Annotated in this window: 48 protein-coding genes and 1 tRNA gene (1 of these 49 running past the window's edge); 18 read left to right on the forward strand and 31 right to left on the reverse strand. The window is 27.6% G+C overall.

Features of this window, described 5'->3' with window-relative positions; genetic code table 11:
• The 8 genes in view from purD to purE are tightly spaced (at most 32 nt apart) and all read right to left on the reverse strand, a layout consistent with a single transcriptional unit that may run on beyond the window.
• Positions 1–1,219: the 5' portion of a phosphoribosylamine--glycine ligase gene (gene purD, locus ACPKM0_RS00620; protein WP_472472861.1), read on the reverse strand. It extends 35 nt beyond the left edge of the window; 1,219 of the gene's 1,254 nt are visible here — the first part of the coding sequence; the start codon lies at positions 1,217–1,219; its stop codon lies beyond the left edge, outside the window.
• Positions 1,220–1,229: 10 nt separating this feature from the next.
• Positions 1,230–2,396, reverse strand: a complete 1,167-nt coding sequence (locus ACPKM0_RS00625; RefSeq protein WP_472472862.1) for a phosphoribosylaminoimidazolecarboxamide formyltransferase — start codon at positions 2,394–2,396, stop codon at positions 1,230–1,232.
• A 1-nt stretch (position 2,397) separates the two neighbouring features.
• Positions 2,398–3,105 carry an IMP cyclohydrolase gene (locus ACPKM0_RS00630; protein WP_472472863.1) on the reverse strand — a complete coding sequence of 236 codons (708 nt, stop codon included), beginning with the start codon at positions 3,103–3,105 and terminating at the stop codon, positions 2,398–2,400.
• Positions 3,102–3,686: a phosphoribosylglycinamide formyltransferase gene (gene purN / locus ACPKM0_RS00635; protein WP_472472864.1), complete on the reverse strand. Its 585-nt coding sequence runs from the start codon at positions 3,684–3,686 to the stop codon at positions 3,102–3,104. The genes ACPKM0_RS00630 and purN overlap by 4 nt, the downstream gene beginning before the upstream one ends.
• A complete protein-coding gene (gene purM, locus ACPKM0_RS00640) occupies positions 3,680–4,696 on the reverse strand; it encodes a phosphoribosylformylglycinamidine cyclo-ligase (RefSeq protein ID WP_472472865.1) in 1,017 nt (338 codons plus the stop codon). The genes purN and purM overlap by 7 nt, the downstream gene beginning before the upstream one ends.
• Positions 4,697–4,700: 4 nt before the next feature.
• Positions 4,701–6,110: an amidophosphoribosyltransferase gene (gene purF, locus ACPKM0_RS00645; RefSeq protein WP_472472866.1), complete on the reverse strand. Its 1,410-nt coding sequence runs from the start codon at positions 6,108–6,110 to the stop codon at positions 4,701–4,703.
• Positions 6,110–6,820: a phosphoribosylaminoimidazolesuccinocarboxamide synthase gene (gene purC, locus ACPKM0_RS00650; RefSeq protein ID WP_472472867.1), complete on the reverse strand. Its 711-nt coding sequence runs from the start codon at positions 6,818–6,820 to the stop codon at positions 6,110–6,112. The genes purF and purC overlap by 1 nt, the downstream gene beginning before the upstream one ends.
• Positions 6,821–6,852: 32 nt before the next feature.
• Positions 6,853–7,338 carry a 5-(carboxyamino)imidazole ribonucleotide mutase gene (gene purE / locus ACPKM0_RS00655; RefSeq protein WP_472472868.1) on the reverse strand — a complete coding sequence of 162 codons (486 nt, stop codon included), beginning with the start codon at positions 7,336–7,338 and terminating at the stop codon, positions 6,853–6,855.
• A gap of 411 nt (positions 7,339–7,749) precedes the next feature.
• Between purE and ACPKM0_RS00660 the strand changes: the two genes are divergently transcribed.
• The 5 genes from ACPKM0_RS00660 to ACPKM0_RS00680 all read left to right on the forward strand — a co-directional run bounded on the left by ACPKM0_RS00660 (position 7,750) and on the right by ACPKM0_RS00680 (position 14,394).
• Positions 7,750–8,436, forward strand: coding sequence for a response regulator transcription factor (locus ACPKM0_RS00660; protein ID WP_472472869.1), 687 nt, complete (start codon positions 7,750–7,752; stop codon positions 8,434–8,436).
• Between the two features lies 1 nt (position 8,437).
• On the forward strand, positions 8,438–10,234 hold the full coding sequence (locus tag ACPKM0_RS00665) for an ATP-binding protein (RefSeq protein WP_472472870.1): 1,797 nt from the start codon (positions 8,438–8,440) through the stop codon (positions 10,232–10,234).
• 153 nt (positions 10,235–10,387) lie between these two features.
• The gene (locus tag ACPKM0_RS00670) at positions 10,388–11,359 is read left to right on the forward strand and encodes a DUF4382 domain-containing protein (RefSeq protein WP_472472871.1); all 972 of its coding nucleotides are present in this window, start codon (positions 10,388–10,390) and stop codon (positions 11,357–11,359) included.
• Between the two features lie 119 nt (positions 11,360–11,478).
• On the forward strand, positions 11,479–13,656 hold the full coding sequence (locus tag ACPKM0_RS00675) for a BTAD domain-containing putative transcriptional regulator (RefSeq protein ID WP_472472872.1): 2,178 nt from the start codon (positions 11,479–11,481) through the stop codon (positions 13,654–13,656).
• A 93-nt stretch (positions 13,657–13,749) separates the two neighbouring features.
• Positions 13,750–14,394: a hypothetical protein gene (locus ACPKM0_RS00680; protein ID WP_472472873.1), complete on the forward strand. Its 645-nt coding sequence runs from the start codon at positions 13,750–13,752 to the stop codon at positions 14,392–14,394.
• 59 nt (positions 14,395–14,453) lie between these two features.
• Here the strand turns inward: ACPKM0_RS00680 and phoU are convergent, their stop codons facing one another.
• The 10 genes from phoU to ACPKM0_RS00730 form a co-directional block, all read right to left on the reverse strand.
• Positions 14,454–15,125: a phosphate signaling complex protein PhoU gene (gene phoU, locus ACPKM0_RS00685; protein WP_472472874.1), complete on the reverse strand. Its 672-nt coding sequence runs from the start codon at positions 15,123–15,125 to the stop codon at positions 14,454–14,456.
• 16 nt (positions 15,126–15,141) lie between these two features.
• Positions 15,142–15,912, reverse strand: coding sequence for a phosphate ABC transporter ATP-binding protein PstB (pstB, locus tag ACPKM0_RS00690; RefSeq protein WP_472472875.1), 771 nt, complete (start codon positions 15,910–15,912; stop codon positions 15,142–15,144).
• Positions 15,913–17,403, reverse strand: coding sequence for a phosphate ABC transporter permease PstA (gene pstA / locus ACPKM0_RS00695; protein ID WP_472472876.1), 1,491 nt, complete (start codon positions 17,401–17,403; stop codon positions 15,913–15,915).
• On the reverse strand, positions 17,403–18,299 hold the full coding sequence (gene pstC, locus ACPKM0_RS00700; protein ID WP_472472877.1) for a phosphate ABC transporter permease subunit PstC: 897 nt from the start codon (positions 18,297–18,299) through the stop codon (positions 17,403–17,405). The genes pstA and pstC overlap by 1 nt, the downstream gene beginning before the upstream one ends.
• A gap of 4 nt (positions 18,300–18,303) precedes the next feature.
• The gene (locus tag ACPKM0_RS00705; protein ID WP_472472878.1) at positions 18,304–19,143 is read right to left on the reverse strand and encodes a phosphate ABC transporter substrate-binding protein; all 840 of its coding nucleotides are present in this window, start codon (positions 19,141–19,143) and stop codon (positions 18,304–18,306) included.
• A gap of 399 nt (positions 19,144–19,542) precedes the next feature.
• Positions 19,543–20,823, reverse strand: a complete 1,281-nt coding sequence (locus ACPKM0_RS00710; protein WP_472472879.1) for an ATP-binding protein — start codon at positions 20,821–20,823, stop codon at positions 19,543–19,545.
• A gap of 341 nt (positions 20,824–21,164) precedes the next feature.
• Positions 21,165–21,881: a 6-phosphogluconolactonase gene (gene pgl / locus ACPKM0_RS00715; RefSeq protein WP_472472880.1), complete on the reverse strand. Its 717-nt coding sequence runs from the start codon at positions 21,879–21,881 to the stop codon at positions 21,165–21,167.
• On the reverse strand, positions 21,871–23,367 hold the full coding sequence (zwf, locus tag ACPKM0_RS00720) for a glucose-6-phosphate dehydrogenase (RefSeq protein WP_472472881.1): 1,497 nt from the start codon (positions 23,365–23,367) through the stop codon (positions 21,871–21,873). The genes pgl and zwf overlap by 11 nt, the downstream gene beginning before the upstream one ends.
• Positions 23,368–23,376: 9 nt before the next feature.
• Positions 23,377–24,828 (reverse strand): decarboxylating NADP(+)-dependent phosphogluconate dehydrogenase, encoded by a 1,452-nt coding sequence (gnd, locus tag ACPKM0_RS00725; RefSeq protein WP_472472882.1) that lies wholly within the window; start codon positions 24,826–24,828, stop codon positions 23,377–23,379.
• 209 nt (positions 24,829–25,037) lie between these two features.
• Complete coding sequence (locus ACPKM0_RS00730) at positions 25,038–26,075, reverse strand: threonine aldolase family protein (protein WP_472472883.1); 1,038 nt, start codon at positions 26,073–26,075, stop codon at positions 25,038–25,040.
• Positions 26,076–26,177: 102 nt separating this feature from the next.
• Here ACPKM0_RS00730 and ACPKM0_RS00735 point away from each other — a divergent pair, with 102 nt between their 5' ends.
• The 5 genes from ACPKM0_RS00735 to ACPKM0_RS00755 all read left to right on the forward strand — a co-directional run bounded on the left by ACPKM0_RS00735 (position 26,178) and on the right by ACPKM0_RS00755 (position 29,538).
• Complete coding sequence (locus tag ACPKM0_RS00735) at positions 26,178–26,528, forward strand: hypothetical protein (RefSeq protein WP_472472884.1); 351 nt, start codon at positions 26,178–26,180, stop codon at positions 26,526–26,528.
• Positions 26,529–26,843: 315 nt separating this feature from the next.
• Entirely contained in the window at positions 26,844–27,434 is a 591-nt protein-coding gene (locus tag ACPKM0_RS00740; protein WP_472472885.1) for a TetR/AcrR family transcriptional regulator, read from the forward strand.
• Between the two features lie 103 nt (positions 27,435–27,537).
• Complete coding sequence (locus ACPKM0_RS00745; RefSeq protein ID WP_472472886.1) at positions 27,538–28,302, forward strand: energy-coupling factor ABC transporter ATP-binding protein; 765 nt, start codon at positions 27,538–27,540, stop codon at positions 28,300–28,302.
• A complete protein-coding gene (locus ACPKM0_RS00750) occupies positions 28,287–29,000 on the forward strand; it encodes an energy-coupling factor transporter transmembrane component T family protein (RefSeq protein ID WP_472472887.1) in 714 nt (237 codons plus the stop codon). The genes ACPKM0_RS00745 and ACPKM0_RS00750 overlap by 16 nt, the downstream gene beginning before the upstream one ends.
• Positions 28,990–29,538 carry a 5-formyltetrahydrofolate cyclo-ligase gene (locus tag ACPKM0_RS00755; protein ID WP_472472888.1) on the forward strand — a complete coding sequence of 183 codons (549 nt, stop codon included), beginning with the start codon at positions 28,990–28,992 and terminating at the stop codon, positions 29,536–29,538. Before ACPKM0_RS00750 ends, ACPKM0_RS00755 begins: the two co-directional genes overlap by 11 nt.
• Here ACPKM0_RS00755 and ACPKM0_RS00760 read toward each other — a convergent pair.
• From ACPKM0_RS00760 to ACPKM0_RS00775, 4 genes are all read right to left on the reverse strand, one after another.
• Entirely contained in the window at positions 29,531–30,133 is a 603-nt protein-coding gene (locus ACPKM0_RS00760; protein WP_472472889.1) for a hypothetical protein, read from the reverse strand. The two genes, ACPKM0_RS00755 and ACPKM0_RS00760, sit on opposite strands and share 8 nt — an antisense overlap.
• A 128-nt stretch (positions 30,134–30,261) precedes the next feature.
• Positions 30,262–30,765: a PTS sugar transporter subunit IIA gene (locus ACPKM0_RS00765; protein WP_472472890.1), complete on the reverse strand. Its 504-nt coding sequence runs from the start codon at positions 30,763–30,765 to the stop codon at positions 30,262–30,264.
• A gap of 77 nt (positions 30,766–30,842) precedes the next feature.
• Entirely contained in the window at positions 30,843–32,324 is a 1,482-nt protein-coding gene (gene gltA, locus ACPKM0_RS00770; protein WP_472472891.1) for an NADPH-dependent glutamate synthase, read from the reverse strand.
• Positions 32,324–33,172, reverse strand: coding sequence for a sulfide/dihydroorotate dehydrogenase-like FAD/NAD-binding protein (locus tag ACPKM0_RS00775; protein WP_472472892.1), 849 nt, complete (start codon positions 33,170–33,172; stop codon positions 32,324–32,326). The genes gltA and ACPKM0_RS00775 overlap by 1 nt, the downstream gene beginning before the upstream one ends.
• Before the next feature lie 135 nt (positions 33,173–33,307).
• Here ACPKM0_RS00775 and ACPKM0_RS00780 point away from each other — a divergent pair, with 135 nt between their 5' ends.
• Entirely contained in the window at positions 33,308–33,655 is a 348-nt protein-coding gene (locus ACPKM0_RS00780; protein WP_472472893.1) for a cupin domain-containing protein, read from the forward strand.
• Positions 33,656–33,728: 73 nt separating this feature from the next.
• On the opposite strand, the gene ACPKM0_RS00785 is transcribed toward ACPKM0_RS00780, so the two are convergent.
• Positions 33,729–34,136, reverse strand: a complete 408-nt coding sequence (locus ACPKM0_RS00785) for an Hsp20/alpha crystallin family protein (RefSeq protein WP_472472894.1) — start codon at positions 34,134–34,136, stop codon at positions 33,729–33,731.
• 373 nt (positions 34,137–34,509) lie between these two features.
• The gene (locus ACPKM0_RS00790) at positions 34,510–34,911 is read right to left on the reverse strand and encodes an Hsp20/alpha crystallin family protein (RefSeq protein ID WP_472472895.1); all 402 of its coding nucleotides are present in this window, start codon (positions 34,909–34,911) and stop codon (positions 34,510–34,512) included.
• Between the two features lie 402 nt (positions 34,912–35,313).
• Between ACPKM0_RS00790 and ACPKM0_RS00795 the strand changes: the two genes are divergently transcribed.
• Positions 35,314–35,386: transfer RNA gene (locus ACPKM0_RS00795), tRNA-Met, on the forward strand.
• Between the two features lie 222 nt (positions 35,387–35,608).
• On the forward strand, positions 35,609–37,123 hold the full coding sequence (locus ACPKM0_RS00800; protein ID WP_472472896.1) for a DUF1846 domain-containing protein: 1,515 nt from the start codon (positions 35,609–35,611) through the stop codon (positions 37,121–37,123).
• Positions 37,124–37,171: 48 nt separating this feature from the next.
• Here the strand turns inward: ACPKM0_RS00800 and ACPKM0_RS00805 are convergent, their stop codons facing one another.
• Entirely contained in the window at positions 37,172–40,642 is a 3,471-nt protein-coding gene (locus ACPKM0_RS00805) for an ATP-binding protein (RefSeq protein WP_472472897.1), read from the reverse strand.
• Between the two features lie 180 nt (positions 40,643–40,822).
• Between ACPKM0_RS00805 and ACPKM0_RS00810 the strand changes: the two genes are divergently transcribed.
• Entirely contained in the window at positions 40,823–41,545 is a 723-nt protein-coding gene (locus tag ACPKM0_RS00810; RefSeq protein ID WP_472472898.1) for a DNA alkylation repair protein, read from the forward strand.
• Here ACPKM0_RS00810 and ACPKM0_RS00815 read toward each other — a convergent pair.
• On the reverse strand, positions 41,540–42,220 hold the full coding sequence (locus ACPKM0_RS00815; protein WP_472472899.1) for a YjjG family noncanonical pyrimidine nucleotidase: 681 nt from the start codon (positions 42,218–42,220) through the stop codon (positions 41,540–41,542). The two genes, ACPKM0_RS00810 and ACPKM0_RS00815, sit on opposite strands and share 6 nt — an antisense overlap.
• Before the next feature lie 164 nt (positions 42,221–42,384).
• Here ACPKM0_RS00815 and trxA point away from each other — a divergent pair, with 164 nt between their 5' ends.
• A complete protein-coding gene (gene trxA / locus ACPKM0_RS00820) occupies positions 42,385–42,699 on the forward strand; it encodes a thioredoxin (protein WP_472472900.1) in 315 nt (104 codons plus the stop codon).
• A gap of 1 nt (position 42,700) precedes the next feature.
• Here trxA and ACPKM0_RS00825 read toward each other — a convergent pair whose 3' ends face one another.
• Entirely contained in the window at positions 42,701–43,348 is a 648-nt protein-coding gene (locus tag ACPKM0_RS00825) for a Crp/Fnr family transcriptional regulator (protein WP_472472901.1), read from the reverse strand.
• A 76-nt stretch (positions 43,349–43,424) separates the two neighbouring features.
• Here ACPKM0_RS00825 and ACPKM0_RS00830 point away from each other — a divergent pair, with 76 nt between their 5' ends.
• Both ACPKM0_RS00830 and trpB read left to right on the forward strand, forming a co-directional pair.
• Positions 43,425–43,832 carry an NUDIX hydrolase gene (locus tag ACPKM0_RS00830; RefSeq protein ID WP_472472902.1) on the forward strand — a complete coding sequence of 136 codons (408 nt, stop codon included), beginning with the start codon at positions 43,425–43,427 and terminating at the stop codon, positions 43,830–43,832.
• An 81-nt stretch (positions 43,833–43,913) separates the two neighbouring features.
• A complete protein-coding gene (gene trpB / locus ACPKM0_RS00835) occupies positions 43,914–45,209 on the forward strand; it encodes a tryptophan synthase subunit beta (protein WP_472472903.1) in 1,296 nt (431 codons plus the stop codon).
• A 35-nt stretch (positions 45,210–45,244) separates the two neighbouring features.
• On the opposite strand, the gene ACPKM0_RS00840 is transcribed toward trpB, so the two are convergent.
• On the reverse strand, positions 45,245–46,177 hold the full coding sequence (locus ACPKM0_RS00840; RefSeq protein ID WP_472472904.1) for a YitT family protein: 933 nt from the start codon (positions 46,175–46,177) through the stop codon (positions 45,245–45,247).
• 26 nt (positions 46,178–46,203) lie between these two features.
• Entirely contained in the window at positions 46,204–46,959 is a 756-nt protein-coding gene (locus tag ACPKM0_RS00845; protein WP_472472905.1) for a 6-phosphogluconolactonase, read from the reverse strand.
• A 181-nt stretch (positions 46,960–47,140) separates the two neighbouring features.
• On the opposite strand from ACPKM0_RS00845, the gene ACPKM0_RS00850 reads away from it, so the two are divergent.
• Positions 47,141–47,623: a flavin reductase family protein gene (locus tag ACPKM0_RS00850; RefSeq protein ID WP_472472906.1), complete on the forward strand. Its 483-nt coding sequence runs from the start codon at positions 47,141–47,143 to the stop codon at positions 47,621–47,623.
• A 257-nt stretch (positions 47,624–47,880) separates the two neighbouring features.
• Here ACPKM0_RS00850 and ACPKM0_RS00855 read toward each other — a convergent pair whose 3' ends face one another.
• Positions 47,881–48,999, reverse strand: coding sequence for an IS110 family RNA-guided transposase (locus ACPKM0_RS00855; RefSeq protein ID WP_472472907.1), 1,119 nt, complete (start codon positions 48,997–48,999; stop codon positions 47,881–47,883).
• Between the two features lie 378 nt (positions 49,000–49,377).
• Positions 49,378–50,736: a hypothetical protein gene (locus tag ACPKM0_RS00860; RefSeq protein WP_472472908.1), complete on the reverse strand. Its 1,359-nt coding sequence runs from the start codon at positions 50,734–50,736 to the stop codon at positions 49,378–49,380.
• Between the last annotated feature and the right edge of the window lie 13 nt (positions 50,737–50,749).

A 50,749-nucleotide genomic window follows, 5' to 3' on the forward strand; every position in this document is an offset into this window, starting at 1 on the left:
ACATATTCTCAAATGATATATTTTCTACATCTTGATAAACCTGTTTTACTGCAACATCTAAAGAATTAGCGACAGAAGTAATACTTAAAACTCTTCCACCATTTGTAAATAATTCTTCATTTTCAGTTTTTACTCCTGCAAAATAAGGAGTAGAGTAATTAAGATTTTTTATTAGAATTTTTTTATTTTTTTCATATTTAATTGGATAACCACCACTGGCTACAACTAAGTTGCATGAAGCCATATTTTTAATTACAACTTGAGTTTCTAGTAGCTTGTTAGTACAACAGGCCATCATTATTGATAACAAATCACTTTCTAAAAGTGGCAATACTGCCTGAGTTTCGGGATCTCCAAAGCGACAATTGTATTCAATTACTTTTGCTTCATTATCCTTTATCATCAATCCAAAATATAAACATCCCCTAAAAGTTCTACCTTCTGCTTTCATAGCTTCAATTGTTTTATAAAAGATATGATCTTCACAATATGTTTTTACTTCATTTGTATAAAAAGGATTAGGAGCTATTACACCCATACCACCAGTATTTGGACCCATATCATTATCATATATTCTTTTATGATCCATAGAGGATGCTAATGGTTTGATTGTATTTCCATCACAGAAAGCTAGTATAGATACCTCATAACCATCAAGAAATTCTTCTATAATTATTTTAGAACTACTATCACTGAACTTCTTATTATCTATAAAATCAATAATAGTTTCTTTGGCATCCGCATAATTTTCAGCAATTACAACCCCTTTTCCAAGAGCTAAGCCATCAGCTTTAATAACAAGAGGAAAACTACATTCATCTAAGTACTCAATTGCTTGTTTAGAATTATCAAAAGCTTCATATTTTGCAGTTGGAATATCATATTTCTTCATTAAGCTTTTAGCGAAAGATTTGCTTCCTTCTATAATTGCTGCTTTTTTATTAGGTCCAAAAGTTAATATGTTTAGTTTTTCTAATTCATCAACTAAACCTAAAACTAATGGATCATCAGGAGAAACAATTGCAAAATCAATTATATTAGTTTTACAAAATTTTATTATTTTTTCAAAATCTGTTACACCAATATTAATATTTTCAACTCTATCTCTTTTTACCCCAACACCTGGCAGGGCAAATATTTTATCTATAGTCTTATTCTCTAACAATTTTTGGATAATAGCATCTTCTCTGCCACCGCCACCTACAATTAAAACATTCACCCTAAATCTCCTAATGATGGAATAATCTTAAATTACTGAAAGACATTGTAATATTTAAATCATCACAAGCTTTAATAACTTGTTCATCTCTAATTGAACCACCTGGTTGTACAATGTAATCAACGCCGCTTCTATAAGCTCTCAATATATTATCTTCGAATGGGAAGAAGGCATCGGAAGAGAGACTTACACCTCTAATAGATTTTAAATAATCTTTTTTTTCTTTTGCACTTAATACTTCAACTTCTCCATCAAAATACTGAGTTAATGTCTCTTCATTAAACAAGTCTATTTCTCTTTGTTCATTTAAATATTGTTCGATTACATTGTCTTTAGCATTTCTTGATAGTTTTGCTACAAAAGGAAGGTTTAATACTTTAGGATGAGTTCTTAATAACCATCTATCTGCTTTATCACCAGCTAAACGAGTACAATGTATTCTTGATTGTCCCCCAGCACCAACACCAATTGTTTGACCACGATATGCATAACAAACTGAATTTGATTGAGTATATTTAACAGCAATTGATGCAACAATTAGATCAATTATTGAACTATCACTTAAGTTTTTGTTTTTTGTTACAATATTTGAAAGATAAGATTTATCGAAAAGAGCATCATTTCTATCCATTTCAAATGTAATTCCAAATATCTCACGCTTTTCACTTTTTGGTGGGACATAATCCTTATCAATTTGAATTACAGTATAAGCACCTTTTCTTTTTTGTTTCAAAATTTCTAGTGCTTTTTCACTATAACTTGGAGCTATAACCCCATCAGAAACTTCTCTTTTAATGCATTTAGCTGTACTTTCATCACATTCTCTTGATAAAGCAACAAAATCACCAAAAGAAGAAAGTCTATCAGCACCTCTACTTCTAGTATAAGCAACAGCTAATTCGCTTAATTCTTCTTTTACAAAATACATCTTTTTTTCTTCTTCATTTAAAGGAAAGTAAACAGCTGCTCCTGCTGGACTAACATGTTTAAATGATGCTGCTGATGGTAAATCAAGTGCTAGATCTAATTCTCTAACTAGCTGGTAGCTGTTTAAGGCATCCATTAAATTTATATATCCTGGATTACCACTTAAAATCTTAATTGGTAAATTATCAGAAAAAACTCTTGCATTTTTTTGGTGTGGATTACATCCATATTTTAGTTTTATTTCATCCATCTTATTTATCCTCATTAATATTTATAATTATATCTTCAATTTCTTTATTAGAAGTATATTTCAAACCATATAATGAAATTTTATTATTATCATTTTGCGCTTCAAATATATTTTTTGTTAATTCTGAAATATCATTTGTTTTAGGAAGTTCAACCTCAATTGGTTCTCCATAAAAAGATTTAAGAGGATTAGTATTTTCACTGTAAGTAGTAATAATTAAGGCTGTATTTTTTTCAATTTTTTCATAATTATAATAATACCTTCTAACCCCTTCCATACCTCTTTTTAGTATGGATAACTTTAAAAAATCTAACTCCTCATTTTTAAATTTTAATAAAGAACTAATTCTTGGTGTATAATTAGGAGCATCATCTTCATACTCTCTTGTATTTAGTGCATCTTCAAAAGATTTCTTATCAGATAAAAATTCATCAATAGTATCACTTTGATCACCATTAGTTACAATAAACCCATTTTCAATTGGTATTACAGCATTATAAATTATTAATGTTGGATCTTTTAAAAGACTTTCATCATAGGCTTTAGTCTTTAAAATATTATCTTCTTTTACAAAGACTCTATTTTTAGAATGAGCACTTCTACCCATGATTCCATAACAAAAAAAGATTGATCCATCATCCATTTTCCCTATTGTAATATTTCTTCCTGGATACTCAGAATTTGAGAAATAATCAAAAATATTAATCATAAAACTCCCTTCGATAATTTTTCTATTGCTTTTGGTAATAACACCCACTCTGCTTCTTTCATTATCCTAACTTGCAAAGTTTTAGCATCATCTCCCTCTTTAACTTCCACAGCCTTCTGTAAAATAATTTCTCCACCATCTGGAACTTCATTTACAAAATGCACTGTAGCTCCGCTCACTTTAACTCCTTTTTTAAGAGCAGCTTCGTGAACTTTTAAACCATAATAACCTTTTCCACAAAAACTTGGAATTAGGGATGGATGTACATTTATAATTGATTTATTATATTTTTTAATAAAATCAGCAGATAGAATTTTTAGAAAACCAGCTAATACAACTAATTCAATATCATTTTTAACTAATATGGATAACAAAGTCTCTTCAAACGTTTTTGAATCTTTATAACAAATATATTCAGCTATAACTCCATAGTTTTTTGCTCTTTCAAGAGCATAAGCATCCTTATTGTTACTAATCACTAAACTTATTTGAGCGTTTTTTAAATTACCTTTTTGTTTCTCTTTTAATATAGCTTCTAAATTTGTACCTGAACCAGATACTAAAACAGCAACATTTAACATAATTGAATTTTATCTCCACCTCTAGTGATTTCTCCAATCACATATGCATCATTTATGATTTCTTTTACTTTGTCTTTTTGAGATTTATCAACTATGAAAACTAAACCAACACCTTGATTAAATGTATTAAACATCGTTTTATCATCTAATGATCCACATTTCTTAATCACATCAAATACTTTAGGAGTTTTAACTTTGTTCAAATCAATTTTTGCACATAGTCCAGGTTTAATCATACGTGGTATATTCTCATAAAAACCACCCCCTGTGATATGGCATACACCTTTAACTTCCATAGCTTCTTGCAATTTTAGAACATCTTTAACATAAATTCTTGTTGGTTCTAAAAGATGTTCAATCAATGGTTTTTCAAGAATATCATAAGTATTATATAAGGATTCTTTCGTATGGAAAATTTTTCTTATTAATGAAAAACCATTGGAATGAACACCAGATGAAGGAACAGCAAAAACAAGATCCCCCTCTTTTACTTTTGCTCCATCTATTATTTTGGTTTTGTCTACAACCCCCGTAGCAAAGCCAGCAACATCAAATTCACCGATTTTATAAAACCCAGGCATTTCAGCTGTTTCACCACCAACTAAACTACAGTTAGCAGCGATACAACCATCACACATACCTTTTACAATATCTTCAATTTGCTTTGGATTATTTTTACCAACAGCAATATAATCTAAAAAGAATAGTGGTTTAGCTCCGGTGCAAACAATATCGTTTACACACATCGCAACACAATCTATTCCAATAGTATCAAATTTCTCAGACAAAAAAGCTAATTTTAATTTGGTCCCAACACCATCAGTACCACTAACTAATATCGGATTTTTTGTATCACTAATATCTAAAGAATACATAGAAGCAAACCCACCTAATGAACTTAATACATTAGAATTATAAGTAGCCTTTACTCTTTCTTTTATTAATCTTACGCTTTCATATCCTGCTTCTAAATCTACACCAGCATCTTTATAACTTTGATTAGTGTCCATTATATTAACCTTCCAAATGTCTTTTTCGTTTATCTATACTTGGTTTAATAGGATATTTCCCACTGAAACAAGCTGTACAATATCCTATATCCTCTTTCGCAAGTTTTGTTACGTGTTTCACACTTAAAAACTCTAATGAGTCTACATTTAAGATATCTCTCATTTCTTCTTTAGTATATTTGCATGCAAATAAATTCTCTTTACTATCAATATCAGTTCCAAAATAACAAGGATTTAAAAACATAGGAGAGGAAGATCTAAAATGAACTTCTTTAGCTCCCGCATCTCTTAATAATTTTACAATTCTAATACTAGTTGTACCTCTAACAATAGAATCATCAATTAAAACAACTTTTTTACCTTCAATTGCAGACTTTACAACATTTAATTTTATTTGGACTGAAGAACTTCTTTGATTTTGTTCTGGTTGAATGAAAGTTCGACCAATATATTTGTTTTTAATTAATCCAACGCCATAGTGAATACCACTTGCTCTTGAATAACCAATCGCTGCAAGTATTCCAGAATCGGGAACACCAATTACAACATCTGCTTCAATCTTATTTTCTTCATAAAGATATTCACCAGCTTTTAATCTAGCATCTAAAACAGCAATATCATCAATAATACTATCTGGTCTACTAAAATATAATAACTCAAAAACACAAAGACTTCTCTTATACTTATTGCAATGTGTCTTTATAGACTTTAATTGACCTTTATTAATACTTATTATTTCGCCAGGTTCAACACTTCTAATATACTTTGCATTTATAGCATCAAAAGCACAAGTTTCACTTGCAAACACATATCTGTCATTTAACTTACCCATTACTAATGGCCTAAAACCTCTAGGGTCTCTTGCCACTATTAATTTATAAGGAGTCATGATAACAAGAGAATATGCCCCCTTAATTTCAAGCATTGTTTTTTCAATAGCTTCTTCAATACAAGAGCTTTTTAATCTATTTTTAGTAATTAAATAAGCAATAACTTCACTATCACTGGTAGTTTGAAAGATTAACCCTTTAGATTCTAATCTATCTCTTAGAATATGATCGTTAACTAGGTTTCCATTATGAGCTAATGCCATCTTCCCTTCTTTATGATTAACAACTAAGGGTTGAACATTACTCCTACTATTATCACCTGTAGTACCATATCTAACATGAGCAATAGCAATATCACTTTTTGGTAGTTTTTCTATATTTCTTTTTGTAAAAACTTCACTAACTAAACCAGTATCTTTATAAAGGGAAAGAGAATCTTTATTATTAGTACAAATGCCACAACCTTCTTGCCCTCTATGCTGAAGTGCATATAGAGCAAGATAACTTGTATTTACAATATCTAAATTGTCATCAGCTTCGCTAATAGCAAAGACCCCGCATTCTTCTTTGATTTTATTAAACATTATTTATTCATAATCCTAGATAACACTTCAATATAAGCATCTTCAACTTGACCTAAATCACGTCTAAATCTATCTTTATCTAATTTTTTTCTTGTTTCAGAGTCCCAGAATCTACAAGTATCAGGAGAAATCTCATCAGCTAAATAAATTTTACCCTCTTTATCCTTACCAAATTCCAACTTGTAATCTACTAGAATAATACCCTTTGAAATTAATTCTTCTTTTAAGATCTCATTAACTTGTAAACTATAGTCAGTAATTAAATCTATTTCTTCTTTTGTAGCAATTTCCAAAGTGGTAATATGAGAGATATTTAACATTGGATCATTTAAACTATCTTCTTTATAACAAAATTCAACAACTGGATTTTTTAATTCAAATCCTTCTTCTATCCCAATTCTTTTAGAAAGAGATCCAGCAACAATGTTTCTAACTATTACTTCTAGAGGTACAATCTTCAACTTTTTAACCAAAGTTTCTCGTTCACTTAATTCTTCTACATAATGTGTTGGAATACCTTTTGCTTCTATTTTCTTCATAAAATAGTTACTAAGTTGATTGTTTATTGCACCTTTATTATTAATGGTTCCTTTTTTGACCCCATTAAAAGCTGTTGCATCATCACTATAATCAACAATACATAGATTTTCATCATCACTTTGATAAACCTTTTTCGCCTTACCTTGATAAAGTAATTGTAGCTTTTCCATAATTTTCTCCATAAAAAAATCCCGTAATTTGATTACAGGATTTGTTCTAATTTTTCATTTGCTTCTAATGAAGATTTTTTATTTTTCTTTCTAAAATTGATTAAGCGTGATAATACATCTTCATCTTCGAGTGCAATTATTTGAGCACTAAGAAGAGCGGCATTCTTACTCCCATCTATAGCAACTGTAGCTACAGGGATACCACTTGGCATTTGCACACTAGATAATAATGCATCTAAACCATTAAGAGATGAGGATATGGGTATACCAATTACAGGTAGTAGAGTATTTGCGGCAACTATACCAGCTAAATGAGCGGCCATGCCAGCGGCACATATAATCACACTATATTTTTCATGTGCTACTTGAGCAAACTCTAAAGTTTCTATTGTAGTTCTATGCGCACTTAAAACTTTAACATCATAAGGAATTTCAAGTTCCTTTAATATTATTAAAGCACCTTTTACTTTGTCGAAGTCACTTAAACTTCCCATCAGTATTGCAACTCTTTTTATCATAATTGTTAATACCTCTTTATAAAGGTACAATATAAAAAAGCAAAAACAATTGCAACAGTTTTACAACAAATTTATAACAAATTTATTAATTTGTTGCAATATCTATAAAAATATACTGATTTATTAAGCCTTTTGTTGCAAAACTCATTAAATTTCAATTTATAGGATAACAACAAAAAAGAAAACCAATAAAAAGAAAATAGCAAATATTTTATATAAATAGCTAAATTATTATACATTTTTAAACATTTTTGATACTTTCTATAATATATTGATTATAAATTAATATATTAACATATTTCTGAATAATCACCTCCACATACATTATATTCTAGGATTAATATGTTAATTTTTTGTTAATATATTTATTTACTATTGAAAAATGAAGAAACTTAAGCCTAAACTTAATTTATGAATAACAAAATTTTAATAATTGAAGATGATAAAAGCATTTCAAAACTACTAAGCTTTCATTTACAATCTGAAGGGTTTGATACTCTTTGTGTTTATGATGGACAAGCAGCTTTAGATATTCTTATAAAAGAATCTTTCTCATGTATTATTCTTGATCTAATGCTACCTTTAGTAAATGGATTAGAAATACTTAAAATAGCTAGATATAAAATGGATATTAAAACACCAATAATAATAGCTTCAGCAAAAAGTGACGATAGTGATATAATCTCTGCAATTGAACTTGGAGCTGATGATTATTTAACAAAACCTTTTAGTCCAAAAGTATTATCTGCAAAAGTAAAAGCAGCTCTTCGATTATTAAAAAGAAAAAATATATCTGATGAAATAATAACTATTAATGATAATGGAATATATATAGATACTTCAAAGAGAACTTGTTCAATTGATAATAAAGAAATTATTCTAACAGCAACTGAATTTAATCTTTTATCTCTGCTTATTGAAAATCCGGAGAAAGTCTATTCTAGAGAAAAATTAATAACGAATATAAAAGGATCTGATTATCCTGTTACAGAAAGAGCTATTGATGTTCAGATTGTTTCCCTTAGAAAAAAACTAAAACACTATGGAAATAGAATAAAAACTGTTTGGGGTGTTGGTTATAAATACGTAGGAGCATAAATTGAAGTTTAAGAGACAATTATCCCTTTTACTATTGTTTACAATAATACTAATTTTATTTTCTTCTTTATTTTCTTCTAGAAGAGTTTTCTCATCTATAATAACAGAGCAAGAACAAAATGAATTAAAAAATAAAGCATTATTTATTAATTCATTTGATGAGATAGATTATCAAACCCTTCAAAATTATGCTCTCTATAATAAAATTAGAATCACATTAATTGATAATGAAGGAAATGTATTCTTTGATAGTGAAAAAGATTTTTTATTAATGGACAATCATTTATATCGTGAAGAGATAAAATCATCACTTATAAATGAAGTTGGTTATAGTATAAGAACTAGTAAAACAACTTCAGATGAAACTTTATATTGTGCTCTCTATTCCTCAGAAAAAAATATTTATATCAGAGTAGCCGCCCCTATTTCAAAATTTTCCTTTTTAAATTCACAATTTATTGAATCAATAATTCCTATATTATTAGTAATAATTATAATAGTTAGTATTGCTCTTCTAATTATTTTAAGACTCCTTTTCATTCCAATCGAATCCTTAGTTGAAGTTAGTAAAGGTTATGCAAAAGGAGAATTAGATGCTAGAACACATATAACCTCTCCTTTAGAAATAAAAGAACTTTCTCAAACTTTAAATTATATGGCTGAAGAAATACAACAAATTATCTCAAATCTAGAAAGAGAAAAAAATGAATATTCTTTAGTCCTTGAATCAATGCAAGAAGGTGTTATCTTTTTAAATACCAAAAAAGAAATAGTACTTTGCAATAAAGCAGCTGTAACAATTTTAGGAAAAGCAATTAAAAAAGGCATGGTTGTAAGAGATATTTTAAGTGATATAGATTTAATTACTCAAATAAATAACGCTATAACAAATTTTGAAAAAAGTGAATTAGAAATTTGGGCATATAAAAAATACACAGGAGAAATGGCACATATTTATGGTAAGGGTAATGAGAAGAATCTGCATATAACAATTTCAAGTATGGAAAAAAATAATATCTGTGAAGGAGCGCTACTTACAATTAGTGACAATACTGAAATTAACAGGCTAGAAAGAATTAGAAAAGATTTTGTAAGTAATGTATCTCATGAATTAAAAACTCCACTAACATCTATTGGAGGATTCACTGAAATATTAATTAATAATGAATTAAGCAAAGAACAAGCAAATGAATTCTATGATGATATATATACAAATTATCAAAATATGAAAGCAATTATTGAAGATCTTTTATTGCTTTCTTCCCTTGAAAAAAATAAAGCAAAACCTAATATGGAAGAAGTAGCTGTTTCTACAATAATAGAAAGCTCTATAAAAACAGTAACACCTCTAGCTAATAAAAAAAATATTACTATTAAAAAAGATTATTTAAAAAATTTAACAGTATTTTGTAGTGAAAGCTTAATTAAACAAGCTTTAATAAACCTTGTTATCAATGCCATTAATTATAGTCCTGAAAACAGTAAAATAAAAATTAGTGTTACTGAAAAAAAATATGAAATAATATTTAAAGTAACTGATTATGGTATAGGAATTCCTTCTGAAGATATCGATAGAATATTTGAAAGATTTTATAGGGTAGACAAAAATAGATCTAGAGATAGTGGTGGAACAGGGCTTGGATTATCTATTGTTAAGCATATAGCAATTCTCCACTCAGGAAATATTTCAGTAAAAAGTGAAGAAAATAAAGGTTCAACTTTTAAATTTTCAATTTCTAAAACAAATCACGTTTTAACATCTTTATTTAAAAAAAGTGATTTAATGTATAAAGTATAATAATAAAATAAAAACGTTATATTTATAATAACAAAATTTATACTTTTTGTTACTTATTTCAAAATAAGTATGTTATTATATGCATAAGATTATTATAAATTTGACATTAATTTAATTAACTATGATTTAGAAAACAAAGAAAGGAGAACTCTTTTGAAAACTAAAAAAATCTTGCAAACAATTATAATAATATCTACGCTTTTATTTTTATATGGATGTTCATTTTTTACTCAAAAAGGAACAGTTTCTTTATCATTAACAGACGCTCCTATTGCAGACAGAGAAGATATAGAAGGTGTTTATATTACAATTACTAGCATTGAATATAATTTAAATGACGAATGGATAATAGACACTAATTTTGAAGGCCCTCAAACCTTTAACCTTTTAGATTTAACTAATGGAAAGGTTTCTCTACTATCAAATATAATATTAGAAGAAGGGACAGTATCTCAAATTAGATTTAATCTTGATGCAGAAATAGAAGATAATTCAAAAGATACTAATGAAGATTCTAATTGTTACATAATAATTGATTCTGATGGAACGATTGATAAAATAATTGATGAAACAGATATAAAATATCCACTATTTATTCCAAGCGGAAAACAAACAGGATATAAAGCAGTTGGCGAATTTATTGTCCCAGCTAATGGTGAAGTTGAAATTACTGCTGATTTTGATGTTAGAAAATCAATTGTTCAACGAGGATCAAAAGACTCTCATGACTATCTATTAAAACCAACAATAAGATTAATAGTAAATAATCAAGCTGGTTCAATATCTGGTAGTTTTTCTATTAATAACTCAACAGCTTATAATTCTTTTACAATTTTTGCTTATAAGACTGGTGAGTTTGAAGAAAGTGAATTATCTCCTGATTCAGAAACTCCAGTTTATTTTGATAATGCTGAAAGTAGTACACAAGTAATGGATAGCAATGATGATGGACTCCCTAATACTTATATATTACCATTTTTAGCTCAAGGTTCTTATGATTTAATTGTTACAGGAATTAATAGCCTCAATGAATATACTATTTTAGATTCAACATCTTATGTAAATATTGATGTTATCTCAGAAGAAAAAACTACTGAAGATATAGAAATTATAATTCCTTTATAAAATAACCATACATATATATACATAAATCTCTTAATATATAGCAAAAAAGTACCACAAAACATTAATTATGTAGATTATAAATATTTTTAATAGTATACTATATATCAAGAGGATTTTATATGAGTATATTTACTATTGAACTTCTCGGACCACCTATTTTTAAAATTGATTATAAAGAAATTTCTTTCTCTCGAAAGAAAGCTATAGCTTTATTAACTTATATAATATGCAACAATAGAACTTTTTATAGAGAAGAAATTGCTGAGTTTTTATGGCCAGAAGTGACCCCTTCAAAATCGTTAAGTTCACTAAGAACAGTAATCTCAGAAATAAAAAAGAAAATTAACAATGAAATATTCATTACTGAAAATAATAAAATATTTATTGATAGAACAAATCTATCATGTGACTATCTAATCTTTAAAGACTTATTATCTTCTCAACATACTATATGGCAAAAGAAAAAAGCAGCAGAATTATGGAAAGGTGGGTTTTTAAAAGGTTTTTATTTAAAAAATTCATCATCCTTTTATGATTGGCAAATTCAAGAAGAGCAAAATATTTTATTAAATTATAAAAAACTATTGAAACAACTTTATGAGAATGAAATTCAAGAAAAAAATTATTCTTCAGCTTTAAATTACGCTAATCAAAGCTTAGTTTTAGATAACTTTGATGAAGAGACTCATAGAGCAATAATATATATACACGCTTTAAATGGAAACAGACAACTAGCACTTAATCAATTTGAACATTGTAAAAAAATAATTAATGAGGAATTTAATTCTTCGCTTGAAAATGAGACTCTTTTATTACTCGAAAAGATAAAAAAAGGAACCATAAAAAGACAATCCTCACTTATGATAAATGAAGCTACGGATTATAGGTTAGCTATACTTCCTTTCACTATCAATAATATATTTGATGAAAACAATTTACTGTTCTTAGACATGATTTTGGAAAGTTTAGAAGATTATTTTGCTAAGTTTAGTCATATAAAAACAATATCTCGTACATCTACATTAACATATAAAAATGAAAAAAAAAGAATATCAATTATTTCTCGTGAATTAAATACAAATTATATTATTGAAGGATGTATGGGAAAAATAAATAATACAATAATCATAAAAAGTAGATTAATTGACCCAATAAAAGATATAATTATAAAAGCTAACAGCATAAATATATTTTCTTTTAAAAATGAAGACCCATCAAATATTGCTCAAGTAATTGGAAGTCAATATCTTCCTTGCTTAAATATTAATTCAAAAAAAATAATAAATATAAATTCTAAATTTAATAAAGGAAAATCTAATTCCATATCTAACAAACTTAAGTTACAAGCACAATATTTATTAAGAATTAACAATGAAGAAAACTGTATAAAAGCAATAAAAATGTACAAAAAAGCAGTTAATTATAATGAAAAAGATGCAGAAGCTTGGGCAGGCTTAGCAAAAACACTTCTCATGAAAGGAGATAAAGAAATTTGCTGTCCAAATCAAATGAATTTTCTAAATGAAGCTGAAAGAGCTGCAAAAAAAGCTCTTGATCTTAATAAAGATGAGCCAACAGCCTTAAATGTTTTTGGTAAAATTAAAATATTAACTGAATGGAATTTTAAAGAGGCAGAAGCTTTATATATTAAATCACTTCAAATCATGCCTAATAATTATCAAACTCTACTAGATTATTCAGAATTATGTATATTGACTAACAATTATACTAAATCTAAAAAACTATCAGATATGGCTTTTGAAATAAATCCAATAAGTCATCAAAATTTTAAAATAAAATTTTGGCTTTATTTAGTAAATAAAGAATATAAAAAAGCAAAAAAAGAAGTTAAACAGCAATTCATACTATACCCAAATCCAGCATTAGAAAATATTATGTATTCATATATCTATTTAATTGAAAATAAAATAGATAAAGCTATTAAAAAGATAGAAAAAGTTGAAGGAAATATCCCTCTTTCATGGCAAAATGCACTACATGGTTCACTAGGGTATGCGTACTCTCAAATTAATAAACCTAAGAAAGCTTATCAAGAAATTGAAATTTTATTGAACAATACTAATACAGCTGCCCTTCCAAACCTTCCCATAGCATTAACATATATTGGATTAAAAGAATATGACAAGGCTCTCATTTGGATAGAAAAATCTATTTTATGCCATGATCATGCATTATTCTTTCTTTGTGTTAATCCATTATTTGCACCACTTAATTCTCTTGAAAAATTAAAAACAATCTTACAACAAACAAATATTAAGCCTATAACAAATTATTAACTTTGTTATGCATTTTGTAACAATATTTGTAACATTAGTGTATTATCCTAATATTAATATTTACATACATTAGTTAATATTAGGAGGTATAATATGACAAGAATGAAAAAAGAAATTCTACTAATTTTGTTCATATTTTCTGTAATTTCAATAGGAAGTTTTGCAAACTCTAGCTGTAATTATAATGATCATACAACAGATTTATGTAACTGTCCTTCTTGTATAAATCAAGGAGAAGTTGATATTCATAATGTTGGAGATTTTTTTGCATTCTTTGATAATAAGGTTGGAAACCTTTACGATAACGATTTTGATTTATCCGCATCTGAATATGATATCTATAACAATAAACTAAAAACAAATGGAATAGTTGAACTTAATTTAAGAAAATTAAAAAGAGAAAAACCATATGTGTATGATACTGAGGGAGAAGTAACTTTAAACATAGCGGGTAAAAAACAATTATTAGAAATGGAAAAACTTGATTATGTATTCGATGAAAAAAACCAAAGACATTGCTATAGATTAAAATGTAATTTAGCCAAAGAGGATGATAAAAATCCTGTTTATATCCTTGGATATGAATGTGGAGATTCTTGTACTAATCTAATTGGAAGCATATCATTTTTCACACCATCTGATACAATAGATTTAAATTATGCTTTTTCAATTGCAGGAAGAAATGAGTTCGAATCAGAAAGTCATCTAAAACAAATAGCTAGATTAAGCACTTATTAAAATACCAATCAAGCTCAGAATTAATATATTCTGAGCTTGATGTACTAAAATAATAAAGATTATAAATGAGGTTTAACACCTTTATCCATATATACAACCCAAGAACAAATATTAGTAATATGATCTCCAACTCTTTCAAGTTCAATAACTAAATAATAATAATTATGCATATTTTGTCTAAGTTTTATATTATCAAAAGGGCCACTTTCTAAAATTAATTGCTTTAATTCTTCTCTTTTTTCATCAATTTCATCATCTCTTAATGCTACCTTTTTAGCAGCTTCTGCATCAATATCTATTAAAGCATCAATTGCACTTCTAAACATATCGGCAGCTATATTAGACATATCAATTATCCCATTAATAATTTTTGCTTCTCTTTCATCATTACAGAAACAATCAGACCCCACTAATTTAGCTAAATGGGCAGCATGATCCCCCATTCTTTCTAAGCTAGTTGCCATTTTTAATCCTGCAATAACTTGTCGCATATAATGCCCATAGGGAGCTTCACTAATTAACAATCTAACTGCATCACTTTCAATCATATCTCTAAGTTGATTAATAAAATAATCTTCTTTTATTACAGTATCAGCTAATTTAATATCTTTGTTTTCCATAGCTATAGTAGATTTTTGAATTGCTTGTTCTACACGAGTTACCATTTGTAACAACAGCTCTCTAAAAAAATTTATTTTTTCATCTATTTGATGTGTTTGTTTAATATTCATTTTTACCCCTTTAATTTTAACCAAATTTACCTGAAATATAATCTTCAGTTCTTTTATCTTTTGGATTTAAAAATATATCACTAGTTTCACCGGATTCTACTAAAAAACCTCTTCTATCTTCATCAATTAAAAAGAATGAAGTAACATCAGATACTCTAGAAGCTTGTTGCATATTATGTGTTACAACAATTATTGTATAATCTTTTTTTAACTCTATCATTAATTCTTCTATTTTAGCGGTTGAAATAGGGTCTAAAGCACTAGTTGGTTCATCCATTAATATCACATCAGGATTAACGGCTAATGTTCTAGCTAAACATAATCTTTGCTGTTGTCCACCTGATAATCCTAAGGCACTTGTATGTAATCTATCCTTTACTTCATCCCATAATGCAGCTTGCTTTAATGATTTTTCAACAACATTATATAGTTCACTTTTCTTATATTTTTTATACAATTTTGGGCCATATGCTATATTATCAAAGATAGTCATTGGAAATGGATTAGGTTTTTGAAAAACCATTCCAACTCTTCTTCTTAATTCTAATATATCCATATCTTTATAAATATTTTTACCTTCAAATAGAATATCACCTTTAATTGAAACACTATCAATTAAATCATTCATTCTATCTAAAACTCTCAAGAATGTACTTTTCCCACACCCAGATGGTCCAATAAATGCAGTAATTGAATTTTTTTCAATTTCCATATTTACTTTTTTCAAGGCTTGGTGTTCTCCATACCATAAATCTAAGTCTTTAACTTTAAATAACGGTTCATTCATCTATTTTATTTCCTTTTTCATAATTATCTTAGTAATTGAATTAATTATTAAAACTAATACTATTAATACCAGTGCTGAAGCAAAAGCATCATCAATTGAACCACCTTCTGTGATTATTAAATATATATGTTGGGCTAAAACTCTCGATGAACTTTTCAGATTTGTGGCAAAAGAAGTTGAAGATCCAATTGTAAATATTAAAGCAGCTGTTTCACCTAAAGCTCTACCTATTGCTAAAACAATGCCTGTTGTAATTCCTCTTGAAGCACTTGGTAAAACTATTTTAAATATAGTTTCTATTTTTGTTGCACCTAACCCTCTACTTGCTTCAATTAAGGAAGGACTTACTGTTCTAATTGCCTCTTCACTTGTTCTTAAAATTGTAGGCAATATCATGATAGATATTGTTAAGACACCACTAATTAATGAAAAACCTAATCCCATTAATTGTACAAAAACCAATAAACCAAATAATCCAAAAATAATTGAAGGGACTGCTGCTAATAAATCTATTCCTGTTTTTATTATTGAAGTTAATCTACCTTTTTTTGCATATTGAACTAGGTAAACAGCTCCGGCTACAGAAATAGGGGTTGCTATAATTATTGTTAATATCACCATCAATAAGGTATTAAATATTATGCTTAATATTCCACCATATTTACCTTCATCTTCACTTTCAGATAATAAATAATTTAGCTTAAGATTTTGCCCAGATACCTCATGAAAAACATTTAAAGATTTTATTTGTAATCCTTTATCAATTGCGCTTTGATACATAGGAGCTTGAACTAACATAATAGCACCTTTTGTGTTTTCTACTTTTTCAAGTGTATTTACAATTACTACATCTAAGTTTGGTCCATCTAATTCACTCCAATTAGAGGTTTTCCCTTCAAGCAAATTATTAACTTCTTCAACTTTTAAGTTTCCTATTTTTTTATTTTCATAAAGAGCTGTTACTTCAGGATTAACAGCAAGAATTAAATCACTAATTTCTACTTTTGAAAAACCTTTTATCTCTGTATTCTTATCAGTAATTAAGATTGATCCATCATAATTCTTAATTTCCTTTACTGCTTTATTATCCTTGATTAATTTAGAACTCTCGATAGTGTTTATATAATCTTGAGACAAATCTTCTTCACCTATATGCAAATAACTTTGTAAATAATCACTCTGATTAGAATCAATATATAAGTTAATATCTCTATTTACACTACTCACTTTTCTAAGAGAATAAACTTTACCTTGTACTATTTTTCTTAAAGTAAAATAATCTAATTCATCTAAATTAGCATCTTTGCTCGCATAAACATTAAATGGCAACTCTAAATTAACACTATCAGTTACTTCTCTTTCTACTAAGTTACTAGAATACAACCCTCTATAAACTAAGTAAGATAACATTAATGCTAAAATTAAAATTGTCAAAATTGATAAACTTTGAATAACTGTTAATGCAATTTTATTTGTATTTTTTCTATCCATTATTCTCCATTCCCGACTTTACTCTTGTTTGATATATAGACAACTATGAAATTCAATAATAAAATAAATATGAATAATAACATTGCAGTTGCAAATAAAGCAGAGAGATGAGTACCTTCTGCATAACTCATATCAGTTATAATATTCATAGTTAAAGTTCTTCCCATATCTGTTGGATACTTTGCAAATACTGCAGCATTACCACCCACTAATAAAACAGCTGTGGTTTCACCAATAGCTCTACCCAAAGCTAAGATAATTGATGTAACAATACCCTTTGCTGCTGAGGGAACAACAACTTTATATATTGTTTGCCATTTTGTAGCACCCATTGCTACCGAAGCTTTTCTTAATGCATCAGGAACAGCTCTTATTGAAACTTCACTTATATTTATAATTGTTGGAAGAATCATAATTGATAGAATAATACTTGCAGATAATAGACTATAACCATTGCCACCAAATGTATTACGTACAAAAGGTACTACAATAGCTATACCAAACAAACCATAAATTATAGATGGAATACCTGCTAATAATTCAATTGTATTTCTAATTACTTTTGATAATTTACCTTTCGCAAATTCACTTAAAAATATTGCAGTTGATAAACCAATTGGAACAGCTATAAGGATAGCTATTATTACTACTTCAAAACTTGCGAGAATAAATGATGCAATTCCATAACTTGGGATAGCTGCTGAAGGAGACCAATCTAAAGAAAATAAAAATTCTGTTAAACTAACTTCAGAGAAAAAAGGTATTCCTTGATTAATAATATATAAAGTAATTGCAATGACTGCTGTTATTGATACTAAAGCACAAAGTAGTAAAACTATTTTACTACTTTGCTCAATAACTTTACGTCTTTTGTTATTGTTAATTTTTCTTGTCATATATTTAATTTACTGAGATGAATTCACTTTCTTCTACGATTGCTTGACCCTTTCTTGATAAAATAAAATCAATAAAGTCTTTTTCAACTGTACCTTCTTTAGGTTCACCGATAGTTACTACATATAATGATCTACTAATTGGATAAGATTTATTTATAACATTTTCTGGTTTTGGCTCTACACCATCAATACTTAAAATTTTGCCACCTGCATTAGTGATTATGTTATTAAAAGCCATTCCAATATATCCAATAGAACCAGGAGTTGAAGCTATTTTTGTAGCTACTTCACCATTTTCTTTAGCAATAATAGCATTCTTAGTAGGTTCTTTTCCTTGAGACTCTAATACTATTTCATTAAAAGACCCATAAGTGCCTGAAGTTTCATCTCTTTCAATTAATTCAATTTTAACATCTTTACCACCAACTTCACTCCAGTTAGTAATTTCACCACTAAAAATTGCTGCTAATTGAGCCAATGATAAGTTACTAATATTAACAGATGCATTAACACCTACTGATAAGCCATCTAAAGCAATAGTTGTAGGAACACAATTTTTTTCAAGTTCACTTGCTTTTAAATCTCTAGAAGATCCTGACAAACTTAATGTTCCAGCTAATAATTGCTTAATACCTGTTGAAGAACCAAGTGTCTCATATCCAACGTTAATTGAAGGATTTTCTTTTTCAAATTCTGGAATAATTGATTTAACAATTGGAGCAACAGTTGAAGAACCACCAAATGTATAATATGTTACTGAGACTGTTTCCTCTTCACTTGAACCTGATGCAAAAATCGATAAACTAGCCATTGCTACCATTAATAATATGAATATTTTTTTCATTTTAAATATCTCCTATCTTTGATTTAGAAGATACATAATAGATGTTAGCAAATTTATAACAAATTGTTAAAAAAGTGTTAGATTTACTTTTTTTTCAAGTTTTTTTTCTTTATAAAGCCTCAATAACAAACTTTTTTTAATTCTTTTCCTTAATGTATTTTTAACATTTGATTTAAATTTAATGCTATTTGAGACTAATAAGTAAACTCTTTGGAGAAATTTATTCATCAAATATAACCAAACAAAATTATGAATATTTGATTAATGATATACAACATTCGACCAACTAGGCAAAATGAGTTTTTATATAGTAAATAGTTAACAGTTATTTTTTTTATTTCGGGAGGAACTATTGCATAGTGTAGGTATTGATGTATAAAAAAGTGTAAATGTTACTTTTTATTGTACTAAGGAAGAATAATTTAATAAAATCTTCCATATTGGTATTACTTTTATTATTTTATCTTCCATTACAATTTCAGCTTCTTCATCGTGAGTTATAATGAATAATTTATTACAATTTTTGAACTTAGAAAAATCAATCAATGCTTTTGTTTCTCTTTTTTTTGTTTCTTCACTACTAAGTGAATAACAAACTTGGATAGCAATATTCTTTTCTGGTATATAAAAATCTATTTCATAAGAATTATTATTAAAAAAGAAAATCGATTCATTTTCACAATTCTGAATCAAATAAATGGCAACTAAATTTTCTAATAATGCTGGAGTTTGATTTATTAAAAAAAGGTTTAATAATCCCGTATCATAAAAATAATATTTAGGATTTTTTATTTTTTCACTAAATTTTGAATCAATATTATTTATTGTAAATAACAAAAAAGAATCTTTTAACATTTCTATATATTGAATAATTGTAGCTTTTCCAACTTTTACTTCTAAACTTTTAATCAGATTTGTTAATCTTGTAAAAGAAAGAGAGCTTCTAATTGTTTCAGCAATTTTACTTGGAATATATTTTAAAGCATAAATATTGTTAATATCATTTCTTAAAGCAATATCACCTAGATAAATTTTTTGGAAGATATTATTTAAATAATTTCGTTTTGCTTTTATATTAACAATTTCTGGCAATCCACCATAATTCAAATACTCATTAAATTGATTAATAATAATAGCTTTTTTTTCTGTAGAATATATATCAGTGCTATTATAAGTAATTTTTTTTGCTTTTAAAAATTCATCAAAATTATAAGGGAATACTTCATGAATTAAGAATCTTCCTCCTAATGTTGTTGCAATTTCTTTACTCAACATTTTTGCATTGCTACCTGTTATATATAATTGATATTTTGAATCAACCATTCTTCTAGCAAATTTTTCCCATCCATCAACAATTTGAATTTCATCTAAAAATAGAATTGGTTTCTTATTATAAAGTTGATAGTGAGCTTCTATCAAATTATTAAAATCATCAACTTTAAAATTTAATAATCTTTCATCTTCGAAATTAATTAATAAAATAGAATCCCATTGTTTTCCCTCTTCTATTAATTCATGAATTCTTTGATATAATAAATAAGATTTACCAACTCGTCTTAATCCAACAAAAACATAAGGCATATTATCTTCAAGTGTAACATTTCTTTTATAGTAATCTATCGATTTTACAAGTTCTATATTTTCAATAAGGATTTGTTTAAGTAACTCTTTATCTACCATATTACACCTCCAAAATGCTCTGTGTACAAAACAATATTAACATTATTGTGTTTTGCATGCAATACAAAAATTAGCAATTATTGTTCTATTAATGGAACAATAATCAAATGTCATATATTTTTAAAGGTTTATCAAATTATCCTATTTACCTGAAACCGTATAAAACACAAAATATTTAAAAGATATTCTTACTTCATTCAATATAATGGGAGATACTGTAAAAATAGAAATAAGTAAAATAAATAGACAATATTAAATCCTTACAAAAAAATTCACCTAATATATAACAAAAAATTAGCTATATTTATCAATTAAAAAATTTATACTAATTTAGGTTAATATCAAATATATATTTTTTCAGCAGATTTTCTATCTAAATACCAAGAAACTGAATTATCTTGTTTAATATAAGAAGTAGGTAAGTCTTTATATTTTTTTTCAAGAACCTCATAAACTTTATTAGCTTTAGATTCTCCAAAAACCAAAAAATCTATTGCTTTAGCATTATTAATTACACTTTTAGTTAAAGTTAATCTTTTTTGATGGGAATATGGATTTTCTGTTTTTATAATTATTTCATTCGAAGATAAAGCTGCTATATTATCAGGGAACAAAGAAGCGGTATGTCCATCATTTCCTAAGCCTAATATAACTAAATCAAATTGAGGGAATCTACCTTTTCTTTTAACTAAACTTTTTATTGTTGTTTCTATTTCTAAAATAGTCTCATCTCTATTATTCTTTTTATACATAGGAAACACTTTGTTTATATCAATAATATTAGTTTTTATTAATATATTATAAAAATTACCAAAATTAGATTCAGGATCTTCTTTTTCAACATACCTTTCATCAACCCAAAAGAAGTTAATATTATTAAAATTCTCTTTTTGAAAATGATCTCTCATTATTTCAAAAAGCAGAATAGGAGAGGAACCTCCAGAAATTGCAATATTAGCAAGTCCTTTAGTATTAATTAATTTAAATTTCTCTGCGATATTATAGCAAGCATCAAACTTATCATCATATATCAATATATTTACTTTTTTATAACTCACAATATTTACCATCACTTAAATTCTTGCATGGAAATCTCCATTTATGAGATTTTTCAGCTAATTTATTTTCTACATATTGAGGTCCCCAACTTCTAGAAGGATATCCATATAATGGAATATCTGGATATTCTTGCCATGCATCTAATATAGGTTGAACATATTTCCAAGTATATTCTATTGCATCATTTCTTTGATAAAGGGTTGGATCATTTTCAACACAATCATACAATAATCTTTCATATGCTTCTGGAATATCTTTTTCTTTTAATGAATCATAATGGAAATCCATACTTATTGGCTGGACCTTAAAACCTGCCCCTGGGACTTTCATTTGGAAACTTGCCAATATACCTGCATCTGGTTGGATTCTAATTACTAATTTATTATTTTCTTGTATATATTCCTCATTATCTTTAAAAATGGTATGAGGATTAGCTTTAAAATGGATTACAACTTCAGTAACACTCGTTGCTAAAGCTTTACCGGTTTTTATATAAAAAGGAATTTCACTCCATCTCCAATTGTCTATAAAACATTTCATTGCCACATAAGTTTCTGTTTTCGAATCTTTAGCTATATTATTTTCATCTCTATAAGCCTTAAACTTTTCACCTAGATACTCTGATTCAACATATTGGCCTCTTACTACTAAATCAGAAACTTGTTCTTTTTTTATAGGCCTAAGTGATTGGAATACTTTCACCATCTCATCTCTTAAAGCTTTTGCACTTGTATCAACAGGAGCTTCCATCGCAATTAATCCTAAAACTTGTAAAAGATGATTTTGAACCATATCTCTTAATGCTCCAGATTTATCATAATACCCCGCTCTAGTTCCTACCGATAATGATTCAGCTGATGTTATTTCAACAAAATCAATAAAATTTCTATTCCATAAAGGCTCAAATATCCCATTAGCAAACCTTGTTACTAAAATATTTTGAACAGTTTCTTTCCCTAAATAATGATCTATTCTAAAAATCTGGGATTCCTCAAAAAACTTATGTAATTCATTATTTAAACTAATTGCACTTTCTAAATCACGTCCAAAAGGTTTTTCAATAATTACTCTTCTAAATCCATTTTTTTCTTTCGTTAATCCAACTTTAAATAAATTATTTGCAACCGTGCAATATAAATCTGGGGATATTGCAAAATAAAATATGAAGTTTTGAAATTCATACTTTTCACTTAAAAAAGATGATAGTTTATGATAATCATCACTTTTTTCTAAATCCATTTTAAAATAATTTATATTTGAATTGAAATCTTGAATTCTTTCATGATTATAATTTTTATTAATTAAAGAATTTCTTACTCTTTCTCTATATAATTTATCATCTATATCCCTTCTACCAATTGCTAAAATGTTAAAAGGTTTATCAAACAATTTCTTTTTATATAACTTAAATAATGAAGGTAATAACTTTCGCTGTGATAAATCACCACTTGCACCAAATATTATAAAGGTAAATGCCCCTTTCATAGCCCCTCCTTATACATCGTAATTAGTAGATGAGGTATTTCCACCTTTTCTAGTCCAATTTGTATGAATATAACTCATCGAATCATCATCATTTCTTTGATAAGTATGAGCTCCAAAATAATCTCTCTGAGCTTGAATTAGATTAGTTGGTAAATTATCACTAATATAACTATCAAAATATGAGAGAGCTGCACTTAATGCTGGTGTTGCAACACCATTTGTTATTGCTAAAGATATTATATTTCTTAAACCTTTATGATTATTTAAAATAATATTTTTAAAATAAGAATTAAGCAACAAATTATTTAATTTAGGGTTTTCTAAAAAAGCTTCACTAATATTATTTAAAAAAGAAGATCTAATAATACATCCCCCTCTCCACATTAATGCTATTTCACTTAAGTCTAAATTCCAATTATTATCATCAGACGCTTTTTTTATCAGAGAGAAGCCTTGAGCATAAGAAATGATTTTTGATACAAAAAGTGCAGAATATAAATCACTAATGATACTATCATTTATTAAAATTGGTGAATAAGAAATTTTAGAATATTCACTTTTAGCTTCTTGTCTTTCTTTTAAATTACTACTATTTATTCTAGCAAAAACAGCTTCAGTAATTAGTGATAAATCCACGCCCTTATCTAAAGCTTCAATAACAGTCCACTTTCCAGTTCCTTTTTGACCAGCTACATCTAATATTTTTTCAACTAACGGTGTTGAATCTGCATCATTAAAATTAAGAATATCACTAGTAATTTCTATTAAATAGGAATTCAATTCTTTTTCATTCCATTTGTTAAATATAGAATGCATTTTAGGATAAGAAAGATTAAATACTTTTCTCATAATATCATATATTTCGCTAATTAGCTCCATATCACCATATTCAATTCCATTATGAACCATTTTTACAAAATGTCCGGAACCTTGAGGCCCTATCCAATTACAACAAACCTCATTTTCATTAACTTTAGCACTAATATTTTGAAAAATTGGTCTTATTTTTTCCCAAGCTTCTATATTTCCACCAGGCATGATTGAAGGACCATTTAATGCTCCTTCTTCACCACCAGAAACACCAGCTCCAACATATAACACATTTAAAGAATTAACAAAACTCATTCTTCTATTTGTATCTTTATAATTTGAATTACCACCATCAATAATAATATCATTTTCATCAAGATAAGGCAGTAAAGCTTCAATAGTTTTATCAACAGCTTCCCCGGCTCTTACCATCATCATTATTTTTCTTGGCTTTTCAACATTATCAACTAATTCTTTTATTGAATATGAAGGAATAATATTTTTATCTTTTGCCCTAGAATTTATAAAGTCGTCTATTTTCTTATGAGTTCTATTATATACAGCTACACTATATCCTTTACTTTCCATATTTAGAACGAGATTTTCTCCCATAACTGCTAATCCAATTAAACCAATCGAAGCTTTTTTCATATTAGTCCTCCATCAAACTTATGAATATATTAAGAAAATAATTCAAAAGAGATAAAAACAAAGTGATTAAATCACTAACAATTGTAAATCAACTAAGATCAGAATAAAAGGGCTATATAATAAAGCTCAATAATATACTTTTTATTTTAGAAGATGTTACTCATCAATTTTTAAAAGAAATAAATAGAAATCAAGTAAACAGATTCTTCTTATAAATTTACTTTAACATTTTCTATAAAGTCATTAATTATTTTTCTTTCAGTTGCCCATGATATACATAATCTTACTGCTGTATGATTTTCATCAACTTTAAGCCAGTTATAAAAAAGATAATTTTCTCTTAATTTATTTATTGTATCATTATTGAAAATAGGAAAAATTTGGTTACTTTCTTGCTCTACTAATAAGTTAATATTTAACTTAGATAATTCATCTACAATATATTTAGCATTGTTATTAGCTTTTTTCCCTAATTTTAAAAATAAATCATCTTCAAATAAAGCATCAAACTGTAAGGCTACTGAAAATCCTTTAGCTAATAAAGCTCCTCTCTGTTTTAAGTTATATCTAAAATCTTTTTTATATTTATCATTTACAATAACCAAACATTCACCAAACATTGCACCATTTTTAGTACCACCTATATAAAAGATATCACAAAGCTTTGGTAAATCTTTTAATGCAATATCTGACTTTTCACTAGAAATAGCTTGTGATAATCTAGCTCCATCAATATATAAAGGAATTTTATAGCTTTCACAGACATCTTTAATTTCTCTTAACTCTTTATATTTATAAACAGTACCAAATTCTGTTGGATTAGAAATATAAACCATTGCAGGTTGTGTAATATGCTCCCTTGCTTCATCAACATAATGTTCTTCAATAACATTAACAATTTGATCAGATGTAATTTTACCATTAGCAGTATTAAGAGTTACTACCTTATGCCCAGTAGCTTCAATTGCACCTGCTTCATGAGTTGCAATATGGCCACTCTCAGCAGCTATAATAGACTGATATGGTTTTAATATAGAAGATATAGCAACTAAATTGGTTTGTGTTCCTCCACTTAGTAAATGTATATCAACATTATTATCTTCCAAAATAAGTTTAAGCTTTTCTTTTACTTTCTTACTTATTTCATCTTCGCTATATCCATCAAATTGTACCTTATTCACTTTCAACATATTTTTCAAAATATTTTCATGACATAATTCACTATAATCATTTCTAAAACTATACATATTCACCTCGTAATATTCTCAACTTTAATTATATAAATAATAAACACAAAAAATATATATATAAATTCTTGTTTTTTATAATATACAAATTATAATTTAAATATGAATAATGAAAAAGAAATTAATATAAACAATTACATTAACAGTATCAAAGAAGAAGCTAGACCTTGGATAACTGAAATGACAAAATACTTTTCTAAAAAATATCCTTCTCTTAAATTAGAATACCTATATAACCTACCTGGATATCAATTGGAAAATGATAATTATATTGTTTTTGGTATTAATAAAAATTATTTATCAATTCACACAAGATCTTTTGAATTAGTTAAAAGCTATTCTAAAAAATTTGAGAAAGCTAATACCGGAAAAGGATGTGTACGTTTAAAATATAATAATTTAAATAACATAGAGGTTTTAAAATCATTTGTTGATGAAATTATATGCAAATAAAAATAAAAACAAAGAGAAAAAGTAAGTTAAAAAGTGCATTTTATCGATATATTTTTATCTATATAATCATCAAATAACAACTTCCAGTATTTGTTATAATATTTCAACAATTAATATCTATGAAACCAATATTTACACCCTATTTTATAACAAACTTCATATTTGTTATTTTTATTTATTATATATATGTTTTTTGTATATGTTTTTACAATTATTCTTATTTTCCTTCACTTTACTATTGACAGATTTTTTTTTCCATATTACTCATATAATGAGTGTTATTACATACACTATAATTATAGGAGACACGTTTTTATGGAACCAGTAAAAAAAAGAGCTAAAGACAGACGCCCTGCTAAAACAAAAAAAGCAATTCGACTTGCACTATTTCAGTTGCTAGATAAAAAAGAATTAAACAAAATAACTATAACCGAGCTTACAAAACAAGCAAATATTAGTAGAAAAACATTCTATATTCATTATAATAAAATCAGTGATGTTTTAGATGAATTTGAACAAGAATTAATTGAAGCTTTTAATGAGGCAACTAAAGAATTAAAATATTCAAACAATTCAAAATTTTTCTTTGATATTTTTTATAATTTAGACAAATATTTTAACGATGATTTAGATTATTATAAAAAGATTGCACAATCTAGTTTTGCAAGCACTTTTTCAGATCACATAGGTGATGCTTTATTCTCGAAATTATATGAAGTAATCGAACCTATTTGTGATTTACCAATAGAACAGATTGAATATTTATGTCAAATTGTATCTTCTTCTATGCACAGAGTATTTATGACTTGGATTAGAAATGATAGTGAGATGAGCATTGTACAAATTAGCAATTTTGTTGCTAAAGTTATATTTAACGGTATGGGATCTTACCTATTAGAAGAGTAGTTCTATTATTACTAAAAAAATTGTAAACTATTTATACATATTTTAATTAACAATACCTATTTATGATATTTACATTAAATATTTAAATAGGTATTATTTGTATATGAATCAAGAAGTTCTAAAAATCAACAATTTAAATTTTTCTTTTTCAAAAGAAACACCTATATTAAAAGATATATCTTTTTCAATCAACAAAGGAACTTTATGCATTATTGCTGGAGCTAATGGCTCTGGTAAGTCAGTATTATTAAAATGCATTAAGGGTTTACTTAAACCTCAATCAGGGAACATTGAAATCAATAGTGAAGATTTATCTAGAAATATAAAAAAAAGAAGATCAAAGATTGGATTAGTTTTCCAAGATGCAGATAGTCAAATAGTTGGCCAAACTGTTGAAAAAGATATTTTATTTGGAATGGAAAATCTAAATTTAGATAATCAAACAAAACAAGAAAGATTATATAATATAGCTAATCTATTAGATTTAGATAGTAAGCTAAAAAGAAAACCTAGAGAATTAAGTGGTGGAGAAAAAAGAAGGCTTGCCATTGCTGGAATATTAGTAATGAATCCTGATATAATTTTTTTAGATGAACCTTTTGCAAATTTAGATTATCCAAGCATTCTTCAAGTTCTAAAAACATTATTATTACTCCAAAATGAAGGCCATACTATAATAATTGTAAGCCATGAAATAGATAAAATAGCAGCACACTCTCAAAAAATTATTTTATTAGAAAAAGGTAGAGTTATTCAAAATGAAAAAAGTGAAAAAGTCCTTCCTTATCTATTAGATCATGGAGTTTATGTACCCAAAAGAAATAATAAGCTTGCTAACCTACAGGAATTATCATGGCTCAAGCACTAATTTTCCATTATAGAGACGCTGAAACCTTCTTACATAAAATTAATCCTTTCATAAAACTTCTTACTCTTCTTTTATTATGTACTTCTTTAGTTACAGCAACCCTTATAAACACATTGATTATATTGTTTGTGACTTTCTTGATAATGGGTATTACAAAATTACCTATTATTAAATACGGTAAAGAATTAACTTTTTTTGTAATTATTTCTTTAATTATACTTATTACTTCTTTTTTAAGTGGGGAAAATTATATTGAGATTATAAATAGTGTTTTAAAATTTGATACTGCTGTTTTAATGAGTTTTTTGCTTGCAGATTCAACAGATCCTAGCGATATAGCAAGATCACTAGCAAAAGTAATAGATAAAATACCATTTGTTAATGGTTGGAGATTTGCAAGTCAAGTTGAATTAACACTTATGTGTATTCCTTTAATTTTTGATGTTTCACAAGCAATTAGTGAAGCTAGAATATCTCGCTTAGAAATAATAAATAAACATCCAATTAGATATTTAAAATCTTATACTATTTCTCTAATTGATAACTTACTTAATAAAATTGATATTATTGCTTATGCATTAGATAGTAGAGGATACAATTCAGATATAGAGAGAGAAACATTAAAATATTCTTTTAAAGATTTCATTTTCTTATTTTGTGTATTATTATTAATTGGGATTAATTATTATGTTAGATAAAAAAACCTTAAGAAAAGAAATTTATGAACTTAACAAAAAAAATAGAAATGTGAATTTTATAAATGAAGATAAATTATTAATAGAAAAATTAGTCAATAAACCAATTTTTAAAAAAGCTGATACAATCCTTCTTTTTTATCCATTACAAAATGAAGTAAACATAATTAGTTTAATTAATTATTGTTTATCTCTTAATAAAACAGTTGCATTACCTAAAACATTTAAAGACATAATTAAGTTCACAAAAATAGGTCCTAACTGGGAAACTCAATTAATTAAAGGATTATATAATACTGTTGAACCGAATTCTAACTTATTTATTGAAGATTTTAATGCTAATACTTTAATTATAGTTCCAGCTCTTGCTTATGGAAAAGACAACTCAAGAATAGGACACGGAAAAGGATATTATGATAAATTTTTAAAATCATATTCCAATATTTATAAAATAGGATTGTGTAGAAAACACCTATTATTTGATAAAATTTTAATGAATAAAAACGATATATATTTAGATGAAATTATATATATTAAATAGTAATTATTTCAAAACTGATTAATGCACCATACCTACCTGCAGCTACATTTTCTTTTTCATCCCATTCAAACCAAATAATATAATTTGAATCATCAATACTAACATTTGGAGAAACTGAATATATATATGTTACAGGATTAGAAGCAGAATCTAAATAAATATTTTCATTGTATGAATCAAAATTGTATGCACCTACAACAATTGTTCCTTTTGTATTATCTAAAGTCTCAGTAAACAATTGAATATCAATATCTAAAGGAGAACCGACAAAAACATCTGAATCATTTTTTAACTTAAATCCTTCAGTAGATACCGTTAATTGAAATAAAGCATTACTAGAGGTAGGAGCACTAACATAACCCGCGTAAACATGAATTGGTTGAGTATAAGATGTTCTATTTGTAGTAAAATTAAAATTATCAACTATGCTAACAACATTTCCATCATTTATAACTTCAGTTGAATCAACCTTTAATATTATTGTAGGAGGTGAATCTTGGCCTAAATAACCATTTATCAAAATATTAGGAGAAGCGGAAAAAAGTCCGTAAATAGGGAATAGAATTAAAAATAGTATAATTGCAATCTTCTTCATAAGGACCTCCAAATATTAATTTATGTCATCAGTTTATAAATATAATAACAAACATCATACAATAAATCAAGAATAATCACTACAATATGAATTAAATTAGCAAAAAAGAGAAAAGATATGTCAAATGTTTAATTCATACAACTAAAATCTTGTTTCGTTAAATCATTAAAAAAACCAATACTATAATTTGGCTCAAAACCAGGTTCAAATATATCTAATACTTCATTTTTTATATTATTATTTCTAACACCGCGTAGTATAACAGCTAAAGCCTTTAAGTAATTTATTTGATGAAAAGGAGTAGAAGCAATTACAAAAAGAATATGTACAGGTTTACCATCTTTAGCTTTGAAATTTATACCAGCTTTGCTAATACCAAGTCCAATTCTAAGATGATCAATACAAGGCAACTTACCATGGGCAACGGCAACACCGTGTCCTATCCCTGTTGTTTCTATTATTTCTCTTCTATGAACAGCTCTTCTAAAGCGTTCTTTACTATTTTTTAGCCCGTCAAATATTGAACAATTATCAATAACTTCATCAATTGCTGCAAATTTATCTGTCTCATTAACTTGGCATACAGAATAATTAAATAAAGTATCCATATTCATAACTTCTACTATATTCATCTTTTATATTAATTGCAAGTAAAAACTAAAAAGGAGCCAGTTATTGGCTCCTTTTTAAACGATTTATTTTAAGTTTATTACTTTAAGTATTCATTTATTGCTTTAGCAGCTTTTCTACCTTGACCCATAGCAAGTATTACAGTAGCAGCACCTAATACAATATCACCACCTGCAAAAACACCTTTTATTGAAGTTTCACAAGTATCTTCATTAACAATAATATTTCCACGTTTGTTTACTTCTAAACCATCAGTTGTTTGTTTTAACAATGGATTTGATGCATTACCGATAGAAACAACTACTGTATCAAAATCTACAACTCTATCTGAGCCTTCAATTTCTACAGGGCGTCTTCTTCCTGAAGCATCTGGTTCACCAAGTTCACAAGTTACAACTTTAACACCTTTTACAAAGCCTTTTTCATCACCAATAATTTCATGTGGTTGATGTAATAGCATAAAGTTAATACCTTCTTCCTTAGCGTGTTCAACTTCTTCTCTTCTAGCAGGAAGCTCATCTTCACTTCTTCTATAAACAATAGAAACATCTTTTGCGCCTAATCTTTTTGCAGTTCTTGCTGCATCCATAGCAACATTACCACCACCAAAAACAGCAACTTTTTCACTCTTAAATAGAGGCGTTAAACTATGTTTTTGATCATAAGCTTTCATTAAATTACTTCTTGTTAAATATTCGTTAGCACTAAATACACCAATTAGATTTTCACCAGGAATATTTAAAAATTTAGGAAGACCTGCACCAGCACCTACAAAAACTGCATCAAAATCATCTTTTTTCATTAAATCTTCTAATGTTCTTGTTTTTCCGACTAAGTAGTTTCTATTGATTTCAATACCCATATTTGTAAGTCCATCCAATTCTTTTTGAACTAACTTTTTAGGCAATCTAAATTCAGGAATGCCATAAACTAATACTCCACCTGCCTTATGAAGAGCTTCAAACATAACTACAGTATGTCCTTCTCTTCTAACGTCAGCAGCAGCAGCTACAGAAGCGGGACCTGATCCAACAATAGCAACTTTTTTCTTAGTATCTGGTTTTACTGAAGGAACTACATCTTGATTATGTTCTCTAGAATAATCAGCTACATATCTTTCAATTCTACCAATTGCTACGCTTTGACCAACATCTTTTTTCATTTTACCTACAGTACAATAATTTTGACATTGGTTTTCTTGTGGACAAACACGACCACAAATTGAAGGAAGGAGTGAACTTTCTTTTATTGTAGCATTTGCGCCTGCAAAATCACCTTGAGCTGCTTTTTTAATAAAAGCTGGAATGTTAATCCCTACAGGACAACCTTGAATACAAGGTTGATTTTTACATTGTAAACATCTCATTGCTTCAACTTTAACTTGATTTTCTGTATAACCTAAAGCAACTTCTTCCATGTTAGTAATACGTACAGAAGGGTCTTGAGATGGCATTTCTTGCATAGGAATCGTTGTTCTTTCCTTCATTGAAATTGTATTATCGTCAAATTTAGATAAAATATCTTTTGCTTGATTATCTAATTGCTCAAGTGTTAAATGCATTATGCTTCACCTTCCTTTATATTTAATCCACAATGACATCTATGATGATTTTCTTGTTCTTGTGGTTTATAAGTTCCTAAACGCATTAGCATATTATCCCAATCAACTTTATGACCATCAAATTCAGGACCGTCTACACAAACAAATTTAGTTTCTCCACCAACATTAACTCTACATCCGCCACACATACCTGTTCCATCTATCATAATTGTATTTAAAGATACAATGGTATGAACATCATAAGGTTTTGTAGTTAATGCACAGAATTTCATCATAATAGGAGGACCAATAGCTACAACTAAATCAGGTTTCCAAGTTTCACATAATTCTTTTAAAGGTTCAGTAACCAAAGCTTTTCTTCCAGCAGAACCGTCATCTGTTGTTAAAATTAATTCATCAGCGATTGCATCCATCTCTTCTTTCATGATAAAAAGATCTTTATTTCTAGCTCCCATAATGATTTTAACTTCATTTCCCATCTCTTTTAAAGCTTTTGCAATTGGATGCATAGGTGCAACACCAATACCACCACCAACACAAACTACTTTTCCATACTTACCAAGTTCAGTAGGAGTACCTAAAGGTCCTAATAAGTTTTCAATGTATTCGCCTTCATTTAATAATGCAAGGTGATGTGTTGATTCTCCAACTGCTTGGAAAATTAAAGTAATTGTTCCTTCTTCTTCATTAGCATCAGCTATTGTAAGAGGGATTCTTTCATTATAGTCCCCACCTAGTTGAAGTATAATAAATTGACCAGGTTTACGTGCTTCAGCAATTTCTGGTGCACGTACAATCATTTTAAAAACTTCAGCAGAGAGCTTTTCTTTATAAAGTATTTCATTCATTTTTTTACTCCTGTCGAACAGTATAATACACATTTCAATTATTTTAATAAATACTTTTTTATCGATTTTTCACATATTTCTATACATCTAGAACATATTCGCTATTTTATGGTAATTTAAAAAAGGAGGCAATATATGATTATAGAAAATAAACAACAAAAAATCGATATTAAAACAAATATGAGAGATGGAAAGGGAGACGTTATTCTACAACAAATCGTAGACAAAGAAAATTTAAACCATAGCCGTCTTTTTTCAAAAATCACTCTAAAGAAAGGATGTTCAATTGGAACTCATACACACCTTAAAGAAACTGAATATTATTACATAATTCAAGGAGAAGGTGAAGTTACAGAAAAAGAAGGCTCTTATGTTGCCAAAGCTGGTGATGTAGTTATAACAGGAGATCAAGAATCCCATTCCATCATAAACAAAAAGGAAGAAGATTTAGTATTTATTGCACTAATATTACTTGATGATTAAATAATAAAGGCTAGCAAAATGGACAAAATTTGCTAGCCTAAAATCACTATATAATTACTATTAGTTAATTATTTTATTGTTGGTTTATTATTTCAATTGTCTTTGCTTCTAATTTCTTTGATTTTGGTAATTTAACATTTAAAATTCCAGAATTAAAGGTTGCCACAATTTTTTCATCATCAATATCTTTTGGTAACGAAAAGGATCTTTTAAAAATACGTTTAGAAGAAGTCTCTTTTACTAAGTATTCTTTTTTCTCAGAATCACTTTCTATTTTTTTATTATATTCATCTGTAGTAGATAAAGTTAATGTATTATTTTCTACTTTTACATTCACATCATCATTACTATATCCTGGTAATTCTACATCGATATAATAACCGTCATCTAGTTCATAAACATCTACTGGTGGTACTTTATAAGAAGCTGAACTAAAAGCATCAAAAAAATCGTTGAATAATGAATTATAATTTGTATACATATTGTTTGTCCTCCTACGAACTTATTTTATTTTTATATTTTGTACAAACTATATTGCAACAACCATGCCAAAAAACAACCAAATATTAATAATTACTTACATTACAAGAAATTAGGTAATTAAATTAATACAACTCAAATATATAATATAATTTATTAAACCTATCATCTGGGTCATTTTGATTTTTAAGCTTTTTATTCTTAATAAAATTGTATCATTTTGAAACAAACTTATATCTAACTTAAGTTATTTGGGTATTTTTTACTATTTTGAAACACCTAAGTATTTTATAAAAAAAAAGCAACTGGAAACAAATAAAAAGAGCTGGAAAACTATCCAGCTCAAGGGGGAGTTTATATATGTTTTTATTAAATTAGCTATTTATAGCCACATTAATTTGCTTAGGTTTTACTTCTTTCTTTTTTGGCAATAAAATTTTTAATACACCATTATTTAAAGTTGCTTTTATTAAATCTTCATCTACATCTGAACCTACAGATATAGATCTTTCAAATTCTTTACATACTCTTTCTTTAATTAAGTATTTCTTCTTGGAATTATCACATTCTTGATATTTACTAGATAATCGTAAAACATGTTTTTCTAATTTAATATTCATGTCTTCTAATTTGAATCCTGGTAATTCAACTTCAACTATATAATTATCCTTTGTTTCAAATATATCCAAAGGAGGATATTTATTCTGTAAATTTGACCAATTTGTCCATGTGCTATTAAAAGTAGGGTTACTATTATTATTATAATATACTCTCATTACTATTCCTCCGTAATTAACTATTCTTTTATAAAAATATATTATGCAAAAAGCGTGCCAAAAAGTTTTATTTCAAAGTTAATTCTTTACTATATAGATAATTAAAATTTTATTATTAAATTCTACTTAATTTTACAAACAATAAATGGCTAATTACTTCTTAAATTTAATAGAAAAAAGTATCATTTTGACACAATAATTATATTTATCTTTATAATTAGGCTATTTCGACACAATAATAAAAATTATGCTAAAAAAAAGGATTATAAAGAAACTATATTATATATAAATAATTATGAATAAATTTTGAGATTCACTAAATAAAATAATAAAAAAAAATATTTTTCAGATAGTCTATTGACTTTTATATTAAAAAACTGTAGTTTCACTATAGTAATTCGTCGCGAGGTGGAGAAGCAGGTATCTCGACGGGCTCATAACCCGTAGGTCGCAAGTTCGAGTCTTGCCCTCGCTATAAAAATGATGCACTTAGGACTAGTAAGTATACAAAGGTAGCTACTAGATCAGCAGTTCCTATACATCGAAATTTTGGCAACTCGTTTAGCACCATCTGGGTAGCAAGTGGGTTGCCTTCATTTTGCCCAAATTCAAATTTTAATAACATTTTTTCACAAATATTTTGTTTTGGTAAAATAAATATTTACAAATTATGCTATTTTTTTTAAAATAAAGACCCATGATGAAAAAAGGTTTTGATAATAAAAAATATCTAGAAAAGCAAACAAATGCAATTCTAGAAAGGATGCAAAAGTTTCATGGGAAACTCTATTTAGAATGTGGTGGGAAGCTCATATATGATTATCATGCATCTCGAGTTCTTCCAGGTTTTGACCCAAATGTAAAAATTCAAGTTTTTAAAAAATTAAAAGACAAAATTGATGTAATTATCTGTATTTATGCCGGCGATATAGAAAGAAAAAAAATCAGAGGTGATTTTGGAATTACATATGATGTTGATACGTTAAAAATGATTGATGATTTTACTAATTATGGATTGAATGTAAAAGCTGTAGTAATAACTCGCTATGAAGAACAACCTTCTGCTAAACAATTCAAACAGTTATTAGAGAGACGTGGAATTTCAGTTTATACTCATAAAAAAACTAAAGGTTATCCAACCGACATTGATTTAATTGTAAGCGAAGAAGGATATGGAGCTAATCCTTACATTGAAACAGATAGAGAAATTGTAATTGTTACAGCTCCAGGACCTGGAAGCGGTAAATTAGCAACTTGTTTATCTCAAGTTTATCATGACTATAATAAAGGATTAAAATCAGGATATGCTAAATTTGAGACTTTCCCTGTTTGGGATTTGCCATTAAAACACTTAACGAATGTCGCATATGAAGCAGCAACTGCTGATTTAGGCGATATAAATTTAGTAGACCACTTTCATTTAGAAGAATACAATCAAAAAGCTATTAATTATAATAGAGATTTAGAAGCGTTCCCTCTATTAAAAAGAATTGTAGAAAAGATTATTGGAGATAAGTCCTTTTATAAATCTCCAACAGATATGGGAGTAAACAGGATTTCAGCAGGTATTATTAATGATGAAAACTGTCAAGAAGCATCAAAACAAGAAATTATTAGAAGATTTTATAAAACATCTTGTGAATATGCTATGGGACTTGGAACACAAGACGCTGTTGATAAAGTAATATTATTGATGGAAAATAATAATATAAAAGTATCTGATAGAAAAGTAGTGCAAGAAGCTATATCAAAAAGAGAGCTTGGCATTGAAAGCAACAAGGGAAACAAAGGTATTGTTTCAGCAGCTGCTCTTGAATTACCAGATTCTACTATTGTTACTGGATTAAATTCTCCATTATTACATGCTTCTTCTGCCTTAATTTTAAATGCTATAAAAAAATTAGCAAAAATCCCTGATGATATTGATTTAATCCCTAAAAATATCATTGATTCTATTAGAAATATGAAAAGTGAATCTTTAGATGAAAATAGAATTAGTTTAGATGTTGATGAGGTTTTAATTGCATTAGCCGTTTCTTCAGCAAGTAATCCAGCAGCTGAAGCCGGTATGAAACACTTAAACAAACTAAAAGGAACCGATGCTCATTTAACTCATATTCCAACTCATGGTGATGAAGCAGGATTAAGAAAATTAGGAATAAATGTTACTAGTGCGCCTAAATACGCATCAAAACAATTATTCAATAACTAAATAAATTAATATAATTATCAAAGAGTATTCAAATATACTCTTTGATTTTTATTTTAGAAATCTCTTTATTTCATTTATTACTATATTCATTTCAATAGGTTTTGCTATATGAGAATTCATTCCGCAAGCCAAGCATTTCTTTACATCTTCATCAAAAGCATTAGCTGTCATCGCAATAATTGGAACAGTATTAGAATCTTCTCTATCTAAACTTCTTATTATTTTTGTTGCTTCTATTCCATCTATATTTGGCATTTGAATATCCATAAAAATAATATCATAATAATTAATGGTTGAGTCTATAAATAAATTTATTCCATTTCTTCCATCTTTAGCACAAATAACTGTTGCACCAAATTTCTCTAACATTTTTTTTGCAACTAATAAATTTATAGGATGATCTTCAATTAATAGAATCTTTACATTTTCTAAAATATTTTTTGAAATATCTATATGATTATCACTGTTATTGCATTCTATCTGATTGCTTATCCTAGATAATGGTAAATCAACAATAAAAGTTGTCCCTTGATTCTTAACACTATTAACCTTTATTTTTCCATTTAATGAATCAATTAAACCTTTAGTTATAGATAAACCTAAGCCCGTTCCTTCAACATCACCTTTTGCTGCATTACCAAGCCTATAAAAAGAATCAAATATTTTATCAATATCATTTTTCTCAATTCCATATCCAGAATCACTAATAGAAATACGTAAAATATTATTAGAACAAATATCATTAACTTTATCATCAACAAATATTTTAACTTTTCCATTTGTAGGTGTAAATTTAATTGCATTATTAGTTATATTCTCAACAATACGTGAAATAGCTAAAGAGTCTCCTAAAAATTTAGGATCAAGTATATCATCATTAAAATATTGAATCTCAATATTTTTCTTTCTTGCAATTGGAGATAACCTTTCAATAACATTTATTATTTGAGTATTTATATCTAATACTTCATTTTTAATTATATGTTTTCCACTCTCAATTGCACTCATTTCTAAAATTTCATTAATTAAATCAAGCAAATGTTTTGAAGAATTTTTTATTATTTCAAAACTTTCTAATACTTGTTTTTCATTTTTTACATCTTCTAAAGCAATATTTGTCATTCCTAAAATAGCATTAATAGGGGTTCTAATATCATGGCTCATTGCAGAGAGGAAAGTTGTTTTTGCTTTATTTGCTTGATTAGCTAGTTCTAAAGCTCTTTTCAAGATTTCATTTTTCTTGTTATCTGCATGGGTTAATGCAGTAATATCAGAACAAGCAACAATAACCGTTTCTTCAATATCATTTAATTTATAAAGATTAATCTTTTTTCTATACTTTTCATTATTCTCTTTATATTCTATATAATCTTCAAAATAATCAGTAGATTTTAGAGAATTTGCTAAAAACCTTATGTATTCATCTTCTGTTGGAACTTTTAAATCTCCATGATTAAATAACAATTGAATTAAGGATTTAATAGAATACAAATATCTTGTTTTCCCTCTAGTTGGAGCATATTTAGGATTAATAATTAAATTACATTTTCTATTATTTAGATTAACTCTAACAATAAAATCAAAATGTTTTTCAACAATATAATCTAAAATTTGGTTTATTTGAATTTCATTAGTAGCATCTTTTATTGAATGGAAAGCAATAATATCATTACTTATTGGATTCTTTACTAGAGAGAACGTTTTTTCTACCCATAATTTTCTTTCGTTAAAACTATAACTGACTACATAACTAAAATTAGTTATGCCTTCTTTATAACATTTTAATAGACCTTCAACATTCATGTATTTTTCATCTAATTTTTTGTTATAATCACCAATCCTACAATTTTCAGAAAACTTAAATAACTGGTCAGCAGTATGGTATTTTGTATAATTTATTTCACCTCTTGTTGAAATAATTTTATCAATTTTATTTTGAGATAAATTAGTAATATATGAAACTAATTTACCTGAGGCTTCATACTCAAATTGTTCAGATAAATTGATGTATTTTTTCATTGAAGTCATATCTTCAGATATATCTTGAATTGTAATAAGAACTTTTGAGGTTTCATTTTCTTCATTGATTAAATTATTACTCAGTTTACACCATCTATATTCACCATCTTTAATAAGTCTTAGACGAATACAAAAAATATTATTAGGACCACCGTCAATAGTTTTCTGAATTTCTGAAAAAAAGATATCAATATCTTTTTTATAAATAATTTTATATTTCTCAATTACAGATTTAAATTTAATTATAAAATTTGTTTCTAAATTAAAATTTTCTTTATATTTATTATCTACAATTAAAGAATCCATATTTGTAAGGTAAGTCCAACAAAAAGCATTTAAACTAGTGATTGCTAAATCTAGTTTTCTTGTATTTTCTGATACTGTTTTTAATATACGTTTTCTAGGAGAAATATCATTTATGATTCTAATTAAAACTAATTCACCTAACCATTCGATTTCTTTTTCTTTAATCTCAAAATAAATACCAGTTTGTGTTTTGATTTCATAGACAACCTCACCAAAAACATTAACAGTTTTATCTAAATAAATTGTCTTTAAAGGATTTACAAGCGATCTAACTTCATCGAATTTCTCTAAATATAATTTTGCAACTTTATTTGTAAATAATAACTTATCATCTTTTTGTATAACAAAAATACCGGTATTCATATAATTTAAGATATCTTTATTTAACTTAACATCGAAATTATTACCTAAAACTAGAACATTTAATAAAACATTTCCATTTATATCATTAACCTTTTTAAAAGTTGTATATATAGGATTAATTTCACCTTTTTTATTAATAACTTCAACTGTAGCTGAATAAGGCTTATCATTATTTAATGCAATATCAACATCTTTATATAAATTATTTCTAGTATGCTTTGGAAACAAAGAAAGAAAATTATTAAAAAAAATGTTTGCAAAATCTTTTCTATCATAGCCTAAGAATAAAGGTAATTTATAAGAAAAAGATAAAGGTACAACTTTATTATTAACTAATTTAAAACTACAATAACCACCATCTATTGAATTAATTAAATTCTCTCTTTCAATATCAATTTTCTCATTAATTTCTAAAGTTTCTGAAAAATCTTCCATCTTATTATCTAAAAGACCTTCTTTTGATATTTTCATTGATTTAGCAATATATATCTTTGATATTTCAACTTTATCATTTGAAATATTACAAGTAAAAGTAATAGGAATTTTATGAGAATTTCTAACAAAAAGGGAAATAGAAACAACACCTTGGTTCTTATCGGTTTTAAAAGCATTTATATTTAGAATTTGATACTTAGAAAAAGTTTTTACATTTAATAAATAAGAAAAAATATCGTTCATATTCTTGATATCAACATTATTTTCTTCATCCAATAATATTACATCTTTAGATACATATTGATAGCAACAACTTATTTCTTTTAAAATAAAACAATTACTTAAAAATTCTATACAAATTGATTTTATATTATTTATGTCCCACATTAAGCTCATTTTATTAAATTCCCCAGGCTTACCCTTTTGTCCATTCAAATAAACAATAAACCTATTATACTCTCAATTATATAATAATGCAAATTAATCATTTAATTTTATACCTTATAAAAAGTTAGGAGAATTATATTTTTTTTACCCTTTGTAAAGTTTTTTGTATATAATAATAGTGAGGTTTTTATGAAAAAGAGAGAATTAGACAAAATATTATTACTAGAAAGCAATAAAAAACAAATTGAATTTTCAAATAAATTAAAACTTAATGATAAGTATAAAATATTAGGAATTAAAACTAATGAAATAAAAAATATATCAAAACAACTTTCATTAAATGAAGGAATATCTCATATTGACGATTTTTTAAATTATACTGAACCATTAATTTATGAGGAAGTACTTATATCTTATTTTACTTTTTCTTTTCTCTCAAAAAAAATTGATCAAGCAACTTTCTATAGTTATTTAGATAAATTATTAAAGTATAATAATAGTTGGTCCACAAACGATACTATAGCTTTAGCAATAAAACCTAGAAAAAAAGATTTATCATCTTATTTTGAATATTTATCAAACCTTTTAAAATCTGAAAACTTATGGGATATTAGATTTGCAGTTGTAAGTTTAATGAAATCATATTTAATTGATGAATATATTGAAAAGACTTTAATGTTATTCTTGAGTGTAAAGAGTGAAGAATATTATGTTGAAATGGCATTAGGGTGGGCATTTGCAACAGCTTTAGCAAAACAAAGAGATATAACTTATCCATATATATTTGGGAAAAAGATTAACAATAGAGTTAATAAAATTGCAATTCAGAAATCCATAGAAAGTCGTAGGATTTCTGAATCTGATAAGATTGAATTAAAAAAATTAAGAAATGAAATAAATTCTTTATTATAATATATCTAATAAAGTATTTAATTCTTCAATTATAAAGGTAGGAGTATACTCTTTTGGTAATACATCTTTTTTATTATTTAACCAAACAGAATCAATATTTGATTTCATTGCTCCTAAAATATCACTTTCTAAACGATCACCAATTACCAAACACTTTTCTTTTTCAGCATTAATTGTTTCTAAAACTATATCAAAATATTCAATATCAGGTTTTTGGCACCCCATTTCACCGCTAATAAATATATTAGAAAAATATTTTTGGATATCTGTAGCTACCAATCTTCCATATTGAGCATCTACTAATCCATTTGTAATCATCTCAATTTGATAGCCTCTTTTTTTTAAAGAAGATAAAACAAAATGAGAGTCTTTTAATAAATGTTTTTGTACTGACAAAATTTTTGTAAAATCTTTTTCCATTTCAATTGGATTAATATCTAATTCAAAATGATTAATAAAATTTTCAAATCGTAAAACTCTAAGTTTACTTTGAGCCAAAGTGCCTTCTTCATAAGCTTTCCAACACGCTTTATTGATAACATGATACTCATCCATCACGGATTTAGATACTTCAAAGTTATATTTTTGACCTAATTTAATAAAAGTATCATATTCACCTTTAGTAAAATCAAATAGTGTATTATCAGCATCAAATAATAAATGTTTATATTTCATAAAAATAATGTATAATAAATATAGGGATTTGTAAAAGCCTGGGATTTTATTTTTATTAAATTTGTTACTAGGTGACATTATCACAAACAAAGGATTATTTTATTGCTATATTATGTTCATAAATAAAAACATACTATTAACTATAAAATAAGTAGGAGAAAAAAATGATTAGACATACTACAACTGAAACTTTCGAAGAAGATGTTTTGAAATCTGACGTACCTGTATTAGTAGACTTTTGGGCAGCATGGTGTGGACCTTGCAGAATGCAAGGATCTATTTTAGAAACTTTCCAAAATACAATTACAGAAAAAGAAGCTAGAATCTGCAAAATTAATGTAGATGAACATCCAGCACTAGCACAACAATTTGGTGTAATGAGTATTCCTACTCTTATTGTTTTTGAAAACGGTAAAATCAAAAGCCAAGTAGCTGGTGTTAACCAAGAACCTGGTTTAAGAAGAATGTTAGGCCTATAATTTACGCGGAAAGATCATACAGGGCAGAATAATCTTTAATAGAGACCCTCCCTCTGCCTTGTATTATCCAACCTTCGTTTTGAAAATATTTTAACATCCTAGAGATAACCTCTCTAGCTGTACCAAGATCCCGGGCAATTTCATCATGTGTTATAGATAAATCATCACATTGTGACATTGCTCTTTGTTCAACTAAATAAGATGCAACTCTTTTATCCATACTACTAAATGCGACTTGTTCTAAAGTCCACATAACATCGGATAATCTTTCAGCCATTACAGAATTAGAAAAAGAAGTAACTTCAGGATATTTTTCCTCAAGGTTATGATATATAGAACTTGGTATTGTACATAATGTAGTTTCAATTTCTGACTTTACATGTACTTCAAAACTTATATTTCTTATACCACAACTACCAGAGAGAACACATACATCCCCACTAAATAATCTATATAATGTAATTTCTTTTCCATTCTCATTAACTATATATACTCTAAGTCGTCCTTCTAATACACAAAGAACACCTGAACATCTCGGGAGCATTGTCCCTTTATCCATTTTTTTTCTAGAAACTCTATCTAGGGCTAGTTTATCACTAGTTCTTAATTTATTATAAAAAGGTAGTATTTTATTTATTTCATATTCCATATTGAAATAATAATTTGAACTTAATAAAAAGAAAAGCTAAATATAAAAAAAAATAAGAAATAAAGGTTTATTATTTATGAAAAACTGTAAAGGTGCTGCAATATTAGTATACAAAAGAAATAAAAATAAAATAAAAGTATTATTGGGACAAAGAAAGTATTTCCCAAACATTGGTTATTGGGGAATTCCTGGCGGTAAAATGGAAGAGTCAGATAACAATAATTTTGAAACTACTGCAAAAAGAGAATGTGAAGAAGAAACAGGTATAAAAATAAATTCCAAACTTTTTCTTTTAGATGAAATTAGAGATAATAAATTCATTTGGAATACTTATCTTTGTAAAGTTCCTTATAATAATGACAATCTATTTAAAGAAGAAGTATTGTCTTCAGCTTGGTTTGATATAGATAATTTACCTTCTCCCCTAATCGATTTGTTAGAAGATCAAATAAATACAGCAAAAAAAATAATTTTAGAAATTTAACTTGACAACATGTTTCTGTATATAGTAACATAGCCTTAATAAATGAGTTTCTTTTTACAGAAACATATTAAGGAGAATAAAGTGACTAATCTAATAACTAAAGGAATTGATACAACTAACTTACCTAATGATGATGGTTTTTTTGGAGAATATGGTGGATCTTTTATCCCAGAAGACCTTCAAAAAATAATGGATAACGTAACAGCTCAATATAAAAAAGCTATTGAAGATCCAACATTTTTAGATGAATATGAATATTTACTACAACATTATGTAGGTAGACCTTCTCCTGTATATCATGCAAAAAGATTAAGCGAAGCTGTAGGTGGAGCTCAAATATATTTAAAAAGAGAAGATTTAAATCATACAGGTGCACATAAAATTAATCACTGTGTAGGTGAGGCTCTTTTAGCAAAAAGAATGGGTTATAAAAAAATAATTGCAGAAACTGGTGCCGGACAACATGGTGTTGCTCTTGCTACTGCTGCAGCTCTTTTAGGACTTGAATGTGATATCTACATGGGTGAAATTGATGTAAAAAAAGAAGCTCCTAATGTAACTAGAATGAAAATCTTAGGTGCAACTGTTGTAACAGTTACTAGAGGAACTAAAACATTAAAAGATGCAGTTGATGCTTGTTTTGAAGCTTATTTAAAAGATCCTATTACTCAATTATACTGTATTGGATCTGTTGTTGGCCCTCACCCTTTCCCAATGATGGTTAGAGATTTCCAATCTGTTGTAGGTAGAGAAGCTAGACTTCAAATGTTAGAATTAACAGGCAAATTACCTGATGAAGTTATTGCTTGTGTAGGTGGTGGTTCAAATGCTGCTGGTATTTTCAGTGGTTTCTTAGAAGATAAAGACGTTAAAATTCATGGTGTTGAACCAGCAGGTAGAGGTATTGAAACTCCAGACCATGCTGCAACAATTACAAAAGGTTCAAAAGGAATGATTCATGGCTTTAAATGTTATCTTCTTCAAGATGATGAAGGCGCTCCTTTACCTGTTTATTCTATTGCTAGTGGTTTAGACTATCCTGGTGTTGGTCCACAACATTGCTACTTAAAAGATATTAATAGAGTTGAATATCATTATGCAAACGATAGAGAAGCTGTTGAAGCTTTCTATGGTCTATCTAGAATGGAAGGAATCATTCCAGCTCTTGAATCTTCACATGCTGTAGCATATGCAATTAAAAGAGCTAGAGAATTAGATAAAGATGTCAATCTTCTTGTTAATTTATCAGGCAGAGGTGATAAAGATATAGATTTCGTAATTGAAAATTACCCTCTAGCAGGTTATGAACCTAGTGAAACTTTAAAAGGTGGTTATGAAGAATTTATGGCTTCCATTCAAAGTAAAACTAATAAATAGTAATAAATCATTATTATATTTCTAATCCTAAGGGTTTAATCCTTAGGATTTTTTTTAGATGATATTTTTTTGGGAGTTGGTCTACTTTTATTTGATTCTAAGACTTTTGAAATTGGAGAATATCCAAATCCAAGTACTTGATACGCTTCATGAACTATCATAAATGCATTATCATCTTCTTCATGCACAATCTGAGTTAATTGATTAATTAGTTGATTAGGAACAACAGCCATTAAAGTTGCTCTATCTTTCTTCGTATAAATGCCTTGACCGTGCAATATAGTGCCACCACGGTTCATTTCATCTATTATCCTTCTAGATATTGCTTCATGATTTTCACTAACGATATAAGCCGTTTTTGCATATTTAGTGCCTAGACTCATTACAACGAAATTTATCATTTGTCCTGAAACATATAAAGCACAAACTGCAAATAAAGCTCTTTCTAATCCAAATACTAATCCACCAACAATAACTATTATTGCATCAAAAATAAAAACACAAGTTCCAAGATTTAATGGAGTATATAAATTTAAGATTTGACCAACAATATCGGTTCCACCAGTATTTGAGCCAGCTCTCATTACTAAACCAATTCCACCGCCCACTAAAACACTACCAAATATAGCAGATAATAGTATGTCTACTTTATCAGAATAGCCTAAAAACCCTTGATAATTAGTTAATTGGCCAAAAATGGAAACAAAAACAGATAAGAGAGTAGTACCTACAAAACTTTTTACACCATATAAGGGACCAAAGATTTTCATTCCTATTAAAAATAAAGGGATAGAAATTAAAATCATAGTTAACCCTGTATCTATACCAAATAAATAATATACTATTGTAGCAATACCACTAACACCACCAGCAGCTATTTTAGCTGGAGTAATAAAACAAGCAATTCCAAATCCTGAAATCATTGTTCCAAGAATTATTTGGGTATAATCCCTTATTGTATTTTTCATATTGTTCTCTTTTATGAATTAAATTTTTAATGATATTTTGGTCTATTATCACTTAATATTAAAATTGAAGAAGGTTTATCTAAGAATAAATTACATTCAGCTTTTCTTCTAAGTGCAGTACAAGGTTGTAAGTGAGACACTTGACCAAACAAACAGGTTGCAACACCTCTTGCTTTTCTTTGATCAGGACAAGAAACAATAATAGTTTTAGCACTTAACAGTTTTTTAATAGATAAAGTAATTGCACGAGTTGGTACATCATCTAGTTTTCTAAACCATTTCTCACTTACTAGCTGCTTTCTACTTCTAAGATCTAAATCAACGGCAATATATGCATCTCTAGTTTCAAAATTTGCAGGAGGATCATTATAACCTAAGTGGCCATTCTCACCTATACAAGAAAAAGCTACATCTATATCTAAATCCTGTGCAATATTATTTATTTCTTCAACAGAGTTTTCAGTTGTACCTAAAGGATGAAAACATTTAACCTTTGTCTCACCTAATAAGTTTAGAAAACAAGTTTGAATGAAATACGTATTGCTTTTTGGTGAACTTGGTTTAATTCCAATAAATTCATCAAATTGAAGAACACAAACTTTATCCCAAGGGATATTATCATAATTAGCTAAATTCTTTAAAGTTTCGATTTGGCTCGCACCAGATTCTAATACAATAGTTGCATGGCCTTTTTCTTCAATAGCTTCAAGAATTTTATCTGCTCCAAGCTTAGCTGCTTGAACACCTAAATCTCGTTTATCGTCACTAATAGTAATACGCATTATATTCTCCTTGAGACTAATTTACAGTTTTGAATAATATGTAGCAAGATATAATTATAATAATTTAATAAGATTTTTAAAAAATCAGAAAAATAAGTTAATGATAATTTATATGTATTTGACTTATGTCGAAAAATTTGGATAATAGTAAGTAGAATTTTATTTATAAAGAGGTAAATATATGAAAAAGGAAGCTAAAAAAAGAAGCAGTCTAGCTCCAGCTCCAAATGTATTAGTATCATGTAAAGGAAAAGATGGAAGAGAGAATGCCCTTGCAGTAGCATATTGTGGAAATTGTAGTTATGCCCCACCAATGCTAATGGTTGGTATTGTTCCAAGTAGATTTTCATACAACTTAATTAAAGAAAGTGGTGTTATGGTAGTTAATATCGTACCTAAATCTTATGCTAATGAGTATAAATATCTTGGATCAGTTAGTGGAAGAGATGAAGATAAACTTAAAGATATCAATACAGCACCAGCTGATACAATTGATTGCCCTATCTTAACTGATTGTCCTGTTAATATTGAAGGAACAATTGTTGATAGTATTATGACAGGTTCTCATGAAATGTTTGTACTAAAAGTTGAAAAAGTTCATGCAGATGAAGAATACCTAAATGAAGATGGTAGCATCAATTTTGGTAAAATAGATTTACTTTAATATTAATTAATAATCAGCTAAATAAATTAAAGATATCCCATATTTTGAATTATAAATTCATATATGGGATTATTTTATTTGTCTATAGTTGTCAAGTTTTTTATAATTTTATTTTTTTCTATCTTTTTTACACATATTATGTTAGACCTTCTGGCTAAGGTCTTGTTTTTGGGAATTAATGTTGTTAAGCTAAAACTATGTTAGATGTTTTAGTTAACGAGGTAGCTCTTATTTGAAATTAATTGGTTATTAATATTTCAAATGAGAGCTTCAAGTTTATAACGCTTTAATTTATTAAAGAAATATTCTTCATCTACCATGTTATAAATCTCACCATTCTTTAATAGAGCAAATCCAATAGATATCATTTTATTAGCTGTTGCAACTGCTGTTTTTTGACCAAATTTCCCTCTTTTTTCAAGTTTTTGCCAATACCTTGTAAGAGAACAATTATGATTAAAGTTTTTTATGCTCCAAGCTGCTTGTACTATATGTCTTCTAACAGGCATGCATCCAAAATGAGAAACACTTAATTGCTTATCTACTGAACCCGATTGATCTTTTCTAGGAATGAGTCCTATATAATTTCTAAGTTGATCTGCTTTAGAAAACCTTTCTCCATTTCCAACGAAAGCTATAAGTGTTGCTGCAGTAATATCACCAATACCTGGTATTGATAACCAAGCTAAAGCCTCTTTAGGGTGATTTATTAAAATTTGGATAATTTTATTATGAATTTGTTCTTTTTGAGATTCTACTACTTCAATGTTACGAACTAATAAATTTGCACTAAAAATAGCTAAATCTTCCTTAAGTAATTCATCAACACAAGATTGTCTTTTTTCAGGATTTTTTAAATCTGATTTCTTTAAATCTGGATAACCCATACCTGTAAATATTGCATGAAGTTTATTAATTAATTTAGTTTGTAATTGAGAATATGCTATATGAAGTTTTATCAATGCTCTATCAGCTGATTCTTCTTTTGTAGGAATTGGTATAAGAACCCAATTTTCAGGATTAGCATCTCTTGCATATTTAGCAATCTTTGCAGCATCTTGCTTATCTGTTTTACATATTGATTCAAAAATAATATGCAATTTCATTGGATTAAGGACATAAACATTAGATGCAGTGTGTTCTAAAAGATATCTTGCTAGATTAAAAGAAGAAGTTCCACCTTCCATAAATATTGCATCACCAACCTTGAACTGAGAAATTAAGTTATTTCTTCCTTGCTCATTCATCTTTTCATTAAAGAAAGATTTCTTTTGAAATCCTGAATCTCTTGAAAGTGTACATCCAACTAGAGTTTTTTTGGAAAGATCCAAACCGATAATTCTAGTTGCCGTTAATTCTTTAGGTCTGTCTATCATGGGCAGCCTCCTTAAGTTAAATTAACAGATTGTTGGGAAGCTTTATGAAAGGGAGTGACAAAATGTCCTTCATTTTTATTATTGAGATTATCTCGAGAAGAATCTCGAGATATCTCCCTGTAGTCTTCGATGACCGGCTATTGTATCTTTTTTATTGAGGTATATCTGTATTAACAGTATCCATCACAAATAACCCTTACACGATCACCGGTTCCCATTCTCCGTCAAGAATAGGATAACACCTTTGACTTACCAACTATAGACATACTACTTTTTTTGCACTTACAAACTAAGACTTAAATGTCTAAAAATACTAATAATTTTTAAAATAAAAAAGCTGTCCTAAAAAGGACAGCCATATTTTTAATATAAATTATATTAGAAATCAATTTCACAATAAGCTGTTAATGAACCCCAAGCAGAACCTGCAGAACCATCAATGTTGAATAAGTCATCACCATCTTCCCAAGCTAATGTTAATGTAGCATTATCAACTAATGTTGTGCTTTCTACAGAAGCAGCAGCAGAAACTACACCAGCATCTGAGATTGAGAATGAAGCATCAGCTGTATACATATCAGTTGTATAAGTTGCACCAGCACCTGCACACCAGTCTTTAGCATCAATATCAAAACCAGCTGTTACATAAGGAGCTAATTCATCAGATAAAGCATAATTAATTTGTACATCAATGTCTTGAGTATTAACTAAGTCTAAAGCTGTTAAGTCAATAGAAACTGGAACATCCATTGAAGCCATATCATAACTAGCATTAACGTTTAATAAGTTATCAATTGAATATAAATCATCATCAGAATTAGTTGTATCATCACCATCAGCATCAGCATCATATACTTTGTTTTCTAAGCCGTCTAAAGATGTATCATCGAAATCAAAGTCAGCATTAGTATTTAATGGACCATAGTAAGCATCAACTGTTAATGCATCAGCTGCAACAGCTACGAATGAATCCCAACCAAAACCTACTAAAGCATCATAACCAGCATCAATTGCAAATGAAACTGTTAAGTCATCCATTGCATAATCAACCATTGCAGAAGCACCTGCTTCCATGCTTCTTGTTAATGCTGTATCAATTAAAGCAGAAGCACCAACTTGAGCTGTAACACCTTCAGCTAATTCTAAAGAATTAGTTTCAGCAGCTACATAAACATCAGTTTGAGCTAAATCTTTTAATTCACCATTTTCAATACCTAATGAGAATGTACCATATTCATCTAATGTTAAAGTAACACCAGCTAAAGTATTACCAGCAACAGCATAGTTATAAGCATCATCGTCATCATCTAAAGCTGTGATATCAGCAGCATAGTCTACAGGATCAGCAACACCAGAAATATTTAAACACCAGCCTTCACCTTTTACATATGCATCAACATCTAAATCTAAATCAAAATAACCTAAGTCAGTAGTAACTGTGTTATCAGAATCTGTTGTTGTTTCTTCATCTACATCGTCACCTGATTCTTCTAATAGATAAAGATCTAAAGAAGCATCAACTCCTGCATAAACATCACCTTCTCCTACTGAAGAACTACTTTCTGAGAATAAAGAAATTGTAGCATCAAATTCATTAGTATTTGCCATGCCAAAATCTAAATTAGCTGTATCAAAATCTGCTAATGTGTGTGAAAATGTTGCTGTACCAGAAAAATCTGCAAACAACATACTTGTTCCTATAATACCTGTTAATAATAAAGCAGAAAACTTTTTCATACTTCCTCCAAAT

The sequence above is a fragment of the Pleomorphochaeta sp. genome (genome assembly GCF_050031695.1).
GTDB lineage: Bacteria > Spirochaetota > Spirochaetia > Sphaerochaetales > Sphaerochaetaceae > Pleomorphochaeta.

What these genes read in the sequence shown, in the direction of transcription:
- ACPKM0_RS00675 (WP_472472872.1), top strand. Translation starts at nt 11,479, where the DNA reads ATGAGTATATTTACTATTGAACTTCTCGGACCACCTATTTTTAAAATT.
- pstC (WP_472472877.1), bottom strand. Translation starts at nt 18,299, where the DNA reads ATGACAAGAAAAATTAACAATAACAAAAGACGTAAAGTTATTGAGCAA.
- ACPKM0_RS00765 (WP_472472890.1), bottom strand. Translation starts at nt 30,765, where the DNA reads ATGAATATAGTAGAAGTTATGAATATGGATACTTTATTTAATTATTCT.
- ACPKM0_RS00810 (WP_472472898.1), top strand. Translation starts at nt 40,823, where the DNA reads ATGAAAAAGAGAGAATTAGACAAAATATTATTACTAGAAAGCAATAAA.
- pstB (WP_472472875.1), bottom strand. Translation starts at nt 15,912, where the DNA reads ATGAATGAACCGTTATTTAAAGTTAAAGACTTAGATTTATGGTATGGA.
- ACPKM0_RS00750 (WP_472472887.1), top strand. Translation starts at nt 28,287, where the DNA reads ATGGCTCAAGCACTAATTTTCCATTATAGAGACGCTGAAACCTTCTTA.
- ACPKM0_RS00855 (WP_472472907.1), bottom strand. Translation starts at nt 48,999, where the DNA reads ATGATAGACAGACCTAAAGAATTAACGGCAACTAGAATTATCGGTTTG.
- purC (WP_472472867.1), bottom strand. Translation starts at nt 6,820, where the DNA reads ATGGAAAAGCTACAATTACTTTATCAAGGTAAGGCGAAAAAGGTTTAT.
- gltA (WP_472472891.1), bottom strand. Translation starts at nt 32,324, where the DNA reads ATGCATTTAACACTTGAGCAATTAGATAATCAAGCAAAAGATATTTTA.
- ACPKM0_RS00830 (WP_472472902.1), top strand. Translation starts at nt 43,425, where the DNA reads ATGAAAAACTGTAAAGGTGCTGCAATATTAGTATACAAAAGAAATAAA.
- ACPKM0_RS00735 (WP_472472884.1), top strand. Translation starts at nt 26,178, where the DNA reads ATGAATAATGAAAAAGAAATTAATATAAACAATTACATTAACAGTATC.
- ACPKM0_RS00780 (WP_472472893.1), top strand. Translation starts at nt 33,308, where the DNA reads ATGATTATAGAAAATAAACAACAAAAAATCGATATTAAAACAAATATG.
- ACPKM0_RS00790 (WP_472472895.1), bottom strand. Translation starts at nt 34,911, where the DNA reads ATGAGAGTATATTATAATAATAATAGTAACCCTACTTTTAATAGCACA.
- ACPKM0_RS00755 (WP_472472888.1), top strand. Translation starts at nt 28,990, where the DNA reads ATGTTAGATAAAAAAACCTTAAGAAAAGAAATTTATGAACTTAACAAA.
- ACPKM0_RS00840 (WP_472472904.1), bottom strand. Translation starts at nt 46,177, where the DNA reads ATGAAAAATACAATAAGGGATTATACCCAAATAATTCTTGGAACAATG.
- phoU (WP_472472874.1), bottom strand. Translation starts at nt 15,125, where the DNA reads ATGAATATTAAACAAACACATCAAATAGATGAAAAAATAAATTTTTTT.
- gnd (WP_472472882.1), bottom strand. Translation starts at nt 24,828, where the DNA reads ATGAAAAAAGCTTCGATTGGTTTAATTGGATTAGCAGTTATGGGAGAA.
- ACPKM0_RS00805 (WP_472472897.1), bottom strand. Translation starts at nt 40,642, where the DNA reads ATGAGCTTAATGTGGGACATAAATAATATAAAATCAATTTGTATAGAA.
- ACPKM0_RS00860 (WP_472472908.1), bottom strand. Translation starts at nt 50,736, where the DNA reads ATGAAAAAGTTTTCTGCTTTATTATTAACAGGTATTATAGGAACAAGT.
- ACPKM0_RS00710 (WP_472472879.1), bottom strand. Translation starts at nt 20,823, where the DNA reads ATGGTAGATAAAGAGTTACTTAAACAAATCCTTATTGAAAATATAGAA.
- purE (WP_472472868.1), bottom strand. Translation starts at nt 7,338, where the DNA reads ATGATAAAAAGAGTTGCAATACTGATGGGAAGTTTAAGTGACTTCGAC.
- ACPKM0_RS00625 (WP_472472862.1), bottom strand. Translation starts at nt 2,396, where the DNA reads ATGGATGAAATAAAACTAAAATATGGATGTAATCCACACCAAAAAAAT.
- ACPKM0_RS00680 (WP_472472873.1), top strand. Translation starts at nt 13,750, where the DNA reads ATGACAAGAATGAAAAAAGAAATTCTACTAATTTTGTTCATATTTTCT.
- ACPKM0_RS00815 (WP_472472899.1), bottom strand. Translation starts at nt 42,220, where the DNA reads ATGAAATATAAACATTTATTATTTGATGCTGATAATACACTATTTGAT.
- ACPKM0_RS00850 (WP_472472906.1), top strand. Translation starts at nt 47,141, where the DNA reads ATGAAAAAGGAAGCTAAAAAAAGAAGCAGTCTAGCTCCAGCTCCAAAT.
- purN (WP_472472864.1), bottom strand. Translation starts at nt 3,686, where the DNA reads ATGTTAAATGTTGCTGTTTTAGTATCTGGTTCAGGTACAAATTTAGAA.
- ACPKM0_RS00800 (WP_472472896.1), top strand. Translation starts at nt 35,609, where the DNA reads ATGATGAAAAAAGGTTTTGATAATAAAAAATATCTAGAAAAGCAAACA.
- zwf (WP_472472881.1), bottom strand. Translation starts at nt 23,367, where the DNA reads ATGAAAGGGGCATTTACCTTTATAATATTTGGTGCAAGTGGTGATTTA.
- purF (WP_472472866.1), bottom strand. Translation starts at nt 6,110, where the DNA reads ATGTTTAATAAAATCAAAGAAGAATGCGGGGTCTTTGCTATTAGCGAA.
- ACPKM0_RS00845 (WP_472472905.1), bottom strand. Translation starts at nt 46,959, where the DNA reads ATGCGTATTACTATTAGTGACGATAAACGAGATTTAGGTGTTCAAGCA.
- ACPKM0_RS00630 (WP_472472863.1), bottom strand. Translation starts at nt 3,105, where the DNA reads ATGATTAATATTTTTGATTATTTCTCAAATTCTGAGTATCCAGGAAGA.
- purM (WP_472472865.1), bottom strand. Translation starts at nt 4,696, where the DNA reads ATGGACACTAATCAAAGTTATAAAGATGCTGGTGTAGATTTAGAAGCA.
- ACPKM0_RS00705 (WP_472472878.1), bottom strand. Translation starts at nt 19,143, where the DNA reads ATGAAAAAAATATTCATATTATTAATGGTAGCAATGGCTAGTTTATCG.
- ACPKM0_RS00660 (WP_472472869.1), top strand. Translation starts at nt 7,750, where the DNA reads ATGAATAACAAAATTTTAATAATTGAAGATGATAAAAGCATTTCAAAA.
- ACPKM0_RS00760 (WP_472472889.1), bottom strand. Translation starts at nt 30,133, where the DNA reads ATGAAGAAGATTGCAATTATACTATTTTTAATTCTATTCCCTATTTAC.
- ACPKM0_RS00730 (WP_472472883.1), bottom strand. Translation starts at nt 26,075, where the DNA reads ATGTATAGTTTTAGAAATGATTATAGTGAATTATGTCATGAAAATATT.
- ACPKM0_RS00740 (WP_472472885.1), top strand. Translation starts at nt 26,844, where the DNA reads ATGGAACCAGTAAAAAAAAGAGCTAAAGACAGACGCCCTGCTAAAACA.
- pstA (WP_472472876.1), bottom strand. Translation starts at nt 17,403, where the DNA reads ATGGATAGAAAAAATACAAATAAAATTGCATTAACAGTTATTCAAAGT.
- trxA (WP_472472900.1), top strand. Translation starts at nt 42,385, where the DNA reads ATGATTAGACATACTACAACTGAAACTTTCGAAGAAGATGTTTTGAAA.
- ACPKM0_RS00785 (WP_472472894.1), bottom strand. Translation starts at nt 34,136, where the DNA reads ATGTATACAAATTATAATTCATTATTCAACGATTTTTTTGATGCTTTT.
- ACPKM0_RS00825 (WP_472472901.1), bottom strand. Translation starts at nt 43,348, where the DNA reads ATGGAATATGAAATAAATAAAATACTACCTTTTTATAATAAATTAAGA.
- ACPKM0_RS00775 (WP_472472892.1), bottom strand. Translation starts at nt 33,172, where the DNA reads ATGAATGAAATACTTTATAAAGAAAAGCTCTCTGCTGAAGTTTTTAAA.
- ACPKM0_RS00745 (WP_472472886.1), top strand. Translation starts at nt 27,538, where the DNA reads ATGAATCAAGAAGTTCTAAAAATCAACAATTTAAATTTTTCTTTTTCA.